This window comes from Syntrophothermus sp., from assembly GCF_013314835.1.
Lineage (GTDB): Bacteria > Bacillota > Syntrophomonadia > Syntrophomonadales > Syntrophothermaceae > Syntrophothermus > Syntrophothermus lipocalidus.
Genome location: NZ_JABUEX010000006.1, coordinates 1 through 57671 on the forward strand (window position 1 = coordinate 1; position 57671 = coordinate 57671).

At 51.8% G+C, this 57671-nt stretch carries 48 protein-coding genes and 1 tRNA gene; 44 read left to right on the forward strand and 5 right to left on the reverse strand.

The features are described 5' to 3' along the window. Positions 1 to 63 precede the first annotated feature (63 nt). From HPY90_RS03280 to HPY90_RS03330, 11 genes are all read left to right on the forward strand, one after another. Positions 64 to 138: transfer RNA gene (locus tag HPY90_RS03280), tRNA-Gln, on the forward strand. 96 nt (positions 139 to 234) lie between these two features. Next, positions 235 to 522 carry an Asp-tRNA(Asn)/Glu-tRNA(Gln) amidotransferase subunit GatC gene (gene gatC / locus HPY90_RS03285; protein WP_273698636.1) on the forward strand — a complete coding sequence of 96 codons (288 nt, stop codon included), beginning with the start codon at positions 235 to 237 and terminating at the stop codon, positions 520 to 522. A 53-nt stretch (positions 523 to 575) separates the two neighbouring features. Then, a complete protein-coding gene (gene gatA / locus HPY90_RS03290) occupies positions 576 to 2030 on the forward strand; it encodes an Asp-tRNA(Asn)/Glu-tRNA(Gln) amidotransferase subunit GatA (protein ID WP_287191097.1) in 1455 nt (484 codons plus the stop codon). Then, positions 2031 to 3485: an Asp-tRNA(Asn)/Glu-tRNA(Gln) amidotransferase subunit GatB gene (gene gatB / locus HPY90_RS03295; protein ID WP_013174693.1), complete on the forward strand. Its 1455-nt coding sequence runs from the start codon at positions 2031 to 2033 to the stop codon at positions 3483 to 3485. A 61-nt stretch (positions 3486 to 3546) separates the two neighbouring features. Beyond that, positions 3547 to 4728 carry a homocitrate synthase gene (gene nifV / locus HPY90_RS03300; protein WP_013174694.1) on the forward strand — a complete coding sequence of 394 codons (1182 nt, stop codon included), beginning with the start codon at positions 3547 to 3549 and terminating at the stop codon, positions 4726 to 4728. Continuing rightward, a complete protein-coding gene (locus HPY90_RS03305; RefSeq protein WP_013174695.1) occupies positions 4721 to 5977 on the forward strand; it encodes a 3-isopropylmalate dehydratase large subunit in 1257 nt (418 codons plus the stop codon). The genes nifV and HPY90_RS03305 overlap by 8 nt, the downstream gene beginning before the upstream one ends. A gap of 15 nt (positions 5978 to 5992) precedes the next feature. Beyond that, positions 5993 to 6493, forward strand: coding sequence for a 3-isopropylmalate dehydratase small subunit (locus HPY90_RS03310; protein WP_013174696.1), 501 nt, complete (start codon positions 5993 to 5995; stop codon positions 6491 to 6493). Between the two features lie 158 nt (positions 6494 to 6651). After that, a complete protein-coding gene (gene icd / locus HPY90_RS03315) occupies positions 6652 to 7920 on the forward strand; it encodes an NADP-dependent isocitrate dehydrogenase (RefSeq protein WP_013174697.1) in 1269 nt (422 codons plus the stop codon). 137 nt (positions 7921 to 8057) lie between these two features. Then, positions 8058 to 8360 carry a carbohydrate-binding protein gene (locus tag HPY90_RS03320; RefSeq protein ID WP_013174698.1) on the forward strand — a complete coding sequence of 101 codons (303 nt, stop codon included), beginning with the start codon at positions 8058 to 8060 and terminating at the stop codon, positions 8358 to 8360. Positions 8361 to 8380: 20 nt separating this feature from the next. Beyond that, on the forward strand, positions 8381 to 8704 hold the full coding sequence (locus HPY90_RS03325) for a carbohydrate-binding protein (protein WP_287191103.1): 324 nt from the start codon (positions 8381 to 8383) through the stop codon (positions 8702 to 8704). Positions 8705 to 8863: 159 nt separating this feature from the next. Beyond that, entirely contained in the window at positions 8864 to 10129 is a 1266-nt protein-coding gene (locus tag HPY90_RS03330) for a glycosyltransferase family 4 protein (protein ID WP_287191105.1), read from the forward strand. Positions 10130 to 10218: 89 nt separating this feature from the next. Here the strand turns inward: HPY90_RS03330 and HPY90_RS03335 are convergent, their stop codons facing one another. After that, on the reverse strand, positions 10219 to 11961 hold the full coding sequence (locus HPY90_RS03335) for a B12-binding domain-containing radical SAM protein (protein WP_287191107.1): 1743 nt from the start codon (positions 11959 to 11961) through the stop codon (positions 10219 to 10221). A 330-nt stretch (positions 11962 to 12291) separates the two neighbouring features. On the opposite strand from HPY90_RS03335, the gene HPY90_RS03340 reads away from it, so the two are divergent. The 28 genes from HPY90_RS03340 (at position 12292) to HPY90_RS03475 (ending at position 51672) form a co-directional block, all read left to right on the forward strand. Then, positions 12292 to 13476, forward strand: coding sequence for a GGDEF domain-containing protein (locus tag HPY90_RS03340; protein WP_287191109.1), 1185 nt, complete (start codon positions 12292 to 12294; stop codon positions 13474 to 13476). Between the two features lie 180 nt (positions 13477 to 13656). Next, the gene (locus tag HPY90_RS03345) at positions 13657 to 16146 is read left to right on the forward strand and encodes a sugar phosphate nucleotidyltransferase (protein ID WP_287191111.1); all 2490 of its coding nucleotides are present in this window, start codon (positions 13657 to 13659) and stop codon (positions 16144 to 16146) included. Beyond that, positions 16139 to 17158, forward strand: a complete 1020-nt coding sequence (galT, locus tag HPY90_RS03350; protein WP_287191114.1) for a galactose-1-phosphate uridylyltransferase — start codon at positions 16139 to 16141, stop codon at positions 17156 to 17158. Before HPY90_RS03345 ends, galT begins: the two co-directional genes overlap by 8 nt. A gap of 40 nt (positions 17159 to 17198) precedes the next feature. After that, a complete protein-coding gene (gene glgA / locus HPY90_RS03355) occupies positions 17199 to 18653 on the forward strand; it encodes a glycogen synthase GlgA (protein ID WP_287191117.1) in 1455 nt (484 codons plus the stop codon). 235 nt (positions 18654 to 18888) lie between these two features. After that, positions 18889 to 22332 (forward strand): helicase-exonuclease AddAB subunit AddB, encoded by a 3444-nt coding sequence (gene addB, locus HPY90_RS03360; RefSeq protein ID WP_287191119.1) that lies wholly within the window; start codon positions 18889 to 18891, stop codon positions 22330 to 22332. Then, on the forward strand, positions 22322 to 26074 hold the full coding sequence (gene addA / locus HPY90_RS03365; protein WP_287191122.1) for a helicase-exonuclease AddAB subunit AddA: 3753 nt from the start codon (positions 22322 to 22324) through the stop codon (positions 26072 to 26074). The genes addB and addA overlap by 11 nt, the downstream gene beginning before the upstream one ends. 109 nt (positions 26075 to 26183) lie before the next feature. After that, positions 26184 to 27341: an exonuclease SbcCD subunit D gene (locus HPY90_RS03370; RefSeq protein WP_287191125.1), complete on the forward strand. Its 1158-nt coding sequence runs from the start codon at positions 26184 to 26186 to the stop codon at positions 27339 to 27341. Further along, positions 27338 to 30400, forward strand: a complete 3063-nt coding sequence (locus HPY90_RS03375) for an AAA family ATPase (protein WP_287191128.1) — start codon at positions 27338 to 27340, stop codon at positions 30398 to 30400. Before HPY90_RS03370 ends, HPY90_RS03375 begins: the two co-directional genes overlap by 4 nt. Positions 30401 to 31087: 687 nt before the next feature. After that, on the forward strand, positions 31088 to 32233 hold the full coding sequence (locus tag HPY90_RS03380; RefSeq protein ID WP_287191131.1) for a D-alanyl-D-alanine carboxypeptidase family protein: 1146 nt from the start codon (positions 31088 to 31090) through the stop codon (positions 32231 to 32233). Between the two features lie 117 nt (positions 32234 to 32350). Then, positions 32351 to 32683 (forward strand): anti-sigma F factor antagonist, encoded by a 333-nt coding sequence (spoIIAA, locus tag HPY90_RS03385; RefSeq protein WP_013174711.1) that lies wholly within the window; start codon positions 32351 to 32353, stop codon positions 32681 to 32683. A gap of 36 nt (positions 32684 to 32719) precedes the next feature. Next, positions 32720 to 33166: an anti-sigma F factor gene (gene spoIIAB, locus HPY90_RS03390; RefSeq protein WP_013174712.1), complete on the forward strand. Its 447-nt coding sequence runs from the start codon at positions 32720 to 32722 to the stop codon at positions 33164 to 33166. Between the two features lie 11 nt (positions 33167 to 33177). Then, the gene (locus HPY90_RS03395; RefSeq protein ID WP_287191134.1) at positions 33178 to 33924 is read left to right on the forward strand and encodes a SigB/SigF/SigG family RNA polymerase sigma factor; all 747 of its coding nucleotides are present in this window, start codon (positions 33178 to 33180) and stop codon (positions 33922 to 33924) included. 220 nt (positions 33925 to 34144) lie between these two features. Next, a complete protein-coding gene (spoVAC, locus tag HPY90_RS03400) occupies positions 34145 to 34612 on the forward strand; it encodes a stage V sporulation protein AC (RefSeq protein WP_287191136.1) in 468 nt (155 codons plus the stop codon). 11 nt (positions 34613 to 34623) lie between these two features. Continuing rightward, complete coding sequence (gene spoVAD, locus HPY90_RS03405; RefSeq protein WP_287191138.1) at positions 34624 to 35637, forward strand: stage V sporulation protein AD; 1014 nt, start codon at positions 34624 to 34626, stop codon at positions 35635 to 35637. 73 nt (positions 35638 to 35710) lie between these two features. Continuing rightward, positions 35711 to 36055 carry a stage V sporulation protein AE gene (gene spoVAE / locus HPY90_RS03410; protein ID WP_502707185.1) on the forward strand — a complete coding sequence of 115 codons (345 nt, stop codon included), beginning with the start codon at positions 35711 to 35713 and terminating at the stop codon, positions 36053 to 36055. 23 nt (positions 36056 to 36078) lie between these two features. Then, positions 36079 to 37092: an acyl-CoA dehydratase activase-related protein gene (locus HPY90_RS03415; protein WP_287191144.1), complete on the forward strand. Its 1014-nt coding sequence runs from the start codon at positions 36079 to 36081 to the stop codon at positions 37090 to 37092. Next, on the forward strand, positions 37064 to 38167 hold the full coding sequence (locus HPY90_RS03420; RefSeq protein ID WP_287191147.1) for a CoA protein activase: 1104 nt from the start codon (positions 37064 to 37066) through the stop codon (positions 38165 to 38167). Before HPY90_RS03415 ends, HPY90_RS03420 begins: the two co-directional genes overlap by 29 nt. A gap of 208 nt (positions 38168 to 38375) precedes the next feature. After that, a complete protein-coding gene (locus HPY90_RS03425; RefSeq protein ID WP_287191150.1) occupies positions 38376 to 39359 on the forward strand; it encodes an acyl-CoA dehydratase activase in 984 nt (327 codons plus the stop codon). A 121-nt stretch (positions 39360 to 39480) separates the two neighbouring features. Further along, positions 39481 to 40842 carry a TrpB-like pyridoxal phosphate-dependent enzyme gene (locus tag HPY90_RS03430; protein WP_013174720.1) on the forward strand — a complete coding sequence of 454 codons (1362 nt, stop codon included), beginning with the start codon at positions 39481 to 39483 and terminating at the stop codon, positions 40840 to 40842. A 291-nt stretch (positions 40843 to 41133) separates the two neighbouring features. Then, positions 41134 to 42483, forward strand: a complete 1350-nt coding sequence (gene lysA, locus HPY90_RS03435; protein ID WP_287191152.1) for a diaminopimelate decarboxylase — start codon at positions 41134 to 41136, stop codon at positions 42481 to 42483. A gap of 133 nt (positions 42484 to 42616) precedes the next feature. Next, positions 42617 to 45256 carry a CBS domain-containing protein gene (locus tag HPY90_RS03440; RefSeq protein WP_287191154.1) on the forward strand — a complete coding sequence of 880 codons (2640 nt, stop codon included), beginning with the start codon at positions 42617 to 42619 and terminating at the stop codon, positions 45254 to 45256. After that, a complete protein-coding gene (locus HPY90_RS03445; RefSeq protein WP_287191156.1) occupies positions 45249 to 45869 on the forward strand; it encodes a site-2 protease family protein in 621 nt (206 codons plus the stop codon). Before HPY90_RS03440 ends, HPY90_RS03445 begins: the two co-directional genes overlap by 8 nt. Positions 45870 to 46230: 361 nt before the next feature. Then, the gene (gene trpS / locus HPY90_RS03450) at positions 46231 to 47214 is read left to right on the forward strand and encodes a tryptophan--tRNA ligase (RefSeq protein ID WP_287191232.1); all 984 of its coding nucleotides are present in this window, start codon (positions 46231 to 46233) and stop codon (positions 47212 to 47214) included. A gap of 6 nt (positions 47215 to 47220) precedes the next feature. Next, on the forward strand, positions 47221 to 47967 hold the full coding sequence (locus HPY90_RS03455; RefSeq protein ID WP_287191235.1) for a segregation and condensation protein A: 747 nt from the start codon (positions 47221 to 47223) through the stop codon (positions 47965 to 47967). Positions 47968 to 47992: 25 nt separating this feature from the next. Continuing rightward, positions 47993 to 48508 (forward strand): SMC-Scp complex subunit ScpB, encoded by a 516-nt coding sequence (gene scpB / locus HPY90_RS03460; protein ID WP_287191159.1) that lies wholly within the window; start codon positions 47993 to 47995, stop codon positions 48506 to 48508. Positions 48509 to 48510: 2 nt separating this feature from the next. Beyond that, the gene (locus HPY90_RS03465; protein ID WP_287191161.1) at positions 48511 to 49071 is read left to right on the forward strand and encodes a DnaJ family domain-containing protein; all 561 of its coding nucleotides are present in this window, start codon (positions 48511 to 48513) and stop codon (positions 49069 to 49071) included. Positions 49072 to 49262: 191 nt separating this feature from the next. Next, positions 49263 to 49901, forward strand: a complete 639-nt coding sequence (locus tag HPY90_RS03470) for a DUF2953 domain-containing protein (protein WP_273698620.1) — start codon at positions 49263 to 49265, stop codon at positions 49899 to 49901. Positions 49902 to 49980: 79 nt separating this feature from the next. Then, the gene (locus HPY90_RS03475) at positions 49981 to 51672 is read left to right on the forward strand and encodes an NADH-dependent [FeFe] hydrogenase, group A6 (RefSeq protein ID WP_287191239.1); all 1692 of its coding nucleotides are present in this window, start codon (positions 49981 to 49983) and stop codon (positions 51670 to 51672) included. 103 nt (positions 51673 to 51775) lie between these two features. Here the strand turns inward: HPY90_RS03475 and HPY90_RS03480 are convergent, their stop codons facing one another. Continuing rightward, the gene (locus tag HPY90_RS03480; RefSeq protein ID WP_287191165.1) at positions 51776 to 52075 is read right to left on the reverse strand and encodes a type II toxin-antitoxin system RelE/ParE family toxin; all 300 of its coding nucleotides are present in this window, start codon (positions 52073 to 52075) and stop codon (positions 51776 to 51778) included. Beyond that, entirely contained in the window at positions 52075 to 52416 is a 342-nt protein-coding gene (locus HPY90_RS03485; RefSeq protein WP_287191168.1) for an AbrB/MazE/SpoVT family DNA-binding domain-containing protein, read from the reverse strand. Before HPY90_RS03485 ends, HPY90_RS03480 begins: the two co-directional genes overlap by 1 nt. Before the next feature lie 211 nt (positions 52417 to 52627). Between HPY90_RS03485 and HPY90_RS03490 the strand changes: the two genes are divergently transcribed. From HPY90_RS03490 to HPY90_RS03505, 4 genes are read left to right on the forward strand one after another with little or no spacing between them, the layout of a single operon-like run. Beyond that, complete coding sequence (locus HPY90_RS03490) at positions 52628 to 52969, forward strand: EamA family transporter (RefSeq protein WP_287191171.1); 342 nt, start codon at positions 52628 to 52630, stop codon at positions 52967 to 52969. A 53-nt stretch (positions 52970 to 53022) separates the two neighbouring features. Continuing rightward, positions 53023 to 54174, forward strand: coding sequence for an MGDG synthase family glycosyltransferase (locus HPY90_RS03495; RefSeq protein WP_287191174.1), 1152 nt, complete (start codon positions 53023 to 53025; stop codon positions 54172 to 54174). Between the two features lie 17 nt (positions 54175 to 54191). Beyond that, the gene (locus tag HPY90_RS03500) at positions 54192 to 54893 is read left to right on the forward strand and encodes a polysaccharide deacetylase family protein (protein ID WP_287191177.1); all 702 of its coding nucleotides are present in this window, start codon (positions 54192 to 54194) and stop codon (positions 54891 to 54893) included. Between the two features lie 14 nt (positions 54894 to 54907). Further along, entirely contained in the window at positions 54908 to 55429 is a 522-nt protein-coding gene (locus tag HPY90_RS03505; RefSeq protein ID WP_013174735.1) for a divergent PAP2 family protein, read from the forward strand. Between the two features lie 50 nt (positions 55430 to 55479). On the opposite strand, the gene HPY90_RS03510 is transcribed toward HPY90_RS03505, so the two are convergent. Together HPY90_RS03510 and HPY90_RS03515 are read right to left on the reverse strand one after the other, a co-directional pair. Further along, positions 55480 to 56187 (reverse strand): HAD family hydrolase, encoded by a 708-nt coding sequence (locus HPY90_RS03510; protein ID WP_287191181.1) that lies wholly within the window; start codon positions 56185 to 56187, stop codon positions 55480 to 55482. A gap of 173 nt (positions 56188 to 56360) precedes the next feature. Next, on the reverse strand, positions 56361 to 56933 hold the full coding sequence (locus tag HPY90_RS03515; RefSeq protein ID WP_287191184.1) for a nitroreductase family protein: 573 nt from the start codon (positions 56931 to 56933) through the stop codon (positions 56361 to 56363). Positions 56934 to 57195: 262 nt separating this feature from the next. Between HPY90_RS03515 and ytfJ the strand changes: the two genes are divergently transcribed. Next, positions 57196 to 57624 (forward strand): GerW family sporulation protein, encoded by a 429-nt coding sequence (ytfJ, locus tag HPY90_RS03520; RefSeq protein ID WP_287191187.1) that lies wholly within the window; start codon positions 57196 to 57198, stop codon positions 57622 to 57624. Positions 57625 to 57671 lie beyond the last annotated feature (47 nt).

Consider the following 57671-nt stretch of genomic DNA (forward strand, 5'->3'; position numbering starts at 1 on the left):
GGACCTTGACGGAAAGGCTGGTTTTCTGTAAAATTAACATGTGAACATCAATTTTCAAGTGAATGGGGCGTCGCCAAGCGGTAAGGCACTGGACTCTGACTCCAGCATTCGAGGGTTCGAATCCTTCCGCCCCAGCCATTGGCGATAAGGGTGTGCGTGAACGCACACTTTATTTTATAGTTGGGCTCGGATGTAGGTTGCCGTGCAAGCAGGATAGCGGGAGGTCTAAAGTCCATGCTACTGACCAGAGAAGAAGTTGAACATGTTGCAGCATTGGCTCGTTTGAAGTTGAGTGATGGAGAAAAGGAGAGGTTTGCGGAGCAGTTGACAGCCATCCTCGATTACATGTCGCGGCTGAACGACCTCGATACCAGCAAGATTGAGCCTCTAACTCACGTCCTTCCTCTGAGTAATGTCTTTCGCGATGATGGGGTGAGCCCGGAAGAGACTAACAGGGATGATATACTGGCCAATGCTCCTCTAGAGGAAAACGGGTGTTTTAAAGTGCCCCGAATTGTGTGAATTTTCGCGATCGCAGCCGATAGCACTAACTTGTGCAGTGAGGAGGAAGTCAGGTGCGGCTATGTGAATTGACTGCCCATGAATTGAAAGACATGCTGGCCCAAAGAGAGATTACGGCCCAAGACATAGTGGAATCATGCCTGGACCGCATAGGTGAAGTGGAAGAGAACATCAAAGCGTTTGTTACGTTGACTCCGGAGGCGGCTCGCGATTCCGCGCGCAAACTGCATGAAGAAGGCGGTTACAGAGGGTTGGCCGGCATCCCATGTGGATTGAAGGACAATTTGTGCACCCGCGGCATGAGGACTACCTGTTCTTCCCGCATGCTCGAAAATTTTGTTCCCCCTTATGATGCTACGGTTGTTTCCAAACTTCGGAGAGAAAAGGCCGTATTCATGGGTAAGCTCAATATGGACGAGTTTGCCATGGGTTCTTCCACAGAGAACTCGGCTTTCTTCCCTACTCGCAATCCCTGGGATCCGGAACGGGTTCCCGGTGGTTCTTCCGGTGGTTCGGCGGCTGCGGTTGCTGCCGGCGAGGTGATATACGCCCTCGGTTCTGACACGGGTGGTTCCATACGGCAGCCGGCGTCGTTTTGCGGGGTTGTGGGTATGAAGCCTACATACGGAAGGGTTTCTCGCTATGGTTTGGTTGCCTTTGCGTCGTCTCTGGATCAGATAGGGACTTTGACCAAGGACGTGACCGACTGTGCCCTGGTGATGAATGTTATCGCCGGCCATGACAGGCTGGACTCCACAAGTATCGACGCTCCTGTACCTGATTATACTAAGTTTTTAGTACCTGATATAAAGGGCTTTCGGATAGGTTATCCCCGCGAGTATTTTCAAGAGGGAGTAGACGATGCGGTTAAGGAAACCATCAACCGGGCCATGCTGAAGATGGAAGAGATGGGGGCAGTGGTAGAAGAGACTTCCCTTCCGCATACCGAGTTCGCTTTACCTGCATACTACATCATTGCCCCGGCTGAGGCCAGCTCCAATTTGGCCAGGTTTGACGGGGTAAGGTATGGGTTGAGAGATGTTAAGGCCGAAAGCGTTATCGACATGTTTGCCAGTTCCAGGGCCTTAGGCTTTGGGCCAGAAGTGAAAAGGCGAATAATGCTGGGGACCTATGCCCTTTCCTCTGGGTATTATGATGCGTATTACCTTAAGGCTTTGAAGGTAAGACGGCTGATTAAGGAGGATTTCGATTGGGCTTTTGATAAATACGATGTTTTAGTGACTCCAACTGCTCCCACAGTTGCCTTTAAGCTTCATGAAAAAACGGATAATGTTCTGGCCATGTATATGTCTGACATAGCTACCATTCCCGTGAATCTAGCAGGATTGCCAGCTATGTCCATACCCTGTGGATTTGTAAACGGGTTACCGGTTGGCTTACAAATAATCGGTAGGCCGCTGGAGGAGGGAACTTTGTTGAGGGTGGCATACGCTTTTGAACAGAGTACAGGGATGGCTCGTTTGAGACCTCGGCTGGGGGTGAACTGAGTGCCGACAGGACGCTATGAGGCGGTAATAGGATTGGAAGTGCATGCCGAGCTGAGAACGGATTCGAAGATATTCTGTGCTTGTTCTACCCGTTTCGGGGCTGAACCGAATACTCAAGTATGTCCCATTTGTACAGGGATGCCCGGGGTTTTACCCGTACTGAACCGTAAAGTAGTGGAATACGCGATAAAAACCGGCTTGGCTCTTAATTGTGAAATTGCGGAGTTCAGCAAGTTTGACCGCAAGAATTATTTTTACCCCGATTTGCCTAAAGCTTACCAGATATCGCAGTACGACCTTCCTATCTGTCGCAACGGTTATATTGATATAGAAGTCGAGGGGCGCAAAAAGAGAGTAGGGATTACCAGGGTGCATATGGAGGAGGATGCGGGAAAACTGTTACATCAAGGTACCATAGCCAGTACCCCGTATTCTCTGGTGGACCTTAACCGGTCCGGGGTGCCGCTCCTGGAGATCGTTTCGGAGCCGGACATGAGGAGTCCTGCCGAGGCCCGTCTTTACATGGAAAAACTGAGGTCCATTCTTCTTTTCCTGGGGGTATCGGACTGCCGGATGGAAGAAGGTTCCTTGCGCTGTGATGCCAACGTTTCGGTTCGCATACAGGGGCAGCAGGGGTTTGGGACCAAGACCGAGATAAAGAATTTGAACTCTTTCAAAGCCCTGGAAAGGGCTCTTGAGTATGAGATAAAACGGCAGATAGAGCTTTTGGAGGATGACGAGTCGGTGATTCAAGAAACCAGAACCTGGGATGAATCGCAACAAGCGACTCTTTCGATGCGCTCGAAAGAAGAAGCTCAGGACTACCGTTATTTTCCGGATCCCGACCTGGTTCCTCTAATCATCGATAGGGGATGGGTTGAAGAGGTACGATCGAGTTTGCCCGAGCTTCCTGATGCTGCTCGCGAACGCCTTATGAGACAGTTCAACTTGCCCGAATATGATGCCAACTTACTTACGATGACCAAGGACACGCTTGATTTTTTTGATGAATGTATGCAGTATTATCAAGACGCTAAGACTGTATCCAACTGGATAATGGGAGAATTGAGCCGGCTCTTGAACCAGCACAACCTAGAGCTGAAAGATGCGAAGATCAAACCGGCTCATTTGACGGAAATGCTGAAAATGATTGATAGCGGCCAGATAAGCGGAAAAATGGCCAAAACGGTATTTGAGGAAATGTTTGTTAGTGGGAAATCTCCCGAAACCGTGGTTAGGGAAAAGGGAATGGTACAGATATCGGATGAGGCTGCTTTGGAACCTGTCATCGCCCGTATCATAGCTGAGAACTCAGGGGTCGTGGAGGATTATCGCAAAGGAAAAGAAAAGGCTTTTGGTTTCTTGGTAGGGCAGGTAATGAAGGCAACCCGGGGGCAGGCAAACCCGAAGGTTGTCAATGACATATTAAGAAGGATGCTCGTAGATGGTCAATGAATCGATAGCTGGTAATAGGCAAACGTCTTACCGAACAACGGAAGGGAAAGGAGTGACAGGTTTGACCAAAAGTTCGCTGAGCAAAGACTGGTTTCTGGCGAAGGACGCTAAGATTTACATCGTAGACACAACTTTACGCGACGGAGAACAGACGGCTGGAGTTGTCTTCGCTAACCAGGAAAAGATCCGCATAGCTAAATACCTCGACGAAATAGGGGTAGACCAGATCGAGGCCGGGATACCCGTTATGGGAGGACACGAAAAGGAGTGTGTCAAGCAGATAGTATCCCTGGGACTGAGAGCTAGTATTATGGCCTGGAATCGGGCTGCCATATCGGACTTGAAACATTCTCTTGACTGCGGCGTGGATGCGGTAGCGATATCCATATCGACTTCCGATATTCACATCGAGCACAAGCTTAAGACCACGAGGGAAGATGTTTTACGGAGGATGTCAGAGGCGGTCTCGTTTGCCAAAGACCACGGTCTCTACGTTTCGGTCAACGCGGAAGACGCATCCCGTACCAATATGGAGTTTCTTATCGAGTTCGCCCTAACCGCCAAACACTGCGGGGCAAACAGGTTGCGCTTTTGCGATACAGTAGGTATCCTGGATCCTTTAACTACTTTTCGTAAGATCAAGACCTTGCGAGACGCTATCGAGATGGATATCGAGATGCACACCCATAACGACTTTGGAATGGCTACTGCTAACGCTATAGCCGGGGTTTATGCGGGGGCTAACCACGTAGGGGTCACGGTAAACGGCCTTGGTGAGAGAGCCGGAAACGCTTGCCTGCAGGAAGTGGTAATGGCTTTGAAGTATCTCATGAACGTGGACCTGAACTTCAAGACTGAGAAATTCAGGGAAGTTGCCTTGTACGTGGCCCAGGCTGCAGGGAGAAAGGTGCCTCCCAGCAAGCCGATTGTCGGGTCTAACATTTTCGCCCACGAGTCGGGTATTCACGGCGATGGCGTGCTCAAAAACCCGTTGACATATGAGGTATTTAAACCGGAAGAAGTAGGATTGGAGAGGCAAATAGTCATTGGCAAACATTCGGGCACGGCGGCACTGAAGGCTAAATTCCGCGAGTACGGTTTAGAGTTGGGCGACGAGGATGCAGAAAACATTTTAGAAAGGGTCAGGGCAACTGCGGTTGATCTCAAACGTTCGCTCTTTGATAAGGAACTGGTTTACATCTACGAAGACTACATGAAGGAGAGAGGGAGAAACGTTGGGTAAGACTATAGCGGAAAAGATACTGTCGGCCAAAAGCGGGCAGGATGCTAGGGCTAATGAAATCGTGGTAGCGGATCTTGACTTCGTCATGGGGCAGGACGGCACGTCGCCCCTGGCTATTCAGGCCTTTGAGGAGATGCAAGGAGACGGACCGTTTGACCCGCGCCGCGTGGCGATGGTTATTGATCACAGCGCACCCAGTCCTTTGGAAGGGGTCTCGCGTCTCCACGCCAAGATGCGGGATTTTGCACGCCGCTACGGCATTATCCTGTACGACATCGGTGAGGGTGTATGTCACCAGCTGCTTCCTGAAAAGGGTCATGTGGGGCCGGGTAGCTTAGTCATCGGGGCTGATTCTCATACGTGTACTTACGGGGCCATCAACGCTTTTGCCACCGGGGTGGGGTCAACCGATCTGGCGGCGGGAATTATCTCGGGCAAGATGTGGTTCAAGGTTCCAGAAACGATAAAGTTTGTGATCAACGGTAGGCTACCTAAAGGAGTATATTCCAAAGACCTCATCCTCTATCTCATTGGAGACGTGACTGCCGATGGTGCCACTTACATGGCGGCCGAGTATACGGGTGAAGCGATCAAAACCTTGTCCGTGGAAGCTCGTTTTACCATCAGCAACATGGCCATAGAAATGGGAGCCAAAGTAGGGCTGATGGAAGCCGACGAGAAAACAATGGAATGGGTGAGAAAGCACACTGATAGGACCTTCGAACCGGTTGAAGCGGACCCGGACGCTGCATATGCAGCTGTCAAGGAATATGACGTGTCAGAACTGGAACCCCAAGTAGCCAAACCACACACCGTTGACAATGTGGTTCCGGTAAGTCAAGTTGCAGGAACTCCGGTGCAGCAAGGAGTAATAGGAACGTGCACCAACGGTCGTTTAGAAGATCTTAGAGTCGCAGCCAGCATACTGGAGGGGAGAAAAATACATCCCAACTTCAGGTTGATCGTAGCTCCTGCTTCGCGCCAGGTTATGCTCGATGCCATAAGAGAGGGAGTACTGCAAACTTTGATTGAGGCCGGAGCAGCGGTGGTTACGCCCGGATGCGGGCCTTGCGTGGGTACCCATAACGGGATTCCTTCTGATGGCGAAAGTGTAATTTCTACAGCTAACCGTAACTTCAAAGGGCGAATGGGAAACAACAAGGCCTTCATATACTTGGGCTCGCCTGCGACGGTAGCAGCGTCTGCCATTACTGGCATTATTACCGATCCTAGGGAATTCTTAAAATAGGAGGATTAGTCTGCTATGGAACTTAGAGGGAAAGCACACAAGTTCGGTGATGATGTCAACACCGACTACATAATCTCGGGACGGTATAAGTTTAAGACCTTAGACATGACGGAGCTGGCCAAGCACGTTATGGAGGACCTGGACCCCGATTTTTATTCGAAGGTTCAAAAGGGAGATATGATAGTTGCTGGGAAGAACTTCGGCTGCGGGTCGTCACGTGAACAGGCTCCATGGGCAATCATACATGCCGGTATCAGCGCGGTCCTGGCCAAGTCCTTTGCCCGCATTTTTTATCGCAACTGCATCAACACCGGGTTGCCTCTTATCGAGTGCGATACCGACCGCATTGAGCCGGGGGACGAGCTCGAGGTGGATCTGGAACGAGGGGTAATTTCTAATTTAACCCAGGGAACTGAGATTCCGATAAAGCCGTTGCCCAAGGTTATGATCAAGATCCTCTCGGACGGGGGGCTGGTGGAACACTTCAAGAAATACGGCACGTTCAATTTTGACTGACGGACAGCTTACAGTTCTCAGTTTATCATTCTTAATTCTGCATTCTAGATTCTCAATTACTTCCTGGCTCAGCTGAAACTTTTGCCTACGAAGACATCGGGCGGTATAGCTCGTTGACTTCAATCGGTAACGAGTAAACGTTATAAGGGGTGAATATTTTGGTCGAGGGTGAAAAAATCAGGGTGGTCAACGGAGCGCTGCAGGTTCCGGATAATCCGATAATTCCTTTTATTATCGGTGATGGTACCGGGCCCGATATATGGGCAGCAGCATCAAGGGTACTCGAGGCTGCGGTAGAAAGAGCATATCAGGGCAAGAAAAAAATTGTATGGAAAGAGATTCTCGCGGGTGAAAAGGCTTTTAACTTGATAGGACAGTGGCTTCCTCAGGAAACCATAGATACCATCAGGGAGTACGTTATAGCAATAAAAGGGCCACTTACTACTCCTATAGGTGGCGGCATCCGTTCTCTGAACGTGGCTTTGCGGCAAGAGCTGGATCTATATGCCTGTGTTAGACCGGTGCGTTATTTCAAAGGAGTACCATCTCCGGTCAAAAGGCCCGAGGACACGGACATGGTGATATTTAGAGAAAATACAGAAGACATCTATGCAGGCATCGAGTGGCCAAAAGGGTCGGAAGAGGTCAAGAAGGTCATAAGGTTCTTAAAAGACGAAATGGGAGTGAAAAACATAAGGTTTCCCGAAACATCGGCCATTGGCATAAAGCCCATATCGGAAGAAGGGAGCAAGAGGCTGGTTCGAGCGGCAATAAGGTATGCGCTGAGCGAAGGACGAAAGAGCGTGACCCTGGTTCACAAGGGGAACATTATGAAGTTTACCGAGGGAGGCTTCAAGAACTGGGGGTACGAAGTAGCGGAACAGGAGTTTGGGGACCACGTCTTTACCTGGAACCAGTACGATGAGATCAAGGAACGTAAAGGAGAAAAAGCAGCTAATGAGGCTCAAGCAGAGGCTGAGGCCCAGGGCAAGCTCATAGTTAAGGACGTAATTGCCGATATCTTTTTGCAGCAGATACTGACCCGTCCTCGAGAATTCGATGTTATAGCTACTATGAACCTCAATGGTGATTACATTTCTGATGCGTTAGCCGCGCAGGTAGGGGGGATTGGGATTGCCCCAGGAGCTAACATCAACTATGATACTGGACATGCGGTATTTGAAGCAACCCACGGAACAGCTCCCAAATACGCCGGGCTGGACAAGGTCAATCCTTCCTCGGTTCTTTTGTCAGGGGAAATGATGTTGCGGCACTTGGGATGGCATGAAGCCGCGGATCTCATTATAGGAGCTGTGGAAAGAACCATAGCGAGTAAGATCGTGACTTATGACTTTGCCCGGTTGATGGAGGGTGCAACCGAAGTAAAATGCTCGGAATTCGGGGATGCTCTAATTCAAAACCTGTAGCCCTTTGGATAGAACAAAATTGAGAAATACAGGATTAAGAGGAAAACCTGGCCAGGCCAGGTTTTTTTATTTGCTCATAAAACACAGAGGGTATGACAAAAAATAAATTTGAATTCAGATCAAAGGAGGCGAAAAAGATGGCTAGCGAAATCAGAATGCAAGGTGGAGTTGTGGCCAGCCCGTACCCGGTCAACACCGGGGAAAATCTAAAAATAATTTATAACGGGTTATTGGCACAGAGTGGAGCCGACCGAGTCTTTTTGCACATGGGTTACGGACCTTCCACCCATTGGGCGAGCATCCATGACCAGGAGATGATGCGGACAGATCGCGGGTTCGAAACTACCTTGAAGGTAGAGAGACCTGACCGTATCAACTTCTGTTTCAAAGACTCGGCCAACAATTGGGATAACAACAACGGTATGAATTGGAGTGTGTGAACCGAAGAGGAGGCCATGGCATGGCTCGGGCAGAGATTGAAGGCGGGGTAATAGCGCATCCGGTGCCGGTTACGGCTGGGGCTGAGGTTAATATCAAGTACAATGGCCTCTTGGCTGCCAGCGGGGCAGATGCCGTCTACCTTCATTACGGGTACGGTCCAGCCAATCACTGGGCCGATGTTACCGACTTGCCCATGCACCGAACTTCAGACGGGTTTGAAGCCAGCGTCAAAGTAAAATCTAATGACCGGCTGAATTTCTGTTTTAAAGATAGTGCCAATAACTGGGATAACAACAACGGCAAGGATTGGAGTTATACTATTCATTCTGGCAGGAAGCCCTAGCAATTCCCCTCGCTTGGTCCCGGGTTCAATTACCCGGGCTTTTTTTATGTTTGGGGAGCCGTATGCTTACCAAGAAACCGGAACATATTAATGAAAGATGCTGCTAAAATAGGCGTTTTGAACTTCGCTATTTGAAGAAGGTTGCTAGGAGGTACTTTTATGCGAGTGATGATGCTTTCCTGGGAGTTTCCTCCAAGAGTAGTCGGGGGACTGGCTATGCACGTGTACGATTTGTCTACATCGATGGTTCGACAAGGACTGGAGGTAACGGTCGTAACCTGCGGCGGGTCAGAGTCACTGGAGAGAGAGAGAGTTGAAGGAGTAGAAGTATTGCGCGTTCGCCCTTATGACTTGCCCACCGCTGACATCCTGGGCTGGTCACTTCAGTTGAACGTAGCCATCCTGGAAAGGGCCATAGACTATGTGAACCAGGAAGGAGAGGTGGATATAATACACGCTCACGACTGGTTGGTAGCATACGCGGCTCGGGCGTTGAAACACGGCTATAGAATTCCTATGGTAGCGACTGTGCATGCTACCGAGTACGGGCGCAATAACGGGCTTCATAACCAGTTGCAGAGAAGTATAAGCGACATCGAATGGTGGCTAACCTATGAAGCCTGGCGGGTCATATGTTGTTCTAGCTATATGGTCGATGAAGTGCGGCGGGTGTTTAATTTGCCTTCCGATAAAATACGTTTGATACCTAATGGGGTATACCCGGAAAGATTGCGGCAGAAAGAGGTGGCGCCTGGTTTTAAAGATAGATGGGCCCTGCCCTACGAGAAAATAGTGTTTTTTGTAGGCAGGTTGGTGCCGGAAAAAGGGGTGCAAGTGCTTCTGGAGGCTGTGCCCAAAATCCTCGGATATTGTCCTGAAGCAAAATTCGTTATCGCTGGAACCGGTCCTTTTCACGATTTCTTGCGACAAAAGGCAAACGACTTGGGACTTGGGGATAAGGTCTGTTTCACAGGGTATATCAGTGAAGAGGACCGTGACCGGCTGTACCAGGTAGCCGATGTAGCCGTTTTTCCCAGTCTTTACGAACCGTTTGGCATAGTAGCTCTCGAGGCCATGGCTGCAGGAACCCCGGTTGTGGTTTCGGACAGCGGTGGGTTAGCGGAGATAGTAAAAAACAACGAAGACGGGCTGTGGGCTATAACTGGGTCAGCCAATTCCCTGGCGGACAGGGTGATAGAGATATTAACAAACCGAGATCTAGCCCAAAAACTTGCCCACAATGCAATTGAGAAGGTGTACGCCCAATATGACTGGAGGATAATCTCAGCTAAAACCGTGGAAGTGTACGAAGAAATTCTGAAAGAAAGCAAAAACAGCGGGTTTCGAGCTCCGCGCAAGTATGAATGGCCTTTTCGTCGGCAAAGCCTGGTTGCGAGGCGAGCCACAGACCCGGCACTCAGCTGACTGAAGTTGTAACATGACAGTAGGCTCCAAAACGCTAGTCAATAATCAAGATTTAAGCTGAGTGCCGGGTCAGCGGCGATTTCTAGCTTTTACGGGTTGGAAGGCACGATGACGTAGCTAGGTATTTCTACGTCGTAACGCAGCATAAGTTGAAACAGGTAGTCTGCAGAAACGGGCAACCGTACTACCATGTGGCGTGCTGTGCCTGCAGTGCGGTTAAGGGTCTTCATGAACCGTATTAGACTGTTATCCGAGGCGAACGTTAGCTCACGAGCATCGATAATTATGTTGCAACAGGCCTTACCCAAGGCGGCGGCAAAGGATTTAACAGCTTTGCTTGCCGCTGTTTCGTTTATTTTTCCAGTCATTTTAGCCAGGGCTTGAACCCCGTCCGTAAAAAGCTCGATTTTCGTCAGTTGGTGATGGATAACTTTGAAGATAGGTTGCTCTATTAGCGAGAAGGCGTCCCGCGACTCGGTTTCGCCGGGCTGGAGTAAGGTGTGGGCATAGTGCTTGTTTTCTCTCACCCATTTCCTTACCAGCCAGTAACCTACGGCGCGAAAGGCCACGGATCGCCATCCCGATACCTGGAAATTTGAAAAAAGGTTGCTTAAAGAGTAGAAACGCTTAAACGCTTCCTGGGTCTCGGCCTGCAATGAATAAGCCGACATGCCTGCGGGGGTAAATACTACGTGATGGGCGTCATACAGGCTCCATTCGCGGGTAAAGATGCGCCCAGCAGCTTCCAACTCGGCAAAGGTTCTGGTCCCCGGCAAAGGGGTCAGTATCATGAACTGAACGGTGTCGATGTGGTTCTTAAGCGCAAAAGACACCGTTTCTTCAATGGTTTCCGCAGTGTCTTCATCGCTTCCAAAGACGAACATTCCGTGCACCATTATGCCGTAATCGTGAAAACGTTTAACGCAGTACTCGATGTCGGATACTTCCTGGCGCTTGTTATAGTTTTTTAAGGTTTTGGGATTGATGGACTCCATCCCCACGTATACGTAACCACATCCGCTATCCCGCATGAGCGAGAGGAGCTCATCATCCCGCGCGCTTTCAGTACGTACCTGAGCAAACCAGCGGCGGGGTCTGGCGTTCTTCTCAATCATTGCTCGCATTAAGGCTTTGGCCCGGGCCGGACTGGCTGTGAAGTTGTCATCGACGAAGAAGACCTGCTTGCCTTTATACTGTTCCAGTTCTTCTACAATAGATTCAATGCTACGACAACGCATCTTGTGGCCGAACATAGGGGTTACACTGCAGAAAGTACAATCGTAGGGACACCCGCGCGAAGTTACTACCGGGTACGTCGAAAGCCTATTTGCACCGAAAACGGATATGTGGGGAAAAGGTAAAGTCGCGATGTCAACCCAGTCTGGTGCCGGGTTGTGTATGACTTCCCCGTTATGGACAAAACTGATACCCGGCACCTCAAACGGTATTTCCCCTTGATTTAGGCATTGTACAAGAGCGGGGAACGTGTAATCTCCTTCCATCCGCACCACGTAATCACAATGCCCTAGGGCTTCTTCCGGCATGAAGCTGACATGCGGTCCGCCCATCACCACCGCTATGCCTTGGGAACGGGCGAAGTCCGCTAATCGGTAAGCATAAGGGGCGGTCGACGTGGTAGCAGATATTCCAACCAGCTGGGTGCCAGCCAGATCCGAAGCTTTCACATTGCGATAGGTACCGTAAACCAGGTTGACATGATGTCCTTGTTGTCTGAGAATGGTTCCTAGGATGGGCAGTCCCAAACGCGGCATCTTAACCGTGCTGAATACATGTTTGCCCGGGGGCTTGGGTTCAATCAAGGTAATGTTCAAAAGAAAAACCTCCTTTAAAAATCCAGGGAATCGAGGGTTAGAATTGGCTATAAGAGCCAAAGGATTGTTTGTAACACAAAAAGCTTAAAGCGCAGGCATTGCGGGATTTACGAAGGTAACGGTAACGCTCTGTAAAGGTCGGGGTCAGCAACTGCACTGCGGGAATTATGAAATTGCCTAATGTCTTTGACCTTTTACTTTCTTATAATATTATCATGAAAGGGAAGGCTTTACAAATTCATTAGAAAACGTGCAAAAAGGGACGATTCTTAAATTGCACGATTTCCAATTTGCATGAAGGGCTGAATGGTTTTCATGGAAGGATTAGATTTGATAACGAGAATATACGGGCTGGCCTTGGTATGCATGTCTTTGCTGATATGGAGCTATGCTGTGTTGGTGGTGCCAGCGACCTGTCAATGGAAGAAACCCGGCGTGGGGTTCGTCGTGCCATTTGTGATAGGGGTGTTGGCCATAGCCATGGGCAAAGGGACCGACATTACCTCGAGCTATATATTTGCCGAGGTTGCCGGGATGCTTGTTGTCGCCGGTTTAGCCGCGCTAGGAACCAGGTTGATGTACTCGCCGGAACTGGTGGCCGCTGTTTTGGGTAGTGCAGCCCTGCTGTCCTGGCTTTGGTTTTCTGTACTTTTCTTCAGGCAGTTCTGGATACGCTACATTCAGTTTTGGTGGTGGTTGCCGTTCGCGTTACTATTACTTGTGGCTACAGTCCAGTTAGCACGAACAAGGAAGTGGCCGGATTGGGGAACTCCGACTGTCATACTTGCTGCCAGCTATCCAGGCTGGCTTTTTTTGTCGGGGAACAGGCTATTTTTACCGATTTTTCTGAAAACGCTCGGATTGGTATGGCTTTTTGCTTGCATGTATCGTGAGGCTGTTCGTGTAAGCCAGGCTGAGCTTCAGCAAGCTCGCACGGTTCTCGAGGACTTTGAAAGAGCGGTAGGCAGGGAAGTGAAGCTGAGGATGTTAGAACTGGAGAGGGCCAAGCAAAGGCTGGCCGATAAGGCCTCAACCGACGCGTTGACCGGCGCCTTGAACAAGAAAGCTTTATTGCAGGAGATTGATTCGCTGCTGGTGGCCCGAGATAGAGATGTTTTTTGCCTACTAATGTTTGATATTGACGAATTCAAGCAGTTAAACGATAAGCTGGGTCATGTGGCGGGGGACATGGCTTTAAAACGGCTGTCTCGGATAGTAAAGTCTTCCATTCGAGAAGGTGACATTTTCGGACGTTACGGCGGAGACGAGTTCATAGTGGTGTTCCCTCATACGCCGTTGAGTGATGCCCGGCTGATTGCGGAGCGTATAAGGCAAAGGGTGGAAAACGACAAGACCGGCCCTCCCATAACTCTTTCCATGGGATTGGCTGCTTATCCGCTGGATGGAGAAACGGGAGTCGCCTTGGTGAAAGCGGCAGACGAAGGGTTGTATCTCTCAAAAAGCAAAGGCCGCAATCGGGTCTCTCATGTGCGGACAGAGCAAAACGAGCAGTAGAAACGTAAAAAAAAGGGGCGGTTCTGAGATGGCATGCCACGCCATATCAGAAGCGCCCTTTTTTTTGCACTTGTATTATTTGACCGGGGAGCGTGCATATTACTGGTTAAGGATTGCCGGTTCGGACCTGGTCTGTATGTGCCAACTTCCACCTTCAAGAACGACAAGGAGGAGTAAGGGATGAAAGCGGTGGTCATGGCTGGAGGGGAAGGAACACGTTTGCGGCCCTTAACTTGTAACTTGCCTAAACCTATGGTACCGGTAATGAACAAACCGGTTATGGAATACGCGCTTCGGCTTCTGCGGGAAATCGGGATAACCGAGATTGCGGTGACTTTACAATACTTGCCTGAACACATCAAGGCATACTTCGGAGATGGCAGCGAATGGGGGGTCAATCTTCACTACTACGAAGAGGAGACTGCGCTGGGAACGGCCGGGAGCGTTAAGAACGCAGAGGATTTCTTGGATGAAACCTTCATCGTTGTGAGCGGGGACGCTTTAACCGACTTCGCTTTGGGCGAAGCCGTTGAATTTCACCGTTCGAGAAAAGCCCTGGCAACCCTAGTGCTGACTCGGGTTGAGTCTCCGCTTGAGTACGGCCTGGTGCTAACCGAACCGTCAGGAGCCGTAGCTCGTTTCTTAGAAAAGCCTTCGTGGGGCGAGGTGTTCAGCGACACGGTGAACACTGGAATATACATTTTGGAACCGGAAATCCTTCAGTACATCCCACCGGACACGGTCTTCGATTTTTCGCGAGAGCTTTTCCCAAAACTGCTACGTGGCAAACAAGGGATTTTCGGGTGCGTGCTCAGTGGCTATTGGTGTGACATTGGGAACTGTGACATGTATTACCAGGTACACCTCGACATCCTTGACGGCAAGGTAAAAATCGAGATCGACGGTAGCCGCCAGGGGCTTGTGTGGATAGGGCCTGGGGCCTTTGTGTCGCCGGAGGCAGTGGTTCAGGGGCCATCTTACATCGGTCCAGGCTCGGAAATAAGGCCGGGAGCTTTTTTGGGGCCTTATTCGGTGTTGGGTGAGGGATGTCTGGTAGACAGGGGGGCTTCGGTCAAGAGGACGGTAACCGGTAAAGGATGTTACTTGGGACCGCAAGCCGAGGTGAGGGGCGCGATTCTCGGGCGGGGGGTAAACATTCAAACAAAAGCCGGGGTATTCGAAGGGGCGGTAATCGGGGACCACTCGAAGGTGGGAGCCCAGGCTATGGTCAAGCCAGGGGTAAAGATTTGGCCACACAAACATATTGAAGAAGGAAGAAGCGTTTTGGAAAGCGTGGTATGGTCAGGCCGGGTGACCCGGAACCTATTCGGGATTGGGGGAATCAAGGGCAAAATCAACGAGGAGTTAACTCCTGAAAACACCGCACGTATCGGCAGGGCCTTGGGAACGTATCTTCCTACCGGAGCGAGGGTGGTGGTAGGAACTGATTCGATTTCTGCCAGTCAGTTATTGAAAGATGCACTGGTCAGCGGGCTCTCGGCTACCGGAGTAGAGGTCGCAGATGCCGGCCGGTGTTTGCTGCCGGTTTTGCGGTATGCGGCTCACAGCTTTCAGACCAACTGTGGGGTGTACTGTCGGGTTCTGGGGCCAGACGGGCATATGGCGAACCTGGTTGTGGTGAACGAGAACGGAGCGGATCTACCTAAGCGCGAAGAGCGTAAGGTCGAAAACATCTGGAACCGGGAAGAGTTCAGACAGGTACCGCCAGAAAGGATAAGAGAAAAAACCGTCCTGCCTGCCATTTCTTCTTCATACACCTCGGCGATGCTGGCCAAGGTCAACGGGGATCGTATCAAACGCCGCAGGTTTTCGGTCGAGCTGGCGGCCGAGAATCCATATTTGTCTGGCACGATGGCTGAAATCCTGGACCAGCTGGGTTGCCGGGTGAATCGAGTCGATGGCCGGGCCAAGATGATGGACGGAGATTCTAGCCCTCTCGAGACGGGGATGGCGTTAAGCCAGTTGCAACGCAGGTTGTGCGAAAAAAACTTCGGGATAGGGTTGTATCTTTACGATGGGGGACAGAAGCTGGCCTTGGTAGATCGGCAGGGGCGGGTGATTAAAGAAGAGGAGTATATTGCTTTACTTGTAAATCTGTTTGGCCGCTGTTTTCAAACTGTATACATTCCGCTCTATCTACCGCAGGCAGTAGAAAACTCGCTTCGTGGTTCTGGACAAAAAGTGATACGAACCAAGTCTAGCCCCGACAGTCTGATGGAAGCCATGCTGAAAGGAGGAGAAATTGAGCAGTTTTACCTTTACGCTGACGGCTTGTATGCTGCTATGAAGATACTCGAACACCTTGCAAATCATGATAGAGAACTGGAGGATGAGATAGAGGTTTTGCCGGTTTTGAATTACCACAAGCGAGAAACCAGGGTAGCATGGGAACATAAGGGAAGGGTAATCAGAAGGCTGGCGGAAGAAAAAGGGCTAGGATTGACCGATGATTACTTGGAGGGGGTGCGCCTCGAAAACCCAGATGGCTGGACCCTGGTACTTCCGGATGATGAGAGACCGGTATGCCGCATATACTCGGAAGCTTTTTCCCAGGAAGTAGCCGAGGCCTTAACCGATTTCTATGAGCAAAAGATAAAGGAAATATGCTCTGGCGAAAACCAACAGCATTGGAGGGACGAAAATGCCTGAAATGAGACAGAATCCGGTAAATGGACAGTGGGTAGTGATAGCGGCGGAAAGGGCGATGAGACCCCAGGATTTTCCAGCCACGCGCGAGGAACCGCGGGTATCAGACTGCCCTTTTTGCGGGGGGAGGGAAGAAGAGACTCCTCCCGAAATATGGGCCTACCGCCAAGCAGGGACCGATAGAGACGCCCCGGGCTGGTGGGTGAGGACAGTACCGAACAAATACCCGGCTTTGGCTCCTGACGGGATTTTGGCTGAACATAATGAAGGGGTTTATAGTCGCATGACCGGTATCGGGGCTCACGAGGTAATCATCGAGACGCCGCGTCACCAGGTTCATTTTCACGAACACCCGGTTGGCCAGGTAGAGGAAATAATTAGGATGTGGCGGGACCGTTATTGTGATCTGGCTAGGGACTACCGGATAAAGTATATTCAGGTATTCAAGAACCACGGAAGAGAAGGCGGTGCTTCCATAGAACACACTCACTGCCAGCTCATAGCCACCCCGGTAGTTCCCAAGTCAGTGATGGATGAAGTTGTTCACGGGATTGAGCGGTACCGTCAAACCACTGGTAGGTGCGTATTCTGCGATATGATGGTCCAGGAACAGGCTGCGCAAGACCGCCTGGTGCTCGAAGCCGAGCATTTTTTGGCCTTTTGCCCATTTGCTTCTCGTTTTCCGTTTGAAACTTGGATACTGCCCAAGCATCACAAAACCGATTTTGGAGCCATATCGGAGGACGAGATAAAGAGCTTGGCCTGGATCCTGCGCGAAACTTTTACCCGTTTGGCTCAGGTCCTAAACAACCCTCCCTACAACTTGATACTGCATTCCTCTCCGGTTAACATTCCCTGGGATCCGGGGTACCACTGGCATTTGGAGATACTGCCCCGCTTGACCAGAGTTGCTGGGTTTGAGATGGGGACCGATTACTACATTAATCCTACTCCGCCAGAAATGGCGGCTAAGATACTGCGCGAGACAATTGAGGATCTGGGCACTTCGCATTAAACCCGTCCCTGGCTGGGGAAAGAAGAAAGAAGGTAGATTGATGAAAATACTGATGGCTGCTTCCGAGATGGTCCCGTTTGCCAAGACCGGAGGTTTGGCGGACGTAATCGGATCCCTACCCAAGGCCTTACAACGGTTGGGACACGACGTCAGGGTGGTAATCCCGAATTACAAACAGATCAGCGGAGGGCGGTACGTTACCGATTTGCCGGTCCCCATGGACGGACATTTAGAAACCGCTATTGTAAGGCAAACGGCAATAAGGTCTGGAGAAACGGAAGTACCGATCTATCTGGTCAACAATTACCGCTACTTCTACCGCGACCATATTTATGGCTATGCCGATGAAGGAGAAAGATTCAATTTCTTCTGCAAGAGCATCCTGGCTATGCTGCCTTACCTGGAATTTAGACCTGACGTAATTCACTGTAACGACTGGCATACCGGTTTGTTGCCGCTGTTCTTAAAGATACGTTTTTCGGGCGAGCCTTTCTTTGAGACGATGGCCACGGTGTTTACGATTCACAATCTCCAGTACCAAGGAAGGTTCCCGCGGGCCATATTGAAGCCATTGGGACTGGGCGACGAGTTTTTTACTCCGGAAGAGCTGGAATTCTACGGCGAAGTCAATTTTATGAAAGGCGGGCTTCTGTACGCCGATGTGATAAACACAGTCAGCCCGAAGTATGCCATGGAAATACAGACCCCGGAGTTGGGCGAAGGACTCGACGGGTTACTGCGCAAAAGGGCTCTGGATCTTTACGGGATTATCAACGGCATCGATTACGAGGAATTCAATCCCGCTACCGACAAAAGGATATACGTGAACTATGACGAGAATTCATTAGAGAGAAAGAAACTGAACAAGTACGAGTTGCAGAAGGAATTGGGGTTGGAAGTGTGTGACCGTCCGCTTTTGGGCATAATCAGCCGCCTGGTCGGGCAAAAAGGTTTAGACCTGGTAGCAGAAACGGTAGAACCCGTTCTGGCAGGTGGAGCCCAGATGGTCTTGCTCGGCACCGGCGAGGACCACCTGGAAAAAACCTTTGCCGACCTTCAGCTCCGGCATCCCGGACGAATGTCGGTTAACCTCGGGTTTAATTCGGTTTTAGCCCAAAAGATATACGCTGGTGCAGACATATTTCTGATGCCGTCCCGGTTCGAGCCATGCGGATTAGGGCAGCTAATAAGCCTGGCCTACGGCACCATCCCCGTGGTAAGGGCGACCGGGGGCTTGAGCGATACTATCCAGGACTATGATCCCTCAACCGGCGAAGGTAACGGGTTTTCTTTTTCCGCTTATTCAGCGGAAGCTCTGCTTGCGGCTATAAACAGAGCTATTAACCTTTATCGCGATGACCGGCCAGCGTGGTTAAACCTGATGCGCCGGGGCATGAAGATGGACTTCTCCTGGAACCATTCCGCCATTAAATATGTGCAGCTGTACGAAAAAGCTGTGAGCCGCCGCCAGCAGCGCATTACGAGGGCGGTGTGAAAAGCGTTGGGACTTGTAAGCTTCTGAATACAAACTAAAAAGAGGATGAGGCAATCGACTCGACCAAGAAAAACAATAAGCTTAAAATTAGAGACAAGGAACAGGCGAATGTTTGTTCCTTTTTCTTTTGCCAGGATGAGGTGGGTACCGTAAAATTATTTTGTAGGGAGATTAATTTCAACAAAGCAGCGTGAATCTTTGGTCATACAATAGGAATCGGGAGGAGGGTGAAAGCATGACTTTGCGGTTTGTAATCGGCAGGGCGGGAGCTGGGAAAACCACTTACTGCCTGGAGGAGATACAAAAGGAGCTCCAGGACCGCCCTTTGGGGCCCAGTATTATCATCCTCGTCCCTGAACAGAGCACTTTCCAGATGGAGCAAAAGCTTACCGGGCTACCGGGGCTGGAAGGGTCTTTTCGGGCTCAGGTTTACAGCTTCCGTAGGTTGGCCTGGCGGGTTTTGCAGGAAACAGGAGGGGCTAACCGCCCGTTTCTGGGTGATAACGGCAAGAGGATGGTGCTCTGCCGCCTCCTGGAGGAAAATCGGCACCGGCTGAAGGCTTTCGCCCGGGTAGCGAAGCAGCCGGGTTTTTACGACCGGCTGGCCCAGGCCATAGGTGAGCTTAAGGCTTATCACGTTAAGCCGGAGGACCTGCAACAGGTGCTGGCCTCTTGGCAGGGGGAGTCGCTGGCCAAAGACAAGCTGGCGGACCTTCTCCTGATTTATCGAGGTTTTCAGCAGGTTTTGGAAGGAAGGCTGATTGATCCGGACGATTATCTCGATTTTTGTGCCCGGAAGATCGGGGAATCGCAGACATGCCAGGGCAGCGAGGTATGGGTCGACGGTTTTAAAGGATTTACGCCCCAGGAATACGAGGTTCTGGTTTCGCTTTTGAAAACCTCGAGCCGGGTGAACTGCTTGCTATGTCTAGACCCCGGGGCTTTAACAAAGCCCGTGAAGCGGGAAGAAGTCTTTTTCTGCACTTACAATACATACACCCGTCTTTTGCAAATCGCCAACCGGGCAGGGGTTGAGGTGGAGCCGGCCTTAATTCTAGGCGAGAACGGACTCCCGAGGTTCAGGGAGAACGAGGCCCTGGCCCATCTCGAACGCGAGTTTCCGGCCTGGCCCGGTGCCGTTTTCTCCGGGAAAGTTCAGGGGCTGAAGCTGGTAGCCGCAGAGGACCGGCGGGCGGAAGTCGAGGCCGTGGCCCGCGAGATACTAGCTTTATGCCGGGAACGGGAATACCGCTTTCGGGATATCGCAGTTTTGGTCCGTGACCTGTCCATATACGGAGAACTGGTGCCCCAGGTTTTCCAGGTATATGGGCTACCCTGCTTTGTCGACTCCAGAAGGCCGGTTACCAGTTACCCCTTGATCGAGCTCGTCAGGTCGGCCTTGGAGGTGGTGCTGTCCGGGTGGTCTTACGAGGCGGTTTTCCGCTTCCTGAAAACGGACCTGGTTCCGGTTTCCCGCGAAGAGGTGGACGAGCTCGAGAACTACGTCTTGGCTCACGGAATAAAGGGGGCGGGCTGGACCGACCCAAGGCTCTGGGCATACCGGCGGCGATACTCGCTAGGCGAAGAAGACCCCGAAGAAACGGCGGACCTTGCGCGCATAAACCGAATTCGGGAAAGGGCGGTAGCAGCCCTGGCATGGTTTGAGGAACAGGTCAAAAACAGCCCGACTGCTGGATCGGTGACCAAGGCTCTCTACCTGTTATTGGAACAACTTGGCGTAAGGAAACAGCTGGAGGCCTGGAGCAGGGCGGCCGAAGCCGAGGGGAGGCTCGAGGAGGCGGCGGAACACGCCGAGGTCTACAACCAGTTTCTAAGCCTGCTGGATGAAATGGTTGACGCCCTGGAAGATTACTCACTATCACTGGAGGAGTACCTGCGCGTTCTGGATGCGGGTTTAGGGGGGCTGACGCTTGGGCTGATACCTCCTGGGCTAGACCAGGTCTTTGTGGGTTCACTCGAACGCTCGCGGCCTTCGGAGGTGAAGGCGGCTTTCATCTTAGGGGTCAATGACGGGGTGCTGCCGCAACCGCCCCGGCAGGATGGACTCTTGAGCGAGAAAGAACGGGCCGAGTTGGCAATCTTCGGGGTAGAGCTGGCCCCAGGGAGACAAGAGCGGCTGTTCGAGGAGCAGTTTTTGGTTTATACTGGCCTGACCAGGGCGAGCGAATACTTGTGGGTCAGCTACCCTCGGGCTGATGAAGAAGGCAGAGCGATGAACGCTTCTCCCGTCATCGATCGGCTAAGAGAGGTGTTCCCAAGCATCGAGGTCGCGACGGTTTCCCTGGAACCTCCTGGGGGGGCGGGCGACCTCGCGTATGTGGCGGTTCCCGGCAGGACCCTTTCTTTTTTGGCGACGAGGCTGCGGGAGGCCGGAAGCCTGGGGGCACTGGACCCGGTGTGGGCCGGTGCGTACAAATGGTTGAAAAAGAATCATACCCAGGCTTTGCACCGGGTGCTGGAAGGGTTCTCTTACCGGAATGAAGAACAACCGCTGGGGGGGGATTTGGCGCAGAGGCTCTACGGTTATCCCCTCCACCTGAGCGTGAGCCAGCTGGAGCAGTTTGCGTCGTGTCCTTTCGCTTATTTCATAAGGTACGGTTTGCGAGCTAAGGAAAAGGAGACCGCTAAGATAAGGCCGGCAGACCTGGGGACTTTTTTCCATGACGCCCTGAAGAGGTTTGTGGAAGAAGTTAAAATTCGGAGGCTTGCCTGGGAAACCGTAGGCCGGGACGAATGCCGGGAACTGGCAGACGAGATAGTCTCGGAGATGGTAACCGCGATGGAGCCGGAGATGCAAACCTTGAGCGAGCGGCGGCGTTATCTCGTAAGCAAGCTGAAGGAAATTGTGGAAGTATCAGCCTGGGCCGTGGCCGAACACTTAGCTTGCGGCGATTTCAGGCCTGTAGGGCTAGAACTGGAGATAGGGAGGAACGGGATTCCACCGCTTGTGGTGGACGATGGTGACGTAAAACTGAAACTGGTGGGGAAGGTAGACCGGGTAGACGCCGCCCCTAACGGAGAAGGGGTTTACCTGCGGGTCATAGATTACAAGTCGGGTTCGACCGGCTTCAAGCTGGACGAAGTGTATTACGGTCTCCGCCTGCAGCTTATCGCCTACCTGGACGCGGTGGTCGAAAACGCCGCTGTTCTGTGGGGGAAAGAAGCGGTCCCGGCGGGGGTTTTTTACTTCGAGGTCAAGAACCCTCTTATACAGGGGAATGTGGACGGGCCAGAAAAAGCGGAGCTCGAGGTGCTCAAATCCTTCAGGCTAAAAGGATTGGTTCTGGCGGAGGGGGAAGCGGTAGAGCTTATGCACCGGGGACTGGCTGGCAATTCCCACGTTATACCGGTAGGTGTGAAAAAGGATGGAAGCTTCACCGCCCGCTCCAAGGTAGTTTTGAGGGAGCAGTTCGAGTGGCTGAGACGGCATTTCCGGGATGTGGCCCGGAGAAGCGGCCAGAGGATACTGGCAGGAGAAATCGCGGTAAGCCCGTTTGCCAAAGGGAATCGTACGGCTTGTGACTACTGCGGGTTCAAGGCTGTTTGCCGGTTCGACGTGGCTTGCGGGGACTCGTACCGGGTGTGGGATAGCCTGGAGGAAGCGGTGGTCTGGCAGAACCTCAAGCGGAACCAAGGGGGCAAAATAGATGGAGAATAGTGCTTGGTCGAGTGAACAGCTTGATGCGATTAACTGGCGGGGAGGGAACCTTTTGGTTTCGGCGGCGGCCGGAACCGGAAAAACGGCGGTACTGGTCGGGCGTATTATGGGCCACCTCAAGGACCCGGTAAACCCTATCGACATAAACCGGTTGCTGGTCGTAACTTACACGAATGCTGCTGCTGCGGAAATGAGAGAAAGGATAAGGGCAGAACTGGCAAGTGAGATCAGCCGTAACCCGGAATCGGTGCATCTTCGGCGCCAGATGATTCTTTTGAACGACGCCTGCATCGCCACTATGCACTCCTTTTGCCTGGACGTGGTGAGGGAACACTTCTATATGGTCGGATTGGACCCTGCATTTCGCCTAGCTGACGAGACCGAGGCCGAACTCCTGCAACTGGAGGTGCTGGAGGCTCTGCTGGAAGAAAAGTACGCGGGAGGAGATGCTAGCTTTTTTGCTCTGGTCGACCTTTACGGAGGGGAGCGGGACGACGAGGGCTTAAAGGAACTGGTTTTGAAGCTTTTCCGCTTCTCCCGCAGCTTGCCCTGTCCTGGAGATTGGTTGAGACAGGTTGCGGGGGAATGGGCGAAACAGGTGGAGTCCATAGACGCGTACGCGTGGTGCGAAGAATTGAAGCAGGGTATCGGCCTGGAGATCGGCGGTTGTATCGAGGAGATAAAAAGGGCCATCGCCCTTTGCCTCAAGCCCGGAGGGCCGGTAGCTTATATTGACAACCTTAAGCAAGACCTCAAGATGCTCGGCAGCTTGTCCTCTTTGTGTAAGAGAAGCTGGGCCGAATTGGGAGAGGGGTTTGACGGCGCGTCTTTTGCCGGTCTGAAGCCGCTGCGCAAGAAGGACGGGATCCGCTCCGAGCTACAGGAACAGGTAAAGACCATCCGGGATCAGGTGAAAAAACGGATCGATTCCATCCGTAAAACCGTCTTCAGCAGGACCCCCGAGCAGCAGGCGAACGATATGCGCAGGATGGCCCCGGTAGTCGAGGCTCTGATCGGCCTAGTGAGCGAATTCGGCGAAAGGTACCGGGGGGCCAAGGAGCGGCGGTCGATGCTTGACTTCAGCGACCTCGAACACTATTGTTTGAGGATTTTGTCGAGAGCGGATGGAGGGTGTGACAGGTTTACCCCGTCATCGATCGCATTGGAGTTCAGAGAGAGGTTCGTAGAAATCTTGGTCGACGAATACCAGGACATTAACGCGGTACAGGAGGCGATTCTTAACCTGATATCGAAGCAAGAAGCGGAAAGATCCAGTATTTTCATGGTCGGGGACGTAAAACAGAGTATCTATCGTTTCCGGTTGGCCGAACCCGGGCTTTTCCTAGAAAAATACCACCGCTACCCACGGCAAGCCGACAATGGAGAGCGGCGAATAGACTTGAAGCAGAACTACCGCAGCCGGGACAGGGTGATAGAAGCCGTGAATTACCTCTTCGGCCAGATCATGGCTCCGGGGGTGGCTGAGATGAAATATGGTGGTGAATCAGAACTGGTCCCGGGGTCTGTCTACCCGGACTCGGATGACGGTAAAGACCTGAGCACCGAACCAGTTCAACTGGTGATTGTCGATGCGGCTGGGGATGGGGTAGAACCCGGGGACGACAGCCTGGAGGAGCAGTGGGACGACGATGGGGTGTTTTCAGGGTCAGAGGAACAGGGGGACAATCGGGTGCTCTTCAACCAGGCCCAGCTCGAAGCCAGGCTGGTAGCGGCGGAAATAGAGAGGCTGCGTAAGGAAGGCGTGAAGGTGTGGGACCGGGAAGCCGGGGACTACCGCCCGCTGTGTTTTCGCGACATCGCCGTTTTGCTGCGAACGACCCGCGGGGCGGCCCAGGCTTTCGTTGAAGAGCTTCGACGAGCAGGTATACCGGCCTACGCTCAGGTTGATACCGGGTACTTCGATGCCATTGAGGTAAAAACCGTATTATCTTTACTAAACATCATCGATAACCCCCGGCAGGACATTCCACTCCTGGCGGTTCTGCGCTCGCCGATTGGGGGATTCAACGCGGCGGAACTGGCGGAGATCAGGGTACACTTCCCCGAGGGCAGTTTCTACGAGGCGGCGGTTAGGGTGGCGGGTAAAGGCGACAACCCTGTAGGGAAAAAGCTCCAGGAGTTTTTCCGTAAACTGGAGGGGTGGCGTACCGTGGCCCGGAGGAGAGGGACCAAGGAACTTCTCTGGAACTTGTTCGAGGATACCGGTTACTACGATTACGCAGGGGCCATGCCAGGCGGTAAGCAGAGACAGGCTAACCTGCGGCTGCTCGAAACCTGGGCAGCGCGGTATGAAAACTCTTCTTTCACGGGGTTGTTTCACTTCCTGCGGTTCGTGGAGAGAATGCAGGAAAACGGCTGGGAAATGGGAACCGCAGCGGTGACCGCCGAGAACGATGATGCCGTACGGGTGGTCAGTATTCACCGGAGCAAGGGATTGGAGTTTCCGTTAGTTTTCGTGGCTGGCTTGGGACGGATGTTCAATTTTGCCGACCTCAGGGGCAAGGTGCTGGTTCACCGGAAGCTGGGAATCGGACTGGAGTTCGTGGACCGCGATCTTGCCGTGACCTACCCTACCCTGGCGAAACTGGCGGTGAAGAACAGGATCAGGCGGGAGATGCTGGCGGAAGAGATGCGACTTCTGTACGTGGCCATGACCCGGGCCAGGGAAAAGCTGGTTCTGGTAGGAACGGTGAAGAACCTGAACAAGAGTGCTGGGGAGTGGTGCCGTGCTGCCAGTACCGGGGCGGACACTCTACCCGAAGCGGTTTTAGCTCGAGCCAGGTGCTACCTGGATTGGATAGCTCCGGCAGCAGTCAGACAGGCAGGTGGATTAGAGCTATGGCAGCGGGCGGGCGAAGAGAACGGGCAGCAGGAGGGAGAAGTGTATTTTGACGTAAGGGTGGTGAAGGCGAGCGAGCTCGAAGAGCGGGCGGCTACTGCCCCAAGGCCCAAAGACGATGACTCCTTGTTTACGACGGGGGAAGGAGTCGAGCTGGCAGCCGGGGATGGCCTGGGCGAGGTGGAACGCAGACTATCGTGGCGCTATCCGTGGGAAAAGGCTTTAGGGAAGAAGGCCAAATTCTCGGTTACCGAAGCCCGAAACATTGTTGCCGCTTCCGGAGAATGGTACGGGCCAGAAGAGGAGACGCGCAGGACCGATTTCGTTTCTCATCCCCGGTTCTACCGCAAGACCGGGGGTATTACCGCCGCCGAGCGGGGGAGCATAATGCACCTGGTGCTGCAGCACGTTGACCCGGCTAAAGCGGGAGATGTCACGGGGGTAAAACGGGAATTGGAAGAGATGATCGCCAGGGAGATCCTGGGGCCAGACCAGATCGAGGTCGTCGATATCGATGCCATCGCGGGCTTGTTTGCGGGAGAACTGGGACGGCGTATAGTGCGAGCCGGAGAAGCGGTCTTACGGGAGCTGCCTTTCAGCCTGTCCTTACCCGCGGAAGAACTGTACTCGGGTGAGCTTTGCGGGTGCGGCGAACGGGTCCTGGTGCAGGGGGTTATCGACTGCCTCCTGGATGAAGGTGATGGTTTTGTACTCATCGACTACAAAACCGACGAACTGCGACCGGGACGGGTGGAGGAATTGGTGGCAAAGTACCGGCCTCAGGTTGATCTCTACGCCCTGGCGGTTGAACGGATACTGAAGAAGCCGGTCAAAGAAAAGTACCTGTATTTCCTGTCCGGTGGTCTGGCGGTCAAGATTTGAGCAGACCTCCATGACACCTGGTGATGACACTCTTAAGTGTCATAGAGGTTTGTGGCTAGACTTTCGGGAAGATTTTAGCAGGGGTGGCGTATTTCATCTGTTAGGAGGGGTGTTCTTGAGGTTTTTACATACAGCCGATTGGCACCTGGGGCGGATTTTTTACGGGGTTCACTTGACTGATGACCAGGCGTATGTTCTGGATGAACTGGTCAGGCTAGTGAAGGATACTGAGCCGGACGTGGTTTTAATCGCGGGGGATGTCTACGACCGGGCGGTGCCGCCGATCGAGGCGGTAAAGCTCCTGGACGATGTTCTAACCCGGCTGGTTATGGAGTGCGGGGTTCAGGTGATTCTGGTGGCGGGTAACCACGACAGCCCTGAAAGGCTGGGATTTGCCGGACGGCTACTGGTCAGCCGGGGGTTACATATCGTGGGCGAGCCCAGAAATGATGCACAGCCTCTGGTGATTTACGATCAGTGGGGACCGGTTTATTTCTGCCCCATTCCCTATGCCGAGCCGCCGGTGATCCAGGAACGGTTCGGGATGCAAGAGGTAGGTAATCATGAGCAGGCCATGAAGGCCGTAGTTTCCCAAATGGTCAGCCGTCTTCCCCGGGGCGCAAGATCGGTTGCGGTAGCCCATGCGTTTGTGGCCGGGGCAGAGGCGAGCGAATCGGAGAGACCGTTGGCCGTCGGGACAGCAGGAACCGTGAGCCGGGAATGTTTCTTGACTTTTAACTACACCGCTCTGGGCCACCTTCACCGGCCGCAGTCGGCAGGTGGTGATAGCATCCGCTACTCGGGGTCTCTTTTGAAGTACTCGTTCGCCGAGGCTTCTCACCGCAAATCCGTAAGCTTGGTGGAGTTAGACGGGGAGGGGAACGTAACCCTGGAAGAGATACCTTTGTCTCCCCGGCGAGATGTCCGGTGCTTGGAAGGGTACCTGGCCGACCTTTTAAAGGGACCTCACGGTGGAGGTTCTTGCCACGATTACCTCATGATTACCCTCAACGATGAAGGGGCGATTCTCGATGCCATGGGCAGGCTGCGAGAAGTTTACCCAAATCTCCTTCACGTCGACCGACCCCACCTTGTTCCGCGAGCGGAGAATATCCGCCCGTCAACAGACCACCGCAAAATGACGGTCTTAGATCTTTTTTCATCGTTTTTTGAGCAAGTGACCTCCCGACCGCTGGCGCAAGAAGAGGCGAAGGCCTTCGCCCGAGTGGTTGAGGATTGGGGGCGAAAGGAGCGGGAAACGGAATGAAACCGATCAAGATAATCGTGACCGCTTTTGGACCTTATGCCGGCACTCAGGTTGTGGACTTTAATGAACTGGGTGGACATTCCCTGTTTCTGGTTCACGGTCCTACCGGGGCCGGGAAAACCACGGTTCTCGATGCCATTTGTTTTGCCCTCTACGGAGAAACAACCAGTACGGGACGCGATGGTAAAAACATGCGCAGCCATCATTGTTCCCTCGGGGAAGAAACCAAGGTTGTTTTCGAGTTTGCCTTGGGAGACGGGGTTTACAAAGTGGAACGCTGGCCGGAACAGGAACGTCCCAGGCAGCGGGGGCAAGGGACGAGGGTTCAGCCGGCAGCGGCGGCGCTTTATCAGAAAGGGGTGTCATGTCAGGACGAGGAGTGGGCGGTTCTGGCATCTGGGGTAAATGCGGTAAACGAAAAAGTGGAAAGCCTTTTGGGTTTTACCGCCGCCGAGTTTCGCCAGGTGGTAGTCTTACCCCAGGGCGAGTTTCGCAAACTGTTAACGGCGAGTTCCCGGGAGCGCCAGGATATCCTTGAGACCCTCTTTCACATTGACGAATACAGCCGTATAGAGGAAGCCCTGCGGGAGTCCGCTGCGGAGGCCAAGAAACAAGTAGAAAAACTTTCCCAGCAGCGGGGTCTGATTCTGCAGGCGGCCGAAGCCCAGGACGCACAAGAATTGGAAGCAAGACGTCATCGGCACGAGATGGAGCTGAAAGAGGTAGCTGAGGCCCTGGGAAAGGCCGCGGAGGAAGTTAAACGGAGGCAGCTGGTTCTAAACGAGGCCCAAAAGGTCGAGGAAAAAATTAAGGAAAAAGAAGAAGCGGAGACTGCTTGGATCCAACTCGAATCGCAAAGGCCTCAAATGGAGGCGGCGAAACGCGAGTTGGAACAGGCCAGAAGAGCGGCAGCCTTGGTCGATTTGGAGGAAGCGGTGCTATCGCGCCGAAAGGAGGCTGCCCGGCTAAAACAGGCAGTAGAAAATAGCGATCGGGAGCTTAAAACCGCGAGGGAAAAGAAACAGTCGGCAGACCAGGCCTTGAAGAGCCGCTTGGAACAGGAACCGGAAAGGGAAGAACTCCGGCAGAAACTGGGCTGGCTTCGAGACTTACTGGAGAAGATAGAGCTCCTCCAAAACGCGCGCCAGGCCGAAAACCAAGCCTTTGCAGTTTTGAAGAAAGCAGAGGTGCGGTTGGACAAAATACAAAAGAAGGTTGCCGATATCGAAACCAGGCGGGAAGAGGTTATGAAAGCACGCCTTGCAGCCCTAGAAGTGGCAGCAGAGGCTGGGACTCGCGAAAAACAGTACCGGGACTGGGAAGAAAACCTACAGCGCCGCCAGCGGCTGGAAGAGTTGAGGCAGGAGCTGTCCTCTGTCCAAGAAAGCTATCAAACGGCAGAGCTGGCTCTTAGCCAAGCCCAGGAAGGTCTGAATCGGGCCCGGGGACGCTACAAAGAGGTGCAGGACAGTTGGGTGCGGGCCCAGGCGGTTGTCCTCGCTAACCAGCTGGTTCCCGGAAGGCCCTGCCCGGTTTGCGGATCAGTTGAGCACCCGGCGCCGGCTCAGGCGGCAGGTGAATTTCAGGGAGAAGATGCGTTGAGAGCCGCCGAAAGAGAATGGCAGCGGGCTGAGACGGGTTTCCAACGGGCGCTCAAAGAATTCAATTCCAGTTCTGCCCAAAAGAACACGGCTGAAAACAGGGTTCGGGATCTCGAAGCCGAGCTGGGGAACGTGGCGAAAACAGACATCCAGAGGCTTCAGGCCCGAGTTGTCGAGGCCAGACGCCTCTGGCAAGAAGCGCTCAAGGCCTCTCGGGACGCCGGAAGTTTGGCCTCGGAACTCCGAGAGCTGGAAAGGCAGGCGGGACAGGCTAAAGAAGAGGCATCTCGGATCGAAAAGGCCGTGAAAGATGCGCAGGCGAAGTGGGAAACGGCTCGGGCGGTTCGGGAGGAGAGAGAAGCCGGGGTTCCGCCTGAGCTGAGGGAGAAGCCTGTCATCGAAGCCGAAATCAGATCGGTTCAAACAAGGCTGAAAAGCCTGAACGATGCCTTGGAAAACGCCAGAAAAGATGCGGAAGAAGCGGGAAGGGATGCGGCTCGTGCGGAAGCAATGCTACAAGGATTAACTAATGAATTGGAAAGAACCGATACTCGGCTAAGAGAGGAGGAAACCCGTTTCTATTCCCGCTTGCAAGAAAACGGGTTTCCCGACTTGCATTCATACCACCATGCTCGGAAAGCCCTCGAAGAAATCGCCGAAATGGAGCAAGCAGTCAGCCAGTTCGAGCGAGCATTGCATACGGCCAAAGAGCGTTACGAGCGGGCCCGGAGGGCAGCAGAGGGGTTGCCCCCTCCAGATTTGCCAGCACTGGCGGCCGAACTAGAAATAGCCCGCAATAGGTGGGAACAACTGGAGACCAAAAAAATAGAACTGGAGAACGGTATCAGGGCCGACCAGAAATGGCTTAAGGCTTTGCTCAAGGTAGACGAAAAGCTGGAAAAAGCCGAAGCCGAATACGGGGTATTAGGTCGCCTGGCAGATGTGGCCAGCGGGAAAAACAGCCTCGGCCTTAGCTTCCGGAGGTTTGTACTAGGTGCTTTGCTGGACGATGTAGCCCTGGCCGCCAGCGAGAGGTTGAAGGTTATGAGCCGGGGACGTTACCAACTACGGAGGACGGTAGAGCGTACGAGAGCGCGGGGAGCTGCAGGATTGGACCTGGTTATATTCGATGCCTATACCGGATTGGAACGATCGGCAGCCACCCTGTCCGGAGGAGAAAGCTTTCTTGCTGCCTTATCCCTGGCCTTGGGTTTGGCCGACGTGGTAGAAAGCTATGCCGGGGGTATTCGGCTGGATACCATTTTCGTGGATGAAGGCTTTGGCAGCCTCGATCCAGAGACCCTGGACCTGGCTATGGATGCTCTAATCGACCTTCAACTATCTGGACGCCTGGTAGGTATCATTTCGCATGTACCGGAATTGAAGGAGAGGATTCCAGCCCGGCTCGAGATACGGCCTACAGAAAAAGGCAGCACCGCCCGGTTCGTGGTCGGCTAAAAGCATAAAGGCCCGCAAGCCTACCGGACGAACCGTGGATTACAGGGTATCATTAGCGACAGCCTGTAACCCAACTTGCGGGCCAACTTGAGCCGAAGGGATAACAGATACCCGGGATTTACTCTGTTTAACAGGAAAAGGATTTATCCTTTTACAGGGACCTTTTCCTGTGAGGCTCTGCCTGCTTGATCCCTTCAGCTACCCTTAGTATGTCCCCTTATCGCGGAGTAATTCGTTTTTCTTAACGAAAACATCCAGGAAAATCATGGAAAAGAATACTTGACATTCTTCGATAAACACGCATATTCGGATTCAATATATTAATTAATAAAAGAATAAGTCTGCGTCAATCAGCGTCTAATTTTATATGAAATAGAAAGACCCGCAAGCCATCTATATCAAACCGGTTATAACCGGATTTGAAGGGTTTCTACCGAGTAGAAGGCAGCTTGCGGGCCTTTAAGAACCCGACTCCTGATGGCCATAAGGAATAGCGAACCGTGTCAAGTTACGCCAGACCTGGATTTACAAATCCCTGATGCCTCGAGTCGGGTTCTAGCTCTATTATTCCCCTGAAATCCAACGTTATACTCAGTTACCCGGCCAGCTGTTAACAGTTGCTTCGCGAATAATACCGGCAACGAGAAAATAGATTTTCAGTAAAAAGGGTACGAGGGGGGATAAATTATGAAAACAAGAAAGCGGTTGTCGTGGTTGATGGCCTGGGTTTTGTTCTTTTCCCTGGCGTTTCCGACGACCGCATGGGGCGCGGTGGTGGATGTTGAAGCCGATTCATACGTGCTGATGGACGCAGATTCCGGCAAGGTATTGTTAGCGAAAAACGAGCACAAGCGACTTCCACCGGCCAGTATGACCAAGCTGATGACCCTAATTTTGGCTATGGAAGATCTATACAAAGGGAAAGTAGATTTAAAGGAGAAAGTGGTAGCCAGCGAAAACGCTTGGAAGCTCGGAGGTTCGCAGATTTACCTGGAACCTGGCGAAGAGATGACCTTTGAAGACATGGTGATAGCCATCGCGGTAGGGTCGGCCAACGATGCCTGCGTGGCGGTAGCCGAACACTTGGACGGCAGTCACGAGGAGTTTGTTAAGAGGATGAACGCCAAAGCCAAAGAATTGAGGTTGAAAGACACGCATTTCGTCAATGCTTACGGGTTACCTGATCCCGATCACTATTCTAGTGCCTACGACTTGGCGCTTATGGCCAGGTATGCCTTGTGTTATCCCAAACTCCTCGAGTTCACTTCCATCAAGGAATACAACCTGCGCCAAGGCGAGTTCAAGCTCTACAACACGAACAAACTCCTTTGGCATTATCCAGGTACTGATGGTTTCAAGACAGGTTGGACTAATGAGGCCAAGTTTTGCTTGGTATCCACGGCGAAACGTAACGGGCTGCGTCTTATTTGTGTAGTTATGGCTTCCCCCCAAAAAGGAGGAAACTTTCGGGATTCGATGAAGCTGTTTAATTACGGCTTTGCTAAGTATGCTTACCGTAGTTACTTTGCACCGCAAAGCCAGTGCGGGCTGGTGAGTGTAGGCAAGGGTACCAACGACAGGGTCGAGGCCATATGCACGCAGGAGGTTGGTGCCAGTTGTTTGAAAGGTGAAGAAAAGAATATTACTTACAAAAGAAGCCTGGTGGACTATATCGATGCCCCGGTTAAGAAAGGTCAGAAGCTGGGAGAAATAAAAGTGTACAATTCGGGACGTTTGGTAAAGACTGTAGATTTAGTCGCATACCGGGGTGTTGAGCGGTGTGGTATATGGAAGGAGATAACAAAAGCGATGAGCAAAATATTTTGTTTGTAATACCATTTAATGGAAGGAATTATTCTTAGATTTGGCGAAAGAAACAGTTGTAACCTCAACCGAGGTGCGGCAGCTATGCTTGCCGCGCTTTGGCGTTGGAGCCGGGAGGGACAAGTTGTGCGGTTGGAGCTAAAGGTAATCAAAGATACTCTTTTGGTTCAAATAGGAGGTGAGCTCGATATACTGGCAGCGGATCGAATCCGGCAGGAGATAGACAGAGTTATGCAGGCCCGAAAAATTCAGAAACTGATACTGGATCTGGAAGAAATTTCTTTTATGGACAGTGCAGGTTTAGGAGTGATACTGGGGAGGTATAAGAAGATTTCGGCAGTGGGAGGAAAGATGTATATAGTCAGAGCGCATCCCGGCATCCGAAAAATTCTTGAACTGGCGGGCGTGCATAAGCTCGTGACTCTATGCCAGGACGAAAAAGAGATTATCAGCTTGTAGACAAGGGGAGGTGTTCCGGCGATCAAGCCGGGAAAGATGAAGCTCAAGAATTACGTTAGACTGGAGTTTTGGAGTTTGCCCGAAAACGTGGCTTGGGCCCGTACCTGCGCCGCTGCCCTGGTAGCTCAACTAGATTGCACCTTGGAAGAGCTGGAGGAAGTAAAGCTGGTGGTGTCCGAGGCGGTTACAAACTGCATCATTCACGGTTACGAAAATCAAAGAGACGGGAGAATTGTTGTCGAACTTGCTCTATACGAGGAACGGGTGTTGGAGGTGGCCGTGATTGACTATGGCCGGGGCATAGAGGACTTAGAAAAGGCTATGCAAGCAGGTTATTCCTCGGACCCTGAGCGGACCGGAATGGGATTTGTCTTTATGAGGTCGTTCACGGACCACCTGGAAGTCGATTCTGCTCCAGGAAAAGGAACCAAGGTAAAGATGGTAAGGGACTTTGGGCAGCGAGATAGGCAAGCCCTGGCCTGAGGGGAAGAGCGATGAAGAATCGCACCGAGATTGATCAAGATAGGATGGAGGCTCTCGTCAAGGCTGCACAGGCAGGAGACCGGGACGCGGAAGAAGCGGTGTTTCAGAGTAACCTGGGCTTAATATATATGGCTTTGGAAAGGTTTAAGAACACCCCATACGACTTTGAGGATCTTTTTCAAATCGGTGCTATCGGGTTACTCAAGGCCATTGCTAGGTTCGATTTTGGTTACGGGGTGAAGTTTTCGACCTACGCTGTACCTATGATCATTGGGGAACTGAAACGTTACCTGAGAGACGATGGGATATTGAAAGTGCAGCGGAGTATCAAAGAGATTTATTATCGGGTCAAGTCGGCCCAGGATGACTTGCGAAGAGAGTTCGGAAAAGAACCGACGATTGGCGAAATAGCAGAACGGCTAGGCATAGAATTAAGTGACGTGGTAATGGCGATGGAAGCGTGTCAGCCCCCGACCTACATATACAGTTTGTTGCCTGGAGACGAGAAAGAACAAGCCCTCCCTCTCATCAACAAGGTTAGCGACCGAGAGGGGACAGAGGACTTATTGGAAAAAGTGGCCTTGAAAGAGGCGGTTACGCGATTGGATCCCAAGGAAAGGGAGGTTATCGTTCGCCGGTTTTTCAAAGACGAAACGCAGTCGGCCATAGCCGAAGATTTGGGTATATCGCAGGTACAGGTTTCGCGGCTTGAGAAAAGGGCGCTGAAGAAACTAAGGGGTTTACTTGATTCAATTTAATAGCCGTTCTTTATGTGTCTCTTATTTTAAGTTGGCGAGGAGTTGAGTGACGGAACTCTTCGTGTTGTTTTCCTACCTAATCCCTCCCTGGTCGCATCTTCTCGGCACAATCAGTGCAAATCTGCGTTAATCTGTGTCAATCAGTGGTTTATAGCCCTTATAGCTTGTATAATAGCGGGTTTTTGTTCGCATAATACCCATGTAAAGGGTGGGTGAAATCATGGTTGACCAGAGTGAACAGGCCAAGGTGCAGAAAATCGACGCTTTGGAGTATGACGAGATGGTGAAGCAAATAAAGCCCAAGCCCACGGTGTTAAAAAACAGCGTGTGGGCTTTTGTGGTTGGCGGGTTAATCTGTACCATTGGGCAAGGACTGCTCGAGTTGTTCAAAGCCACCGGGCTGGACATCCGGGAAGCTGGAGCTGCGACCTCCGTGGTGCTTATAGGGATGGGGGCCATTTTAACCGGACTCGGGGTTTACGACGAACTGGGCAAGAGAGCTGGAGCCGGTTCTATCGTACCTATTACAGGGTTTGCAAACAGTATAGTGGCAGCGGCCATGGAGTTCAAAAGAGAAGGCTACGTGTTTGGGGTGGGGGCCAGGATGTTCCAGGTAGCCGGGCCGGTGCTGGTTTATGGAATTACTACGGGTGTTCTGATAGGATTGGTCGCTTACTTGTTTAAATAGAGGTGGGATGAATGCCTCGGGTTTGCAAGAGAACCGGTCAGCAGAGCATTTACTTTGAAAACCCGCCTGTGATTACTAATTGGGCGAACATAGTGGGACCCATGGAGGGGCAGGGCCCCTACGGTAAGGAGTTCGACTGGGTTCTAGAAGACTATCTGTTCGGGGAACAGTCTTGGGAAAAGGCCGAGGCCAAGATGCTGCGGGAAACCGTAAAGCTCGTGGCCGGTAAGGCTAACCTGTCGTTGGCTGACATCGAGGTCTTCTTGGCAGGAGACCTTCTCAACCAGATTATCTCCGCCAACTTTGCGGCCAGAGAACTCAAAATTCCTTTTTTGGGACTGTACGGGGCCTGTTCGACCATGGCTGAGGGGATTGCTCTGGGAGCGATGTTGGTCGATGGCGGCTTTTACAGCACCTTGACGGTGGGAGTAACAAGCCACCATTACACGGCTGAGCGGCAGTTCCGATTTCCTACCGAACAAGGATCCCAGCGGCTCCCGTCATCCCAGTGGACGGTTACAGGATGCGGGTGCCTTATCATACAAAGAGACGGTGTTGGGCCCAGGGTAACTGCGGCCACGATAGGCAAGGTGATTGACCTGGGACAAAGCGACGTGAACGACATGGGAGCAGCTATGGCCCCAGCAGCCGCCGATACCATTGTTGCCCACTTTCGGGACACTGGACGCGATCCTAATTACTACGACTTGATTATAACCGGGGATCTGGGCAAGTACGGACTGGCTCTTATGGAATCCCTATGCCAAAAACTAAACTGTCCGCTGGGACAACACGTGAGCGATTGTGGGGTACTTATCTATGACATCGATCAGGATGTTCACGCCGGGGGTAGTGGCTGTGGGTGTTCGGCCGTAATGTTATGTGGGCCGTTACTCAACCGGATGCAGGCCAAAGAGTTTAACCGAATATTGTTGGTTGGAACCGGGGCCTTGATGAGTACCACCAGTTCGTTACAAGGGGAAACGATACCCTGCATTGCGCACGCGGTGGCTATCGAAAACTAAACTAGTTAACGACGGGGAGTGAAAAGAGGAGTAGACTTGTGAACCAAGGGGGTAACTCGTGTTGTCGTATTTCATGGCTTTCGTAATCGGAGGCGCACTTTGCCTCTTAGCTCAGTTAGTGATGGACCTGACCAAACCCGAGATTACGCCCGGGCATATTCTAGTCGGATATGTTACGATAGGCGCTATTCTCAGTGCCATAGGACTTTACCAGCCTTTGGTCAACTTAGGTGGGGCAGGAGCCACGGTTCCATTGTCAGGGTTCGGGCACCTGTTGGCTCAAGGGGCTTTGGATGGGATGAACAAGTCAGGCCTGCTGGGGGCTTTTCGCGGGGGAGTAGAGGCTGCTGCTGCAGGGATCGCGGCCGCGGTTGTGTTTGGCTATGTAACAGCGGTATTGTTCAGTCCCAAGGACTAAAAGTAGCAAGGAGGGCAGTAGCGGTGCAGACTGTAGGTATTCCTCGCGGTCTCTTTTACTACTATTATTTCCCGCTGTGGAAGACCTTTTTTTTGTCCCTGGGATACAGGGTGGTGACTTCGCCTGCTACCAACCGCCGTGTTATGGATGAGGGAATTCTAACAGCGGTGGACGAAGCTTGCCTTCCGGTTAAGGTGTACTTCGGTCATGTTAGGGAGCTTTGCCGAAAAGAGGTAGACTATCTGTTTGTTCCCCGTTTGGTCAGTGTTGAACCGCGCAGTTATATCTGTCCGAAGCTCATGGGCATACCCGACATGCTGAAGGCCCAAGTGCCGGACTTACCTCTGCTTATAGAGCCCAAGATCGATATGTCGAAGCGAGAACGCGACATTTTGGTAAGCATCTATCAGGTAGGAAAACTCTTGAACTGCAAGCCGAAGCAGGTCGAAGCTGCTTACCGGGCGGGCCAGGAAGAACAGAGAAGGTTTAACAGGTTGACCAGACAAGGGTACTCGCCGGATGAGGCGCTGCAAGCCTGGGAAACTGGCGACATAGTGGGGAAAAACAACGATGACGCGGAGAGTGCCGGGAGAGAAAAACTGAGAATAGGGGTCTTGGGACACGGGTACTCCTTGTACGATAAGGTAATCAGCTTGAATGTCTTGAATCGACTGAAAAGTATGAAGGTAGAAATCGTTACTTTGGAAATGCTGCCCGGGCAGGAAATTGAAGCTCATGCAGCAACTTTACCCAAGCGGATGTTTTGGACCTTGGGGCGCAAGCTTATCGGAGGAGCCCTAAAAATGGACAGTGATGAGACCATAGACGGGATAATTTACTTGGCTTGTTTCGGTTGTGGTCCGGATTCCCTGGTCGGGCAGATAATACAACGGAGGGTAAGGAAAACCCCTTTCATGCTGGTAACCGTGGACGAGCATACGGGGGAAGCAGGACTTGTAACGAGGCTGGAAGCTTTCTGTGACATGATATGGAGGAGGAAACAAGTAAATGAAAGTCACCTTTCCCCACATGGGTAATCTTTGGATCTCGGTTAAATCTCTCTTCGAGGGATTGAATCTTGAAGTAGTAGTGCCTCCTCCTTGTTCGTCTCGGACAATGGAACTGGGAGTGCGGCATTCACCCGAATTTGCCTGTCTGCCGTTGAAGATCAACATGGGAAACTTCATCGAGGCTCTGGAAAACGGGGCTGATACCATTGTTATGGCCGGTGGCTGGGGCCCCTGTCGTTTTGGGTACTATGCTCAGGTGGAAAAGGACATTCTTGTAGACCTTGGCTTTAAGTTTAGGCTTATCGTCTTGGAAGCTCCCGATTCCAGGCTGCAAGACCTGATTAAACAGTTAAAGCTTTTGGGCCAAAACGTATCCTTTTTCAAGGTTGTACAGGCCATACGTCTTGCCTGGGAAAAACTGAAAGCAGTTGATGAGTTGGAATCAAAGCTTAGGTACTATTTGCCGCGCGTTTTAGATCCAGACCGGGCTGAAAAGGTATTTGCAGAAGGGCTAAAAAAGGTAGACAGAGCCAACACTTCGATGGAAATCAGAGAAGCAGTGTTGGCTACGTCAGATGAACTGGGCGGATTACCTCAGAACGGGTGTATTCCACTCAGGATCGGGTTGGTAGGTGAGATATACACTCTCCTGGAACCGGCTAGCAACCTGCAGGTAGAAAGAAGACTGGGAAGATTGGGAGCAGAAGTGAAGAAAACAGTATCACTTCCCCAGTGGGTCAACGATCATCTTTTGGGTGGGGTGCTTAAGGTAGGAAGTTGTAGGGAAGCGGTTGCTTGCTCCAGCCCGTACCTTAATGACTGGGTAGGAGGGCACGGGAGAGAGACGGTGGGATACACGGTTCAGCTGGCCCGGCAAGGTTTTGACGGGGTGGTACAGGTGGGGCCTCTAACCTGCATGCCCGAGATCGTAGCCCAATCCGTCTTGGGTAAGGTGAGCCAGGTGGAAGGTATACCGGTGATGACCATGTACTTCGACGAACAGTCGGCAGAGGCCGGGGTACAGACCCGGCTGGAGGCGTTTATCGATATGGTGCGACATAGGAAGCGGATAAACAACGGTAGCCTTTTTTCCTGCACTTGATTGAGGAGACGGGTTTTGGCAAGGTCATCAAGGTCTACTAATAGAACTCAAATGGTACTCCGCTTCATGCGGTTCCTGTACTGTTCTGATAATAATCGGTGTTTTTCAGTGGCTGTCTGTGTTCATCTGTGGCTGGCAGAAGAACGATGTGGTGGGTGAAAGATGCGGTATGTGAGAGGAGAGAGGGAGGCAATACGGGGTGATATAATTGGAACTCTATTTGGGCGTAGATATCGGTTCGGTAAGCAGCAATTTTGTCTTGTCTAATGGTCAAGGCGAGGTACTGGCTTCTGTTTACCTTCGGACCATGGGCAACCCCGTGCAGGCTGTTAGAGACGGGTTGGCCAGGTTGGCAAAAGAGTTTCCCGGTACGCGTGTTAAGGGGGTGGGGACCACTGGCAGCGGGAGGCAACTGGCAGCTACGATGCTGGGGGCTGATGTGGTAAAGAATGAAATCACCTGTCATGCTATAGCCGCGTACCAGTACAATCCGGAGGTTCGCACCGTTATAGAAATCGGGGGCCAGGACTCGAAGATAATCATTATCCGGGACGGAATAGTAGTTGACTTTGCCATGAACACCGTCTGTGCGGCGGGGACCGGTTCGTTCCTTGACCAGCAGGCAGCGAGGCTGAACATTCCTATTCAGGAATTCGGACAGAAAGCCCTAGCTGCCCGCCAGTCAGCTCGGATTGCTGGCCGTTGCGGGGTTTTTGCCGAATCTGATATGATACACAAGCAGCAGATGGGTTATCCGGTCGAAGACATCATAGCCGGCTTGTGCGAAGCTTTAGCCCGGAACTTCCTCAACAACGTAGGAAAAGGTAAGGATATCCAGGAACCGGTAATGTTTCAAGGGGGAGTAGCGGCCAACGTAGGACTGAAGCAAGCGTTCGAGAAGCTTCTGGGAAAACCGGTCATTGTACCGCAGTACCATAGTGTTATGGGGGCAGTAGGTGCCGCGCTATTGGCCCGGGAGACAGTAGCGGAAAAGGGCCGGCCCACGAACTTTAAGGGCATGGATTACGTTTTAGACGGCCATTTCACGACTCGAAGTTTCGAGTGTCAGGGATGCCCTAACCTTTGTGAGGTGGTCAGCATCAAGCGGGGAGGGGAAGTCCTGGCTTACTGGGGAGACCGCTGTCGAAGGTGGGAGACTTCTCTCTCGTCAGATTGCCGGGCACTAGCTTGATTCTGGCTGGCAAAACCCGATGACCCAAATTACTCGTTGTCTGGCTTATGATGGTCTGGTAAAATATCAACATGATTTCAATACGTAACAGCGACAGCTGAGGAGAGGAGAGATTAATGAGATGAGTAGAGACGCCCTTACTAAGATTATCCTTCCGGAGGACAAGATTCCCAAGTATTGGTACAACGTGCAGGCTGACATGCCTAACCCGCTGGATCCGCCTTTGAATCCGCGCACAGGGGAGCCTGCGACTCCTGATGATCTATTGCCGATTTTTCCAATGGGTCTCATCGAACAGGAGGTTTCTCAGGAGCGGTACATCGAGATTCCCCAGGAAGTTAGGGAAATTTATCGGCTGTGGAGGCCTAGTCCTCTTTATAGAGCCCACAGGTTAGAAAAAGCCCTCGATACTCCCTGCCGAATCTACTATAAGTATGAGGGTGTCAGCCCGGTCGGCAGTCACAAGCTCAACAGCGCTATCGCACAAGCGTTCTTTAACAAGATCGCTGGGATCAAGCGCCTTACGACGGAGACGGGAGCTGGGCAGTGGGGAACAGCGTTAGCATTAGCCTGTCGGGTTTTCGGGCTGGATTGTACGGTGTACATGGTTAAGGTCAGTTATGAACAGAAACCCTACCGTCGCTCTATAATGGAAACCTACGGAGCAACTTGTCTAGCCAGCCCTACCGACCGAACCGCGTCCGGAAGGGCTGTGCTGGAGAGAGATCCCGACACCCCAGGTACCTTGGCCATAGCTATAAGCGAGGCGGTGGAAGATGCAGCCAGCCGGGACGATACCAACTACTCCCTGGGCAGCGTTTTGAACCACGTTTGCCTGCACCAGACGGTCATCGGGCAGGAAGTCAAGCTCCAGCTGGAAATGGTGGATGAGTATCCTGACGTGGTGATAGGGTGCTGCGGGGGGGGCAGCAACTTTTCGGGCATTGCTTTGCCCTTCATACCGGACAAACTTGCAGGAACCAATGTCCGCCTCATCGCTGTGGAACCGGCAGCTTGTCCAACCCTGACCAAAGGGGTGTTTGCGTATGACTACGGGGACCAGGCCGGGTTTACCCCTTTGCTGAAGATGTATACCCTGGGCCACGATTTTACTCCGCCCGGTATCCATGCGGGGGGCTTGCGGTACCACGGGGATTCTCCGCTTATAAGCCGGCTTTATCATGACGGGCTACTGGAAGCGAGGGCGGTATTCCAGAAGAATGTGTTCGAAGCGGCGGTGTTGTTTGCCCAAACCGAAGGCATTCTTCCTGCTCCCGAGTCGGCTCACGCCATAAGAGCGGCAGTCGACGAAGCCTTGGCTGGCAAAGAAGAGGGGGTCAGCCGCTGTATCGTTTTCAATTTAAGCGGGCACGGCCACCTCGATATCTCCGCCTACGACAGTTACTTGAATGGCAGAATAGAAGACGTGGAGTTTTCGGACGAAGCACTGGCAGAGAGCCTAAAGACTCTGCCCCAGGTCTAGTTACCGTGTATCATGTATTATGCTTTGACACGATTTTCACGGCGATGTTACAATGCTGGTGAAATTGGTCATATTAGAAGGTGTTATGGCAGGCTGTTTAATGACGATAGCCTGCTTTGTTTTATAAGTCAACCCTCCTATGACATCTGCAGTGGACCACTGGACGCATGAAAATTAAGTTTCGTAAGGCCCAAGAGCCATAAACTATATAATGTTTTTTGTTATCAGTGTAAATCTTTGTTAATCAGTGTCTATCTGTGGCTTATTATCGGAACGGAAAGGGTGAAAAGGTTGAGGCTGACAGGAACCATGCGTATCAACGCTCAGGGACACCTCGAGGTGGGAGGAATCGATGTTCTAGACCTGGTACGGGAATTCGGTACGCCTCTGTATGTGCTGGATGAAGAAGGATTTCGCGCTAACTGCCGGGCTTTTAGGGATGCTTTTGCCAAATACGGTCATTCCTTGGTTATTTATGCCAGCAAAACCCTGTCCTGCCTGGCGGCTTGCATAATCGTGGAAGAGGAGGGTCTGGGCCTTGATGTTGTATCCGGGGGCGAGCTTTATACGGCTCTCAGGGCTAGTTTTCCACCTGAGCGGATTTTCTTCCACGGCAACAACAAGACCCTGGATGAACTGGTTATGGCGGTCGAGTCCCGGGTAGGACGGGTGGTTGTTGACAATTTCTACGAGATTGAGCTTCTGGAAAACGTCTGTGAGCGGTTGGGACGCACCCAGAACATCCTTCTGCGGATCACTCCGGGAGTAGAGGCTCATACCCACGAGTATATAAAAACGGGGCAGATCGATTCAAAGTTCGGGTTTACTCTGGCCAACGGGGACGCCCTAAAGGCAGTCGATACGGTGTGCCGAACGAAGAATCTCCGCTTGATGGGACTGCACTGTCACATCGGTTCCCAGATATTTGAAATGAATGCCTACGCTCATGCTACTGAGATAATGGTAGATATTTTGACCGAGATCAAAAACCGTTTTGGCTTGGAGTTGGAGGAACTGAATATGGGTGGGGGCTTCGGAATTTATTATCACAGCGGGGACGAGCCCCGGCAGCCGGAGGAATGGGCAAAAGCGGTTATGTCGACTTTGCGCAGTAAGACCGAGGCTAACGCATTACGGATGCCGAAGGTTATAGTGGAACCGGGTCGGGCTATAGCCGGACCTGCCGGCATTACTCTTTACACCTTGGGCAGTTATAAAGAGATTCCCGGGGTCCGCAAATACGTAGCGGTTGATGGAGGTATGACGGATAACCCCCGGCCTGCCTTGTACGGTTCGAAGTACGAGGCGGTTATCGCCAACCGGGCCGACCGGGAGCCGGACGAACTGGTGTCGGTTGCCGGACGCTGCTGCGAATCAGGGGATATGTTGATATGGGATGTAAAGCTTTCCCATCCGCAACCCGGGGATATTTTAGCGGTTTTCGCTACTGGGGCATATAATTATTCAATGTCCAGCAACTATAACCGGGTAGGACGCCCGGCCATGGTGTTGGTCAGAGACGGTCAGGCAGACTTGATCGTGAAGAGGGAGTCTTATGAGGATCTCATCAGGAACGACGTGATTCCCGAACGTTTGGCCAGAGGCGACGTGGTCAAGATTGCGGCCGGCAAGAAGTTATGATGACTGCAAAACAACGCAAACGCTTCAAATGCGAATTGACCGGGTGCTCGAAGCCCCGGTTCTCGCGTTAATTGAGGCCTTTTCCCCGGGTGTGATATAATGCGAATGGGCAAGAAATCGCGGGAGAGAAGACATGGACATCATAACTTCACATAATGCCTTGGATTTCGATGGTTTGGCGGCAATAGTAGCAGCGGGGAAGTTATATCCTTCTGCCTTGAAGGTGTTTGCCGGGACCCTTTCCAAGAACGTTAAGAAATTCATGGGGTTGTACAAAGACCATTTATCCATCAGGTATCCACGGGAAGTCGACTTGGGTCGGGTTTCGCGCATCATTCTGGTGGACACCCGTAATCCTAATCGTCTCGGTCAACTACAGGGTTTATGCCGGCGGCCTGGCATCGAATTTTACGTTTACGACCACCACCCTGCTTCGCCTGGAGATGTTGCCGGTGTTTTGGAGGAGGTACACGAGGTCGGGGCTACTACGACTATCCTGGTGGAAAAGCTCATAAGCGAAAAAATTGCGGTTACCCCGTTTGAAGCTACTATCCTGGCCTTGGGCATTTATGAAGATACCGGGAGCCTTTTGTTTTCTTCGACTACTTGGCGGGATGCGGCAGCGGTATCTTTTTTGTTGAGCCGCGGAGCCAATTTGTCGGTTGTGTCTGTTTTTATCGAGGAGCCATTTTCCGACGAGCAGCGTTACCTTTTACACAAACTCATGGAAACGTCCCACCACTACCACGTAAAGGGAGCAGATGTGTTGGTTGCAACAGTCGAGGTCGACAACTTCGTTCCCGGTTTGGACCTAGTTACCCATCGTTTGGCGGAGATGGAACCGGCCGATGCTGTTTTTGTAATAGCCATGATGGAAGGGAAGGCAAACATCGTTGCCAGGAGCCGGACGAGCAATATCAAGGTAAACGAGGTGTTGTCTTTTGTTGGGGGGCGAGGTCATGAAAAGGCGGCCAGTGCTATGGTAAAGGGTCGAAGTTTGAGATCGTTGACAGAAGAGGTAATGAAAAGGGTAGAAGAAAGTGCCCGTCCCAGTCTTACCGCCCGTGACATCATGTCAACCCCGGTCAAGACTGTTTCGGCTCACCTGACCATGGAAGAGGCGGGGCGGATAATGCTGAGATACGGGCACACGGGAATGCCGGTAGTGGACGGGGAAAACGTTGTAGGCGTTATTTCCCGACGGGATGTGGACAAGGCGCGGATGCATGACCTGGGACATGCTCCGGTAAAAGGCTACATGTCGCGCACGGTGATATCCGTGGCTCCGGAGACGCCGGTCAAAGAACTGCAGAGACTTATGGTCGAGCACGACGTTGGTCGCCTGCCTGTGATTGAAGAAGGACGTCTGGTAGGCATAGTGTCTCGTACTGACATCCTGCGGACGCTGCACGGAGAAGACGAAGAAATAGAAGACCATGAAGTGCTTTATGTAAGCGATGAAGCTGGTTCAAGTGATGATTGCCGGGAGATTTTGTCACAAAGATTACCCTCCCGGATCCAGTCACTTTTGGAAATAGCGGGGGTCGTGGCCGAGGACCTCGGATTCATGGTTTACATGGTGGGAGGTATCGTCCGCGACCTTCTCTTAGGGGTTCCGAATTACGATATCGATTTGGTAGTAGAAGGCGAAGGCCTTGTTTTTGCCAGGGCTTTGGCGCAAAGACTCGGGGGCAGGGCCCGGGTCCACGAGCGCTTTCAAACGGCGGTGGTGGTGTTGCCCGACGGTTTCAAAATAGATGTGGCTACAGCCCGCACCGAGTATTACGAGTTTCCGGCTGCTTTGCCAGTGGTTCATAGGTCTTCGATCAGGGAGGACCTGTACCGGCGGGACTTCACCATCAACACGATGGCAATATGTCTCAATCCTGGCCGGTTCGGGGAGTTGATCGACTACTTCGGGGGGCGAAAAGACCTGAAGGAAGGTTTGATCAGAATACTGTACAATCTGAGCTTTGTTGAAGATCCGACCAGGATCTTGCGGGCAATTCGATTTGAACAGCGGTACAAGTTCCAGATAGAGGCTGAAACTTTACGTTTGGCCCGAGATGCTATCGACCGTCGGTTGCTGGGGAAGCTGTCCCATAAACGTATTCTGCACGAGTTGATTCTTATTCTGGAAGAAAAAGATCCTTTACCTGCACTGAGACGGATGGATGAGATCGGGGTATGGGAATATGTTATGCCGGAAGTCAGGTTGGATTCCGAGACTTGGATTATGCTCCGCCGGGTACCTAGAGTGTTGGGCTGGCTGGCGGAAAGGTGGCTTAATATCGGGCTTCGTTCGTGGGTGGTTTATTTGCTGGTGATTTTGCAGAAACTGCCTGACAGCGCGGTGGAAGATATCGTCCACCGTTACCGGTTTGACCGGGATGTGACAGAGATATTATTGATGGGACGCGAAGTGCCCGGGTTGGCGGTGGAAATCGAGGAGATACGAAGCTTAAGCATGAGTGATCTAAACAAAAAACTGCGAAAATTGAGCGGGGAACACATCGCTTTCTTATTGCTGTGTTTAAACAGGCCTGAGTCGTGGGAAAGGGTAGCTCGGTATCTGGAGCTTAAACAGGATGTCCGGGTTAAGGTGAACGGCTATGACTTAAAGGCTTTGGGCCTGAGAGAGGGACCGGTCTATCAAAAGATACTCTCTGACTTGTACGATGCTAACCTGGATGGTTTGGTCAAGACCTACGACGAAGAGATCGAGCTGGTCAAGAAGTGGATATCTGAGGGGAGAGTAAAGGACGATGGATAGGTTGACCGATTTTGTTATTTGGTTACCGGCAATATTGGTGGGACTGACTTTTCATGAATACGCCCATGCGCGGGTGGCCGATGCCTTGGGCGACAACACCCCGTATTATCAAGGCCGCTTAACTTTGAATCCTTTATCACATATAGACTGGCTCGGTTTCTTGTTACTGGCTTTAGTTCACTTCGGATGGGCCAAACCGGTACAGGTCAATCCGTATAACTTCAAAAGGGTCAGCATGAAAACGGGCATGATGCTGGTTTCCCTGGCTGGTCCCCTTATGAACATCTTGGTAGCGATCGTCGGGCTTTTAGCTATTAAGTACTTGCCAAACTTCACTGGCGGATCGACATTGTATATAGCTGACCAGCTGCTGCAACCGCTGGTGTGGATAAACGTGATACTGGCCAGCTTCAACCTCATTCCTATACCGCCTTTGGACGGATACAAGATCCTAGCGGGTTTGCTGCCTGGAAGGCAAGCTGGGTTTATGTACAGCCTGGAACCTTACGGCACTCTGATACTGATGTTGCTGATCGTGACCGGGGTAATGGGGACGGTGCTGGATCCTTTTATAAGGCTGGTAATGGGGATTCTTAAACTGGTGGTCGCGTAGGGGGTTAAGTGATTATCTGCCACGAAAATCGATTGGCGGGAGGAGTGTTAGCCAGCTCGCTCCAAGACTCCTCGCCTGCAACACATCGGCTTACTTCGGTGCGAAGCGGACCGCTCGGGATTCGGCATCCATGCACTCAGTCCCTCGCTGCTCGAAACCTCCTGTTTCTCGCTCCGCTTCGCAGCCCTCAGTTTCGCCGTGTGTTGCGACGGCTCGTCATACGTCGCTTCGCCCGGCTAACACTCCTCCACAGTCGCATTTTCATTCTCTAGTGGTGACTCGGATGAGAGTCATAAGGGTCTGCGTTTATAATATTCGTCCTCATCCGGAAAAAGGAATTTTAGCCGAAGGAGTGGATTTTATGCAAGGAACGGTTATGAGCGGGATGCGTCCCACCGGAAAACTTCATATCGGACACCTGAGCGTACTGCAGAACTGGGTAAGGTTGCAGGAGACTTACCGTTGCTTTTTTGCTATAGTCGACTGGCACGCTTTAACCACTTCGTTCGACGAAACCGAGATCATTCAAGAGAATATTAGGGACATGTTTCTGGATTGGCTCAGCGTGGGCCTGGATCCGGCAAAGAGCGCGGTGTTCGTTCAAAGCCATGTAAAAGAACACGCTGAACTGCACCTCCTTCTATCCATGGTGACTCCGGTCTCATGGTTGGAGCGGTGCCCTACGTATAAAGAACAGATTCAAGAACTGGGAAAAGAAGGCAAGGATATATCTACTTACGGATTTCTCGGGTACCCGCTTTTGATGTCCGCTGACATACTGGTTTACAAGGCAGATACAGTCCCGGTAGGCAAAGACCAGCTGCCGCATCTGGAGTTGTGCCGGGAAATTGCGAGGAGATTCAATTATCTCTTCAACGTCAGGTTATTCCCCGAACCCCAGGCGCTCTTATCCAAGGTACCAGTAATTCCCGGCATTGACGGGCGGAAGATGAGCAAGAGCTACAACAACTATATATCGCTTACCGATTCAACAGAAGAAATCCGGGATAAAACCAGGATGATGATAACCGACCCTGCCCGTATCAAAAAGACGGATCCCGGGCACCCCGAAGTATGCACGGTGTTCGTTTACCACGGGATGTTTAATCAGGAAGAGACAGATGACGTAGAAATCCGGTGCCGGAGGGGCGAGATCGGTTGTGTGGCCTGCAAAGCCAGGTTGGCACAGCGTTTAGACCAGTTGCTACAACCGATTCGGGATAAGAGAAACGAATTGATGAACCACCCCGGGCAAATCCACGATATGCTGAAAGAAGGAGCAGAGAAGGCTAGACAAGTAGCTAGCCGTACTCTGGAGGAAGTGCGCGAGGCGATGCGCATCTAATTGGTTATGGAATACCGGGTTCAACTGGAGGCTTTTGAGGGTCCGCTGGATTTACTGCTGCACCTCATCGAGAAGAATAAGGTTAACATTTACGATATCCCGGTGGCGGCTATCACCGAGCAGTACCTGGAGTACCTTTCTGGACGCCAGGAAATCGATCTGGATCACCTGGCTGATTTCCTGGTCATGGCCTGCACCTTGCTAAGTATCAAGGCGAGGATGCTCTTTGCTCCTACTGAGAGGGAAGAGGACTCCGGGCGAGACGACGAGGGAGACCCGCGCCAGGAACTGGTCAAGAAGCTGCTGGAGTACAGGAATTACAAGGAACTAGCGGGTATCTTGGCTTCTCTTTATCAAGGGGAGAAGCCGAGAGTTTACTATCGCTTGGCTAACGACGAGGACTCGTCGCCTGAAGGCGGGTTGCGGGCTTCGTTGTCTGAGTTGCTTCGGGCTTTCCGCATGGTATGGAAGCAGAAGCGAGAAAACGAACTCCAGCTGGTGGTCGCACCGGGCGGTGAGGTCAAAGTCGACCTTAAAATGCGGGAATTAGAGCAATTCCTCAAGACCAGACCGCAAGGAATAGTGTTTCAAGATGTTTTCATTAGGGCCGGGACGAGACGGGAGGCTCTGGCCCTTTTTCTGGCCCTGCTCGAACTGATTAGGCAAAAAAAGGTGGAGGCTATACAGGAACAGAGCTTTGGCCGCATTATCATCCGACTGACAGGAAACGGTGCCAGAGGCGGTCCCGTCTAATCCATGGGGAACGGGGGGTTGCCAGGTGTTGGCTAGGATAAGCGCAAAGGCAACGATCGAAGCTTTACTGTTTGCCAGTGGCGATCCTCTTCCTTTAAGCGAGATCGCCAGGGTCACCGGTTTGTTGCCTGACGATGTCGAGGTTATACTGGAGGAACTTATTTTGGAGTATAATAAAGAGGAGCACGGGATACAGGTTGTCAAATCGAATGCGGGTTATGCCATGTGTACCAAACCCGCTTTTTTCGAGTATATCAGGGATTTGAACAGAGGGCCAGAAAAAAGACTTTCACAGGCGGCTCTAGAAACCCTGGCTATCATAGCCTACCGGCAACCGGTAACGAGGACAGAGATAGAGGCGATTCGTGGAGTTAAGGCAGAAAGAGTTATCAATTCTTTGCTCGAACGGGGGCTAATCGCCGAAGCTGGGAGGAAGGATGCGCCTGGCCGGCCGGTTCTGTATGTTACTACTAACGAATTCATGAGGTTATTTGGACTCGCCAGTTTGGAGGATTTGCCCAAGGACGTCAGGGGGGCTTGAACATGGGGGAAGAGAAGTCTTTGGAAGAACAGATCATGATAAAGGCCCAACAGGTTAGGGGTACGGCTAGGTATATGGCCAGTTTTGAAGACCTGGTGGAGGAACGGATTCGCAAAGCCCGGGAGAAGGGGGCTTTTGATAACCTTGAGGGATTTGGTAAACCGCTTCAACTATATGAGAACCCGTTTGAGCCGCCGGAGATGCGGATGGTCTTTAAAATATTGAAGGATGCCGGTTACGCTCCCTATTGGGTCGAGCTAGGGAAAGATATTGACGGTGCCATGGAAGCTTTTAGAGAGGACGTGGAAAGATTCAAGCGGTACGTAGAAGTGGTTTTGGACGGTAGGGTTAGTCACCGGGCCTGGCAACGCTTTGAAAAGAAAAAAGCTGACTTCTACCAGGACGTTCTAAAGAGGTTGGAGAAGCTGAACAAACAGATTGACAATTACAATCTCCATAACCCCATGTTCTGGCTGGGGCGGCACAACATCGACGTCAAGACGGAATATGCTAAAGTAGTCGAAGAAATAGAAGGAGTCGTGGCCTCTAAAATCAAGAGATGATCACAGTTTGAGATTCCCCGTGATACCTGCGGGGTAGCGGGTAGATGTTAGAGAACTGGCATGCGGTTGTAATGTCAATCAGTGGGTATTCCTAAAGTATGAGAAAGGGCGAGCAAGGCTCGCTTTTTTTCTATTTGCATATGGGAAAAGCCTGTGGGGGAAAGATATGGGAAAACGGGAGAAAACGGGCGATGGTTCTAATCTGGTCCTTGGTTGGACTGAGTCTGATCCTTTTCCTGTTCATGGACATAGAAGTGGCTGCGAAATACTTGGAGAATAACGATGAAAGTGGTTTGTTTTTAGAAGTTTTTTATCTTAACCGGATGTTTAAGAAAGAATACAGCTACAAGGACCTCGAGCTTGGATTTGGGCGGCTGCTGCCTTGGTTCGATGTGACCAAGGAAGTGGAGAGCCCGAAAGGAAAAGAATTGTGGGCTGAACGCGGGAGGCTAGGGCTGGTGGATTTGAAAGAGTACTATGGGAAGATCCGTTTTTTCTTAGCAGGGCTAGATAGGTGGCCTGGGTTAAAACGTTTTTATTTTAGGACCATTCTAATAAAAAGGTTCGAGTGGCATACGGAGATCGGCGGTGAAGAGCCCATGGAAACCGGTATTAAAGCCGGTCTCTGCTGGGGGGTAAAAGGGTGTCTCGTATCCTACATTACATGGATATTTCCTGTCAGACGGATCCACGTTCATGTCAGCCCTAGGTTTGATACCAGTTTGTTTAAAACGGTGTTGACCTGTGATATTCAGCTGAAGGTGATCCACGTTCTAATTACCATGGGTTTGATTAAACGACTAAACGCAGGGACAACTTTATCTGCTTGACATGCTGTAGCTTTTTCAAATAGACTCAAAGGCAGGGGAAAGTGTAATGTATACCAAAGGGAGAGGAGAGCGAGATGACATGGTAAGCGTTGTTATCAACGGCAGCAAAGTGGACGTGCCCGAGGACTTCACAGTAATGCAAGCAGCAGCCCAAGCAGGTTTTATCATCCCGTCACTTTGCAGCCACCCGGATCTCAAGGTCAAAGAGAACTGCAATGTGTGTGTGGTGGAGGTAAACGGGGAATTAAAGAACGCATGTGCGGAAAAGGTGTCCCCAGGGATGGAGGTCAAAACCTTTACCCCGCGAGTAATCGAAGCCAAGCGGGAAAACCTCAAGAAGATCCTCAAGGTTCATCCTCAGGACTGCCTACAGTGTGCCCGCAACCAAAACTGCGAATTGCAGGCCCTAACCGCTACCCTGACTGTTCGTTCTTTCGAACACAAGCCACTGCAACTGACCAAGGATACTTCAACACCATCCATAGTGCGTGATCCGTCTAAATGTACTCTATGCGGACGCTGTGTGGAGGTCTGCAACGATATCCAAACGGTTGGGGCATTGGAGATAAAGGACGGGGTAGTGCAGACGGTAGACGGCAAGCCGTTGATCGAGACCAAGTGCGTGATGTGCGGTCAATGCGCCTTGGCTTGCCCGGTAGGGGCCATCACCGAGAAAGAAGAAATAGACCGGTTCCTAGAGGCGATAGCGGATCCCGAGAAGATCGTGGTAACCCAGATAGCTCCAGCGGTAAGGGTGGCTGTTGCTGAGGAAGTAGGGATGGAAACCGGCTCTTTGGATATGTTAACGTTTGTGGCAGGTCTCAGACAACTCGGATTCGATTACGTCTTCCATACCAACTTCACCGCCGACCTCACTATAATGGAGGAAGGCAATGAGCTTTTGAAACGCTTGAAAGAGGGCGGGACCCTTCCGATGCTGACCTCTTGTAGCCCCGGATGGATCAACTTCATTGAAACGTTCTATCCGGAACAGTTACCTCATCTTTCGACCTGCAAATCACCGCAGCAGATGTTCGGAGCTTTGGTGAAGACCTACTGGGCGGACAAGATGGGCATTGACCCGGCCAAGATATTCTCGGTTTCCATCATGCCGTGTACGGCCAAGAAGTATGAAGCTACCCGTCCGGAGATGAGAGACAGCGGTTATCAGGACGTGGACCTGGTTCTCACTACCCGCGAAGTGGGAAGGCTTTTCCGCATGTGCGGTGTGGGGTTTGACAAGCTCCAACCTTCAAACTTCGATTCCTTGATGGGTGCTTATACAGGGGCTGCGGTTATCTTTGGAGCTTCTGGTGGGGTTATGGAGGCAGCTTTGAGAACCGTTTACGAAGTGGTTACTGGCAAGACCCTCGAGGACGTAAACTTCACTGCGGTACGCGGTTTCGAGGGTATGAAAGAAGCCGAGGTCGATCTCGACGGCACCAAGGTAAAGGTTGCGGTTGCCAACTCGCTAGGATGCGCCAGGAAGATTATGGAAGAGATCAAGGCCGGTACCTCACCGTATCACTTTATTGAGATCATGTGCTGCCCCGGCGGTTGTATCGGTGGCGGCGGGCAGCCGATCCCGTCAACTGTAGCCAAGAGGGTAGAACGTATCAAGGGTATCTACATCGAGGACGAGGGCCTGCCCTTGCGCAAGTCCCATGAGAACCCGGAAGTCAAGCTCTTGTACGAAGACTTCCTGCATGAGCCGCTGGGACACAAATCGCACGAGCTTTTGCATACCCACTACACTCCGAAGAACAAGTAAAACCGTGACAGGGGACGGTTCCTTGTCACGCTCTGAAAGAAGCGAGGCGGGCTTTTAGCCCGCCTCCAATTTTACCCGACTTGCATTTTCACGGGGTCACCAATCAAAGCTTCTTCATATATCGTTTCAATTCCTCGTAAAAATTTTGACGAGTACCGGCCAGAATAATGACAACAACCGTGTTGGTATTTTTCTTAACGATAGTGTAGGCCAGTTCGTAGTTTGTTTTGTTGTAATAGATATCGTAGCAGTACATACCGGATAGATCGCCCGTTTTCGCATTACCGAGGTGAGGGTTTTGGAGTATTTCATTAACCGCTTCTTGAAAAGCCATTTTAAGGGGTTTTTCTTTTATCTTATTTAAGTAGCGTGCGGCAGGGGGAAGAATAACGAGCTCATGCATTAGTCGTCCTCCGCACTAAAAACATCTTCGTATGTGGAAAATTGAGCTTGGCCGTCAGCGGCAAGGCGAGCTTCAGCAAGCAAGCGTTCAACAGCAGGACGAACCTGACGGCGCATTTCCTTGAACTTTTCGAGAAGCTGATTGCCGGAAAAACCCTGCGAGATCAAATCTTCCAGGATTTGTTCGTCAAACTCGCCACTTCTCTCTTGCACAGGGCGAATAATAATGGCATCATTTTGAAGAAAGCACTCGACTTCTTTTTCAATACCGAGCTTGTTGTAAAACTCAATAGGAATCGTTATTTGACGTTTCCGCGATACGGAGATACGCTTTCTTAACATAGGAACACTTCCTTATTGGGTTATTAGTAAACCAGGTGGATAAACTTTCACGGTTATACACCAAGTTTCTTTGGATCAATTATTACAAAGAAACAAAGAGCAATCAAGCGAATAGCACGGGCCCAGGAGTCATCGGATAGATGGGAATATTTAGAACCCGGAATTGAAGGTAGCGGAGGGCTCATCGTTGCGTCGTATTAGGAGAAAAGCTGTGAGTACAAGGGTTGTCGGGCTGGTAATCTTAAACGCTCTTTTCTTGGTAGCTGGCCAGGTTTGCTGGAAACAAGCGGTGGTCGGCGGAGAAGTGGCTTGGTGGAAGCTTCTTTTTTCCCCGCTGGTATGGGCTGGTTTTGGTTGTTTTGGATTAGCGACAGCTATGTGGTTTTATGTTTTGGCCCGGCTACCTCTTTCTCAAGCCCTTCCTCTTCAGGGTATTACCTATTTTCTCGGCGTGTTGGCCGGGGTATTGTTCTTTAAGGAGACGGTTTCTGTAAGTCGGTGGGTAGGGGCAGTATTGATTTTTGTAGGTGTTTTTCTGGTTGCCCGTTCTTGAGGTTATGTTCGGGAATTTGTTCTATTCCCCGTGAATAAGGAAAATGTGTAGAAATGTTGAGTATTTCTGCTAGGCATGCGCAAACGTATGGAAAAACTCGGGTTCTCATCTTAGGTGCGGCTTACGGGGCGGGCCACCTTCAGGCTGGACTCGCTTTACAGGCTGCACTAGCACACATCAGGCCGGAATGGGAAGTAAAGACCTGTAACTTTGTCGAGATGGTCAGCCCTGCGTTCGACGTTTTCTCTCGCGAATTCTATCTTTTTATGGTCCGGCATTTTCCATTGTGTTACCAGTGGTTTTACCACCTTACTGACGCAGTGAAGCCGCGGAAAGGTTACCTTTTGGACCGCTTCGGTTGCAGGCGTTTACAGGGCTTCGTGGATGAGTTTGGGCCTCGGGTCGTAGTGGCCACTTTTCCTACCCCGGGCCGGGTGGCAGCTACCCTCAAGCTCGAGGGGAAGTCGCGAGTGCCCGTGGTCATGGTCATAACCGACCATACGGTTCACTCGGAGTGGATTCACCCAGGGGTGGATCTGTATCTGGTCCCAGACGAAGGCGTAAGGGAAATGCTCCTCAAACGTGGTATCAGTTCCCATATAATAAGGGTTTCCGGCATCCCGATTCGTCCTGGTTTTGCGGATAACCTGAACCAGACAGCAGCTAGGCGTCGTTTAGGGTTGGAGGAGACGGTTCCCGTAATCTTGGTGGTCGGGGGCGGCAATGGCCGAGTTGCTGTAATGGAGGAAATATGCGCTGGTTTGCAGCAGCTTCGGCTGGCGGTGCAGGTAGTTGTAATCGTAGGAAAGGACATAACGTACCGAGCGAGACTTTGTTCTAAATTCGAAGCAGACCCGCGGTTCCATTTTTACGGGTTTGTAGACAACATGGCGGAGTTTATGACAGCAGCGGATGTTCTCATCACTAAGGCCGGGGCCCTGACACTGGCAGAAGCTGCGTCGGCCGGGCTGCCGGTAATTATCTACCGATGTCTTCCGGCTCAGGAAGAGGCCAACGCGCTATATTATGCTCAGCATCGAGCAGCCTTGCGGGTTCGAAACCAGGAGGAACTCCTGCTTTCCGTGGAGAAGATACTGTTGGATAGGGATGAGCTGGCGGCATCACTCAGCGCTGCTATTCGCAAACTGGCTCGTCCCCGGGCGGCTTTCGATGCCGCGGCGGCAATTGCGGAACTAGTTGAGTAAAACTGGGGTGGGGGCTGGTGGTTGGTAAAGAAGCTTCCGTTCCGGAGCTTTTTTCCGGGCCAGAGATTCTTAGTAAGAGCTTGAGCGGAGCGGGCAAGGTGGCCTTAACCTTTGACGATGGGCCCGATCCTATTTATACCCCGAGGATACTGGAGATTTTGCGTAGTTACAAAGTACAGGCGACGTTTTTCGTTTTGTCGACGAAGGCTCAGCGTTACCCAGGGATAATAGAGGCCATCTTGCGGGATGGTCACCACGTAGCAAGTCACGGCGTAAGGCACCAGCCCCATCTGACGCTGACCCGGGGAGGTACGTTTGGGGAAATGAGGAGGGCGGTAGAAATATTAAAAGAAACCACCGGCCAAGCGCCCCGTTATTACCGGCCTCCTTGGGGCCTGGTTAACCGTTGGACGGTGGAGGCTGCACGACAGTTGCAGATGGAGGTGGTACGGTGGTCCTGTGACAGCCGGGATTGGGTGTTGGGAATTAGACCGCAGTACATTATTCGCCGGGTACTAACCTGCCGGCACCTGGAAGGTGGAATTGTCCTCTGCCATGACGGAAGCTTTGTCCCACACCGGCCGAGGGCACTGCTAACTGCTTTGCCTGTGATAATCTCGGAGTTGCGGCACAGGGGGTGGCGATTGGTAGAATTGCCGATGTTATTCTTTCCTGAACCGTATGCGAGTTTGTCTGCATCCGACCGGGGAACCTGTTAGGGGAGGAAATGAATATGTTGGGTGAGTTTCTAAGGGGATGGCTTACCAATCATAAACTGATCGTGGCTCCGCTTACTGCTTGCGGGGTAACCCAGCTTATCAAAGGAGTTTACATGTACCTGAAGGAAAGGTGTTGGCGTTGGTACTGGTTGTTCAGTGATGGTGGTATGCCTAGTGCCCACAGTGCGATGGTCGTCGCACTTGTTGCGGGGATTGGGTTTACGTTGGGCTACAATTCGGATGAATTTGCCTTGGCTTTGGTGTTTGCACTTATTGTGCTGCACGACGCTATGGGTGTCCGACGCGTTGCCGGAAAACATTCTCAGATATTACGGCAGATAGTCGAGAAAACGGAAGGAGCCGACCGCCCCACCGATATTCCGCCTTATCCGGTCGGGCATGATCCGAAAGAAGTGTTAGCCGGTGCAGTCATAGGGGTTGTAGTGGCCGGCTTGGTGTTTGCCAAAGCTCCGGCGGCTTGGCAATTGGCCCGACACATAGGAAGAATGCCTTTCCACTATCACATAGGCCTATAGCACAAAGCGCAAATCAGGCGCAACCCGGGTTCTTCGCTTTGCCCAAGAGGCTAAGTTTCACTAAGCAAGCGGTAAAGTAGGAGTAGGTCACCTTCATAACTCGGCTTGATTCGCCTTGCTCCTTCGTTCAGTATTCTCTTCCGGCACAAAAAAGTCTCCATTCCTACTTCCCCAGCTACCAGGTCTTCGGCTACATCGTTACCGACCATTAGACACTCATGGGGTTGGACTCCGAGAAGGCGACATATGTCCAGGTAGTATTCGTGGTGTGGTTTGCAGAAGTACATGTTCTCATAGGTCGTAACTAGTTCATAAGGGAAATCGTGACATTGTGCCCATTTCAAGCGCTCGTTAATGGCAGAGTAGGGGAAAATCGCGTTTGTGGCGATTGCTACTTTAAAGCCTTGTTCAAAAGCTTTGGCTACCACTTCTGCCGCGCCTTGCATAGGAGCAGCCAGACTCGAAAGGCGTGGGAAGGCCTCTTTGTAAAAATCGTTGAAAAACGCGGCCATAAGGTTCGGGTCTGCTTCGCAGATCTGATAAAAGACGCTTTCAAATACTTCCTTATTGGTTCTATTCGGATCCTTGTCTCTTATCATAGCCTCAGTGGCTATCATAATCTTCTTCGGCAGATCCTGATAAGGCAGACCGCGGTGCCGAGCCATTTCAACCATTAACTTGAAGTAATTCTGTATAAAGATATCCATGTCGATGTCTAAGAGAGTTCCATCAAGATCGAACAATACTGCCTTGATCATGCTCCTATATCTCCCGTCTACAGAATCATCTATTGGTATTCGATGCAATGTACAGGCTTCCCACCCGGACTCGGGCAAGCATGACAAAAGGCGTTGCCATCAAGACCTATTTGAAGTTGGTGAAAGAAGAAAGAAAGGGGGAGCACCCCTTACTAGTCGACGTCTGCGACCGGTTACTCTACCCACAGGACTTTCTCTTTGAGCTCCGGATCCAAGCGGGGTGGAGCCGGTGGTTGAAAGGCGGGGTAGCCTATAGGGGTTACAGCTACGATTTCTTTATCGTCCGGGATGTTAAGTATCTGCCGCAGCGAAGCTTCGTCTTGAAGAGGCCCCGTCATCCAGCAACTACCTAGCCCTTCCGCGCAGGCGGCCAAGAGCAGGTTTTCAAACGCCGCGCTCACGCTTTCCAGGTTCATCTTCCTGGTAGCCGGGTCACCAGCAGCGTCCGTGAGTGCCACTATCACCACAGGGGCGCCGCCGTATGTCTGGGCAAACTCGATGAACTGCTTGCGGCGCTCGGCATCATCCCACCTGGCCGTGTATCTCTCCGCGATTTTGGCATAGCTCGCTCCCAGTGCCTTCTTCTTTTCTCCAGAAGCCACAACGAAATACCACTGTTGCCTGTTCATCCCCGAGGGTGCCCAGTTAGCCGCATCCAGTATCCTCTGCAGCACTTCCTTCGGCACCGGGTCGGGGCGGTACTGGCGAACCGCACGACGGGAATGAATTACTTCGTAGAACTCCACTTCAGACCCTCCTCGTCTTAGATTCCGCTGAGGTTTCGTCTATTCATAGCATTCGGCCTCATGTCAAGGCCATTTCTATTTTACCAAACCATGGAAGAGTATGACAAGAAACCTTACTGCTGTCATTTTCAAATCTCCGCGCAAAATGGGGGTTGCTTTGCAAACAGTAGACGATAATGGAGATAATGGAATACCTACTTTTTTTTAGGCCCATACTAACCATGAAAGAAAGAGTACGTTTTTGATATTAAGGAGGGCTGCCATGTCTACAAACGAAACGCAAACGCCAATTTTGCGTCCTCATCCCATTGAGGGTCTGATGACCACTGCTATGGAGAACATAAAGCAGATGGTAGACGTCAATACCGTGGTCGGGGACGCGGTGGAGGCCAACGACGGTACGGTTATCATCCCTCTATCTCAAGTCGCCTTCGGTTTTGCGGCAGGTGGGGGGGAATACGAGGTTTCTGACGTGAAAGGAAATGATATCATGCCCTTTGCGGGCGGAAGCGGCGGTGGGGTTTCGATAAAACCGATAGGTTTTCTGGTAGTTCGCCCTAATAGCGATATCAGGCTGCTATCGGTTAAAGGGAACCAACTGGCCTTACGGCTGATGGATCTTGCCCCAGAAGTGCTGAACCGGATAGAGACTATGCTCAGCCGTAAAGAAAAGCAGGTATCTCCGGGTTAGTGGCATTAAGAGTTCCCGTCAGCTTGTTGGAACTTTAAAAGAACGGA

Bases quoted from the DNA above. Each gene is read 5' to 3' on its own strand.
- gatC (WP_273698636.1), top strand. From the start codon at position 235: ATGCTACTGACCAGAGAAGAAGTTGAACATGTTGCAGCATTGGCTCGT.
- addA (WP_287191122.1), top strand. From the start codon at position 22,322: ATGGAGAATAGTGCTTGGTCGAGTGAACAGCTTGATGCGATTAACTGG.
- spoVAE (WP_502707185.1), top strand. From the start codon at position 35,711: ATGGCTTTCGTAATCGGAGGCGCACTTTGCCTCTTAGCTCAGTTAGTG.
- HPY90_RS03455 (WP_287191235.1), top strand. From the start codon at position 47,221: ATGGAATACCGGGTTCAACTGGAGGCTTTTGAGGGTCCGCTGGATTTA.
- glgA (WP_287191117.1), top strand. From the start codon at position 17,199: ATGAAAATACTGATGGCTGCTTCCGAGATGGTCCCGTTTGCCAAGACC.
- HPY90_RS03465 (WP_287191161.1), top strand. From the start codon at position 48,511: ATGGGGGAAGAGAAGTCTTTGGAAGAACAGATCATGATAAAGGCCCAA.
- galT (WP_287191114.1), top strand. From the start codon at position 16,139: ATGCCTGAAATGAGACAGAATCCGGTAAATGGACAGTGGGTAGTGATA.
- HPY90_RS03510 (WP_287191181.1), bottom strand. From the start codon at position 56,187: ATGATCAAGGCAGTATTGTTCGATCTTGATGGAACTCTCTTAGACATC.
- HPY90_RS03480 (WP_287191165.1), bottom strand. From the start codon at position 52,075: ATGCATGAGCTCGTTATTCTTCCCCCTGCCGCACGCTACTTAAATAAG.
- HPY90_RS03445 (WP_287191156.1), top strand. From the start codon at position 45,249: ATGGATAGGTTGACCGATTTTGTTATTTGGTTACCGGCAATATTGGTG.
- HPY90_RS03380 (WP_287191131.1), top strand. From the start codon at position 31,088: ATGAAAACAAGAAAGCGGTTGTCGTGGTTGATGGCCTGGGTTTTGTTC.
- HPY90_RS03495 (WP_287191174.1), top strand. From the start codon at position 53,023: ATGTTGAGTATTTCTGCTAGGCATGCGCAAACGTATGGAAAAACTCGG.
- HPY90_RS03325 (WP_287191103.1), top strand. From the start codon at position 8,381: ATGGCTCGGGCAGAGATTGAAGGCGGGGTAATAGCGCATCCGGTGCCG.
- HPY90_RS03345 (WP_287191111.1), top strand. From the start codon at position 13,657: ATGAAAGCGGTGGTCATGGCTGGAGGGGAAGGAACACGTTTGCGGCCC.
- HPY90_RS03475 (WP_287191239.1), top strand. From the start codon at position 49,981: ATGGTAAGCGTTGTTATCAACGGCAGCAAAGTGGACGTGCCCGAGGAC.
- HPY90_RS03330 (WP_287191105.1), top strand. From the start codon at position 8,864: ATGCGAGTGATGATGCTTTCCTGGGAGTTTCCTCCAAGAGTAGTCGGG.
- spoVAD (WP_287191138.1), top strand. From the start codon at position 34,624: ATGCCTCGGGTTTGCAAGAGAACCGGTCAGCAGAGCATTTACTTTGAA.
- HPY90_RS03430 (WP_013174720.1), top strand. From the start codon at position 39,481: ATGAGTAGAGACGCCCTTACTAAGATTATCCTTCCGGAGGACAAGATT.
- HPY90_RS03470 (WP_273698620.1), top strand. From the start codon at position 49,263: ATGGTTCTAATCTGGTCCTTGGTTGGACTGAGTCTGATCCTTTTCCTG.
- HPY90_RS03310 (WP_013174696.1), top strand. From the start codon at position 5,993: ATGGAACTTAGAGGGAAAGCACACAAGTTCGGTGATGATGTCAACACC.
- ytfJ (WP_287191187.1), top strand. From the start codon at position 57,196: ATGTCTACAAACGAAACGCAAACGCCAATTTTGCGTCCTCATCCCATT.
- spoIIAB (WP_013174712.1), top strand. From the start codon at position 32,720: ATGAAGCTCAAGAATTACGTTAGACTGGAGTTTTGGAGTTTGCCCGAA.
- HPY90_RS03420 (WP_287191147.1), top strand. From the start codon at position 37,064: ATGAAAGTCACCTTTCCCCACATGGGTAATCTTTGGATCTCGGTTAAA.
- addB (WP_287191119.1), top strand. From the start codon at position 18,889: ATGACTTTGCGGTTTGTAATCGGCAGGGCGGGAGCTGGGAAAACCACT.
- HPY90_RS03505 (WP_013174735.1), top strand. From the start codon at position 54,908: ATGTTGGGTGAGTTTCTAAGGGGATGGCTTACCAATCATAAACTGATC.
- HPY90_RS03395 (WP_287191134.1), top strand. From the start codon at position 33,178: ATGAAGAATCGCACCGAGATTGATCAAGATAGGATGGAGGCTCTCGTC.
- HPY90_RS03440 (WP_287191154.1), top strand. From the start codon at position 42,617: ATGGACATCATAACTTCACATAATGCCTTGGATTTCGATGGTTTGGCG.
- HPY90_RS03320 (WP_013174698.1), top strand. From the start codon at position 8,058: ATGGCTAGCGAAATCAGAATGCAAGGTGGAGTTGTGGCCAGCCCGTAC.
- trpS (WP_287191232.1), top strand. From the start codon at position 46,231: ATGCAAGGAACGGTTATGAGCGGGATGCGTCCCACCGGAAAACTTCAT.
- HPY90_RS03375 (WP_287191128.1), top strand. From the start codon at position 27,338: ATGAAACCGATCAAGATAATCGTGACCGCTTTTGGACCTTATGCCGGC.
- HPY90_RS03485 (WP_287191168.1), bottom strand. From the start codon at position 52,416: ATGTTAAGAAAGCGTATCTCCGTATCGCGGAAACGTCAAATAACGATT.
- spoVAC (WP_287191136.1), top strand. From the start codon at position 34,145: ATGGTTGACCAGAGTGAACAGGCCAAGGTGCAGAAAATCGACGCTTTG.